The organism is Chryseobacterium sp. KLBC 52 (assembly GCF_003347605.1).
In the GTDB taxonomy this organism is placed as follows: Bacteria; Bacteroidota; Bacteroidia; order Flavobacteriales; family Weeksellaceae; genus Chryseobacterium.
In genome coordinates this window covers 1-57,671 of record NZ_QDFZ01000006.1, presented here as the reverse complement: position 1 = coordinate 57,671, position 57,671 = coordinate 1, and the positions used below count along the sequence as shown (strand labels likewise).

Below are 57,671 nucleotides of genomic sequence, written 5' to 3'. Positions count from 1 at the left end.
TATTCATTAATGACCCTGAAACTGAAGCTGTTGTAATGATCGGTGAAATCGGTGGAGGTCTTGAGGCTGAAGCTGCAAGATGGTACAAAGCTAGCGGATCTACTAAACCAGTTGTAGGTTTCATCGCCGGACAAACTGCTCCAAAAGGAAGAACAATGGGACACGCAGGTGCTATCGTAGGTGGTGCTGAAGATACAGCTCAGGCTAAAATGGAAATCATGAGAGAAAACGGTATCAACGTTGTTGATTCTCCTGCTGATATTGGTGCTACTGTAGCTAAGATTCTAGGATAATATAAAACCCAACATATGAAAAAACTTTTATTAGCCTCAGCTTTAATGCTTTCTGCTTTATCATTTGCACAGGTGCAGTGGAAAAGTACAAGATTCGGAGTAACAGGAGGTTTAAACTACTCCAGAGTATCTAACGCCCACAATCCTTCAGGCCCAAGATACACTTTCCAGGCTGGAGCTTTGGCATTGATCCCCGTAGGAAAGGCAAACCAATTCTTTATCCAACCTGAAGTAGAGTACTATGGTGCAGGAGAAACAGGGAAAGATAAAGATGCTAAAGGTGTAAACGGTTATGATGCATTATATGCTAATAACTACCTGAGTGTGCCTCTTTATTTCAAAGGATATTTTTCTGAAGCAGAATCAGAATTCTTTGGATTAATAGGACCTAGATTTAATTTCTTGCTGAATCAGAACGTGAAAGACGCTCCTGTAAGCAGACCGTATTATGACCCGGATGTTACCGATCCTAACCAGCCGGCAGGCGTAAATGGTAAGGCGAAGAGCTTTAACTGGGGACTTGGACTGGGAGTAGGATACAGCTACAAAAGACAACTTGAAGTAGCATTAAAATACGACTTAGGTCTAAGTGATACCTATCCTGGTCTCGCTAAAGAAACTAAGGGTACAGATAAGAAAAAATCAGAACAGGTAATCGCACTTACTTTAAGCTATATATTCAAATAGAATATTTTCAGAATATAAAAAGTCCCGGAAACTCTAGTTTCCGGGATTTTTTTTTGGTATGTTGTATCAATAATTTTCGCTTTTAATTTCCTACCCTTTAATCCATTTCCAAAGCTCTTTTAATGTAGCTTTATTCCCGTACATCAAAATACCTACACGATAGATTTTTCCGGCAAGGAAGATCATAAAAATAGTAGTTACCAGCAACAATCCTATAGACAATGCAATCTGCCATGCAGGAACCCCAAACGGAATTCGGGCAATCATAGCAACCGGCGAAGTAAACGGGATGATGGATAGCCAGAAGCCTAAAGGACCTTCAGGATTATTCATCAATGTAAAACTCCCATACATTCCTAATGTTAATGGCAGAATAGCAAATAAAGTAAACTGCTGGGTTTCTGTTTCGTTATCCACTGCAGACCCAATGGCTGCATAAATAGAACTATAGAAGATATATCCTAAAAGGAAAAATACGATGAATACAAAGATGATTAACGGAAAATTCAGCTCCAGCAGACTATGTGAAATCTGAGTCGCAAGCTGTCCCATGTCCAGTTTACTTGCCATCTCTTCATTTCCCCCCGGAATATTCTTCTGAAGAGGAGAAAAGCCTGTATTGAGTACCAATGCACCAATAACAGACATGGTAATCCAGATCAGAAACTGGGTCAGTGCAACCATGGTTACTCCCAGAATTTTACCCATCATCAGTTCAAAAGGTTTTACAGAAGAAATGATGATCTCTACAACACGGTTATTTTTCTCTTCAAGCACACTTCTCATTACCCTTACTCCATAAATAATAATGAACATAAACGTAACATACATCAGTACCATACTCAATCCGGATTTCACTCCGAAAACAAGATCTGAATCCTCTTTATTATTATCCGTAACGTTGATGGTTTTTAAGGTAAAGTTTTTATCAAGATCATTTAATTGAGTTTCCTTAATACCCAGCTGCTTGATCTTTTCTTTTCGGACAACATTACTGATATCAGATACAATTTGTTGTTTGGTATCAAATCCTATTTTGCTGTTGATAATTAGCCTGGCTTCTTTTTCAAGAGCATCAAAATTCTCATTTTTCAGCGGAGGAAGAATCAGGATACCATCCAGAGATTCATTGCCTTTTAAATTATTAATCTTGGACTTCTCATCAGCCGCAGAAACAAAAACGTAGTTTAATTTATCGTTCGATTGAAGCTGATTGGTAAACAATCCACTCTTATCAACCACTTCTATAATACTGTGTGACTCATTCGCCTTAAACATTAATCCTACAACTGCTCCGAAAGCTATAATCAGGACAGGGGCAAGCAGGGTCAATATGATGAAAGATTTTTTCTTCACCTGCGTAAGAAACTCTCTCTTGGTAATTAAAAAAATATTATTCATAAAATTAAGAATGGTTACTTACAGCATTAATAAACACTTCATTCATACTGGGAATTCTTTCGTCGAACGATCTCACTTTACCTACCTGTACAAGATCAAGAAGAACATTATTCTGGCTCTCCTCATTTTTCAGGTCAAAAGAAACAAGATTATTTTCATTGGAAAGGTTAAAGATCTCATATTTGTTTTTGAAATTTTCAAACTGATCATTGCTTACTTCAGAAAGTGTAATTCCAAAAATATTTTTCTTAAATTTTTCTCTTACATCAAAAACCCTCCCGTCAATAATTTTTTTTGAATTGTTGATCAACGCAACATAATCACACATTTCCTCCACACTTTCCATTCTGTGGGTAGAAAGAATAATGGTCGTTCCGTTATTTTTAAGATCAATGATCTGATCTTTAATCAAGTTGGCATTCACCGGATCAAAACCTGAAAATGGCTCATCAAGAATTAAAAGATGAGGTCTGTGAAGAACGGTTACCACAAACTGGATTTTTTGTGCCATACCTTTAGAAAGTTCAGAAAGCTTTTTCTTCCACCACTGATCGATGTTCAGCTTTTCAAACCATTTTTTGGCTTCATTCAAGGCATCACTTTTTTTCATGCCTTTCAGTTCCCCGAAATAGAGAATCTGGTCACCAACAGTCATGTTTTTGTACAGCCCTCTTTCTTCAGGCATATAGCCAATATCTTTAATATGACTTGGATTAAGCTTTTGGCCATTGATATGGATTTCACCAGAATCTGCCTGAGTAATTTGGTTAATGATGCGGATAAAAGAAGTTTTTCCGGCTCCGTTAGGACCTAAAAGGCCATAAATACTGCCTTTTGGGACATGGATGCTGAAATCATCCAGAGCGACCTTTTTTCCGGCATTATAGGTCTTTTTAATATGTTCAGCTTTTAGCATTAAATGGTTTCTTTTTACTATTAGTATGAAAAAGTCCCGAAAGTTACGGAAATATTAAAACAGAATTAATGTAAAAAGAAAAAATCCTGATGATTATCAGGATTTTAATTTATTGTTTCACGATTTGAGTAACTTTCTGTGTGTTGTCACTTAAAATATATCGGATCATATATTTTCCGGGCTTCAATTTTTCAATGTTAATCTCGCCGGAATTCATATTTACCGTATAACTAGCGACCTGCATACCCAAAATTGAATAAAAAGTCACACTTTTGATTCTTAAAGAAGAATCTTTTGCCTTAATAATAAGGAAATCCTTTGCAGGATTTGGATAGGCAAGCAATACACCATCATCTGCTTTTTGAGTGATGGAACCCGGCTCTCTAAGCTGAGCTTTGAAATTGTTGGAAAATCCAACAAAAGTGCCTACAAATAGAAATAAAAGTAAAAGTTTTTTCATCAAATTTATAATTTCTCGAATATATATAACAAATGTAATACATTCTGCAATTTCGTACAATAGTTTTTTGCAGAACTTATATTAAATTTGTAGAAACTTATTCAAAAAGTATTCCAAAATGATACATTCAAGAAATAGAAGACTTAGAGTTAATGAATCTATCAGAGGTTTGGTAAGAGAAAATGTGCTTACAACTGATGATTTTGTAATGCCGATCTTCGTAATGGAGGGCGAAAACAAGCAGGAGGCAATCCCGTCTATGCCGGGAATTTTTAGGCGCAGTATAGATTTAACAGTGAAGGAATGTAAGGAATTATTTTCTTTGGGAGTAAAAGCTGTCAATTTGTACATGAAAGTGTCAGAACATCTGAAAGACAACACAGGAAAAGAAGCCTGGAATAAAGACGGATTGATGCAGAACACCATCAAAGCCATCAAAGATGCCGTTCCCGGAATGATTGTGATGCCCGATGTAGCCTTAGATCCTTATTCAATCTACGGTCACGACGGAATTATTGAAAACGGAAAAGTTTTAAATGATGCTACCAATGATGCACTGGCAAGAATGTCGGTATCTCATGCAGAAGCAGGAGCCGATCTTGTAGCACCAAGTGATATGATGGATGGCAGAGTAATGGTCATTCGTGAAGCTTTGGAAGAAAGCGGATTTACAGATGTAGGAATTGTAAGTTATGCTGCCAAATATGCAAGTTCTTTCTATGGTCCTTTCAGAAGTGCTTTAGACAGTGCTCCGAAAGATGATATGGAAATTCCAAAGGATAAAAAAACATATCAGATGGATTTCCACAACTCACGCGAAGCCCTGAATGAAGTATTTAAAGATATAGATGAAGGTGCAGATGTGATTATGATTAAACCAGGACTTCCTTACCTTGATATCGTTTCCAAAGTACGTGAAGCCATCGATCTTCCGATTGCGGTATACAATGTAAGCGGAGAATATGCCATGGTAAAAGCAGCTGCCCAAAACGGATGGCTGGATAATGACAAAACGATCATTGAAAGCTTGACCTGTTTCAAGAGAGCTGGTGCAGATATGATCTTTACTTATTTTGCAAAAGAAGCAGCTATTCTTTTAAATAAATAATGATTAAATTCATTCAGATAAAAAAGAGACTACTCAATGGGTAGTCTCTTTTTATTTCTAACGAGGTGATGATAATTTTTTTATAACCATCCTTTTTTTCCATAGACATACGTGTCATCGAATTGTTTATCGCTCATAAAAAGATAGAGAATTCCCTCAATAAAAGGAATAATTGAAGCCGCACCAAAAGTAACGACATTCAGGACCAGCTGAATAATTCCCTCCTTTGTATATCCAAGATAAAATTTATTTAAAGCCAGCCATCCCACAAGAATGCCCAATATAGCGGCAGGGATTTTCTTTTCCGAACGGTAAGGAACATTGCTTTGCTGGTTGTGTACATTTTCTGTTTTTGTATACCCGTAATTTTCCATTTCTTACTATTTATAATTGATTGATGTTTTACGATAAGTAGATTAAAGTAGTGAAAAGTTACAATAGGTTGTAAATGAATAAGTTTGCGTTTAAAGTAAACAAGTTGATATTAACCTATAAGTGAAGTTTATATTTTTGATATATTTGCCCTATGATTTTACGAGGAGAAAACTTAATCAAGGAATACGGTCCTAAAAAAGTTGTAAAAGGCGTTTCTGTACAGGTTCAACAGGGAGAAATTGTTGGTTTGCTGGGTCCGAACGGAGCAGGAAAAACCACATCGTTTTATATGATTGTAGGGTTGGTTAAGCCCACTTCAGGAAAAATTTTCTTAGACAAGCAGGAGATTACTACCGATGCCATGTACCGAAGAGCCCAAAAGGGAATAGGGTATCTGGCTCAGGAAGCTTCGGTTTTCAGAAAGTTATCGGTGGAAGAAAACATTATGGGAGTATTGCAGCTGACCAAGCTTTCTAAGCGTGAACAGCAGATCAAATGTGATGAACTGATTGAGGAGTTCTCTTTGCAGCATGTCCGTAAAAACAGAGGAGATCTTCTTTCCGGAGGAGAAAGACGTAGAACCGAAATTGCACGCTGTCTTGCCACAAGCCCCAACTTTATTCTTCTGGATGAGCCTTTCGCTGGGGTAGACCCGATTGCCGTAGAAGATATTCAGAAAATTGTAAGAAGCCTTGTTGATAAAAATATCGGAATTCTGATTACCGACCACAACGTACAGCAGACTTTAGCAATCACCAATAAAACCTATATCATGTTTGAAGGAAAGATCCTGAAAGAAGGACTTCCGGAAGATCTTGCCAATGACCCGCAGGTAAGAGAAGCTTATCTGGGTGAAAACTTTGTCTATCAGAGTATTCTGGATAAACCTAAAAAGAAGAAATACGCTTACAATATCTGGGCTGGTAACTTTGATTCAAAATCACAGCTGCAGGGATTTGTCAATGAAAATTTTAGTCAGTTTGATGATCTTAGATTGTTGCATGGCTTTGAAGAAGTCAGCTTTGCCACCTTAGCGAATTCTGAAATTGAACATATTTTTAATGATGTAGTGGATAAGAACGCCAACAATTCATTTGTTTTGCAGAAAAAGGAAATCAATTCCCAATATTCTTTAGAACAGGCAGAAGCAGAATCTAAAGAAGCCAGCAGAAAAGAGCTGCATTATCTTACTACTTATTTATTTGAAGGATAAATGGATGATCTTTATAGATATGAAGATTTTCAAGTAGGAACCAAAGTTTATTTGGATAATGAATATGGTATTATAATGGATGTCCAATTCCATGAAAGTTCAACCGTAATTCGCTGGGATACACCTGTTGAAAATGATTTTGAAGATTGGTTAGGAATGTGGGGGCCTTTTGTACAAATGGGAGGGAAGATAATTGATCCAAACTACCAATTCAAATACATTAATGACGATGGTACATTGAAAGATTTTTAAATAAATCCTAGATGACCAGTTAATAATAATTCGTACCTTTTTCTTTTGAAAGCGGTACGTTTTTCATTTAAAATGATTTCTATGGCTAAACCTTTTAACAGAACCGTTACCTTATTCGGAATCTATAAACAACTTGTTCCATTCATCAGACCTTATCGTCCCATGATTTATGGCACCCTGTTTCTTACTTTTCTGGGTGCTCTGGCAGCACAGGTCAACCCGATTGTTCTGAAATACACGGTGGATGAAGTTACCAAGCTTACCCATCTTCCACATCCGATGTCGGAGGGAATTCATATTCTCATTATCATTTCCATTATTTTACTGGGGAAAGAATTGTTGAATATCTTTATCAACTTCGGACAGAAATTTTATGGCGAAAAAATCAGGATTAATGTGAGCTCTGTATTGGCACAATCAGCCATTGATAAAATTTTAACCTATAGGGTTGCTTATTTTAATGATGAAAATCATGAGTCCGGAAAATTACAGATCAGAATCGATCGTGGAATAGAAAGTCTTACCAGATTGGTTCAGAACTTTTTTATTGATATCCTTCCTCTTTTTTCCAATGCCATTATTGCCCTCATCATTATGTATATGCAGAATGTGTATGTTGGATTGGTTTCTACGATTATTGTTCCGATCTATTTTTACATCAGCTCTCTGCAGGCTAAAAAACTGGGTGGGGTAAGACGTCAGCTTAGAAATCAGAGAGAAAGAAAAACGTCAGGACTTTTGAACCTGATCAATTCTATTATGGTGATTAAAAGCTTTGTCCGTGAAAAATTTGAAGGGAAAAAACAATATGACCTTCAGATGGAGCTGATGGAAAGCCAGATGATTACAAGAAGAACCAATTTTATTTATGATGGTTTAAAAACTTTCATTGAACAGTTTGGGGTTGTTTTGATTATCCTTTTAACCGTTTATCTGGTGCTGGATCAGCAAATGACCATAGGGGCAATCATGCTTCATATTATGCTTTTTAACAATGTTTCGGCGCCTATTCGTCAGCTTCACCGGATTTATGATGATATGAACGATGCCATGATTTATGCCGAAGGGTATTTTGATATTCTTAATGCAGATAGTGAGACAGAATCAAATGGTACTTTTGTAGAAAAAGAAATCAAAGGAAACTTTGAATTGAAAAATGTTGATTTTACTTACCATAACGGTACAAAAGCTTTACATAATGTTTCCATGAAAATTGAAAACGGAAAAACAACAGCTTTGGTAGGATTAAGTGGTGCAGGAAAGTCAACGGTTATCAATCTTTTATGTAAATTCTATCTTCCGGATTCCGGAGAAATTCTTCTGGATGGGGTAAACCTTAATGAATATGACAATACATTTCTGAGAAGCGATCTTGGGCTGGTGCTTCAGAGAAATCATATCTTTCAGGGAAGTATAGAAGATAATATCAGATATGGAGATATGAATGCCAGTTTCGAAGAAATCGAGGAAGCTGCAAAAAAAGCTTATCTGCACGAACAGATTATGGATCTTCCGGAAAAATATCAGCATGATGCTACCCAACTTTCAGGGGGACAACAACAGAGGATTGCCATTGCAAGACTATTTCTTAAAAATCCTCCAATCATTTTTCTGGATGAACCTACAGCCAGTCTGGATGCTATTGCTACCGAACAGATCAAGAATTCTCTGGATGCGATCAAAGAAGGCAGAACAGTGATCATCATTTCTCATTCCCTGTCACAGATTTTAGATTCAGATACCATTTATGTCATGAAAAAAGGTAGAGTGGTGGAAAATGGAACTCATGATGAGCTTTACAATAAAGAAGGAACGTACCGCGAGATTTTTGATGCCTCAGCCCGCAGCCTTAATCTTGATAAACTGGTGAATACTTTTAAAGAAAATTAAAGTCAAAAAGCCCTCTCATTTATAAGTCATACCTCAAAAAAGAATTTTAGCTTTGTTCCATCATGAACGATCACTATTTAAAAAAGCTCGATAGGGTAACAGCTATCCTTACCCAATTACAGTCGAAACCTGTTGTACGGGCACAGGATCTTGCTGAAAAATTCGATGTAAGCATCAGAACCATTTACCGTGATGTGAAAACCCTGGAAAATGCGGGGATTCCTATTGTTGGAGAAGCGGGAAATGGGTATTCTTTAATGGATGGTTACAAACTTCCTCCCATTATGTTTACCAAAGAAGAAGTGTTAAGTTTCATTACCGCTGAAAAACTGATGCAGAAATTTTCCCACCAAAGTCTAGGAAATCACTATCAGGCAGCCATGGAAAAGGTTCGGTCGGTATTGAAATATTCTGATAAAAACCTGATTAAAAATATTGAAAAACAGATTGATGTTTTCAGCTTTCATACAGATTCAGGAGATTCTCTTAAAAATGTAATTCCTATTATTCTGGAAAGTATCGCGGAGAAAACCCAGCTCAATATCAGGTATAAGACCGTAGATGAAAGAGTGAATAACAGAACGATTGAAACAGTCGGGATGTTTTTTGAATTTAATATCTGGTACATCATGGCCTACTGTACCCTGAGGAAAGATTTCAGACAGTTTCGTATTGACAGGATTCTGGAGATCTCAAAAACGCAGAATCCTTTCCTGCAGGAATATGGACAAGTGAATGATTACCGTAAAAAATCAAATGGAAATAAGGTTAAAGCCAAACTGCTGGTTGACAAAAAGATCATGAATCACCTGGTAAATTCTAAAAAATATTACGGATTGATAGAGGAAGTAGAAACTGAACAAGGGATGGAACTTACTTTTGAAACAGAATGGATCACTGACGGATTTCCCCGCTGGTTGATCACTTTTGCAGATTATGCTAAAGTTCTGGAACCGGAAAGTCTTCGTGTCCGTTTGAATGAACTGCTTGCAAAAATGGTTGAAAGACATCAATAATAAAACCCCAACAAGACAGCTGTTGAGGTGTAAAGACTTAATTGAAGCAATAAATGAAATGGTTTAAGGAAAAGGCAGAATTGCAAAAAGAGTCAATTTGTTGTGTCGCAAAAAAAGATATAATTTTTGTTACCCTTTCTGCAATTTTACCTTCTCGTTGTATTAAAATCTCTCCCAGAAGAAAGGGGGCTCAATTCCTAAAGCTCTCAGATAAACGTATCCTTGTCCACGGTGATGAACTTCATTATCTACAAAGTAAAGAATGTTCTGGTATACCGGAAATTCATATTGTCCGAATAAATTGAAAGTCTCCTGGAAACGCTCCTCAGAAATCTGATTGAAATAATGGTTGATTACTTCTGTTTCTTCATCCCATTTCTTCAGAATTTCTTCCTTGGTTGTCGGATTGAAGGCTTCTTCACTGTACGCTTCCATATTTCCTTCCACAATACCTTTTAAAGCAGGCCCGCCAATGCTGATCAGTTCTACTGCCAGTTTTGCAAATGGTCTCATTCCGCCTACAGAAAATTCGAATAACTCTTTCTCAGGAAAAGATTCAATCACTCTTCTTGTCAGATTTCTGTGTCCCTGCCAGTCGTTTAATAGCTGTTCAGAAGTCATGAATTGTTTAGTGGCTGTTGCTGTAGTTGTCATAATGTTTTGTTTTTTTGTTTGTTGTTGATACAAAGGTAAGAGAGGGTTATGACAACAGTTTGTCAGCAGTATTTTTCATATTTAAAAAATATTTTTTTCTTTGCTAAAATATCCTGACCTGTTTTTACGTTAGAAAAGAGGATATTAGTAAAAGAATCTCTATTATGAATTATGAAGAAGTATGTTTTGCCTGTTATTGCCGGTTTTTTATTAGTATCATGCAATAAGATTGAGGAAAAAATTGACCAGACTGTTCAGAAAACAACTGAAACAGTACAGCAAAAAACACAGCAGGTTGTTGAAGAAACAGTAAAGAAAACTGTGAATGAATCTATCAATTCTATCACCAATTCCGAAGATGTTAAGTTCAATACCGTTTTCCCTGGTGGCGGAGCTTCCATCGTTTCTGAGGAAAAAGGAAAGAAAATCAATATTCCGGGAAGACCTGAAGGCTATATTTTTAAATATAAAGCTGATATTGCAGTATTGCTTCCTTTTTTAGAAAGCCATCCTGCTTCTGATGAAAGTAAATCTGATAAAACGGCCCGAAAGATTGATGGACAAAACATCATAGATAAAATAAGTTTCCTATCGAAGTTCCTTCCTGACAATACATTTGATGCCAGCATTCTGGAGGATATTAAATCCGATAAAAATATTCAGTATTATAAGCTGAAAAGATTTCCTACCAGTAGTACTATTATCTACAACCCAAAAAATCAGACCATCATACAATACGTAGAGGTAAATAAATAATTTGGATATGGCCGGTTTCTCCCGGCCATTTTTTATTCCCATTCATTTTCCAGTCATAGCAAACCATAAGCGAACCCATCTCAACCCATTGAAAATTACCTTTCAGAACAAATAAAATCATATTTATTTCTGATTTTAACTAATTGATTTTTTTATACAAATGTGATGTTATTGATTTATTTTTTTCATGTTATTAATAAATTACTTTACGTTTTGTGTATTAATTCTTATTTTTCATGAAATGGTATAATTTTCGCAAATATGGAATCAAATTATTATTATATGTTTTGTTTTTGTGGTTAATGTTAATTTTTTTATTAGATTTATTGAATAATTAACAATTGACATGAAAAATAATTTATTTAATGGAAAAATCTATGCATTAGTATTAAGCGGAGCTGGTGCAATGGCATATGCTCAGGATAGCATAAAACAAAATAAAATAGATGAAGTGGTGGTGACTACGGGTAGAACAAAGCCAAGAACCATCATTACCTCAGCAATTCCTATTGATAATATTTCCGCCGTACAATTAAAATCCACAGGGCAGGTTACTTTTGATAAAGCTTTAACGTATGCCGTTCCCTCTTTCAATTCATCACAACAAACCGTTTCTGATGCGACAGCTCACTTTGATCCCGCAGATTTAAGAGGGCTAGGACCTTCCAGAACATTAGTGCTGGTGAATGGTAAAAGAAAAAATCAAAGTGCTTTAATTTATGTAAATGATACCCCGGGAAAAGGTGAAGTAGGTACAGATCTGAAAAGCATTCCTTCAGCAGCTTTGCAAAACGTAGAAGTATTGAGGGATGGAGCATCTGCACAGTACGGTTCTGATGCTATTGCCGGAGTTATTAATATTATTCTGAAGAACAGTGTGGGGAAAAGTACTGTCAATGTTTTTTCAGGTATTACTTCAAAAGGAGACGGTTTTAATATCGGGGCAGATTTTAATACGGGAATCAGAGTAGCAAAAACCGGAAGTCTGAATCTTACCTTCGGATTTTCCTCTCAAAATAAAACGAACCGCGCAGGTTCTGTTACAAAAGATGAACTTTTTGGTGTGGATAATGCCTGGACGCAAGCCAATCCTGGTTTAGGAATGATTATTGGGCAGCCGGAAACCAAAGTGGGCAATATGTTTGTGAATTTTGAGCTGCCAACAGGTGAAACAGGCAAATTTTATGCTTTTGGGGGGACAACTTACAGAAATGGGACCAGTTTTGCTTTGTACAGAACACCTTATTGGGTACCTTCAGATTTTGGTTTATTAACTCCAAAAGGACAACCTTACAACGGATTTCAACCGGAATTTAAAACAGATGTTTATGATTATAATTTAACCTCCGGATGGAAAGGGATGTTTGGAAAATGGAGTTTTGATGGAAGTGCAACCTTTGGTTCTAATGCTGTAGACTATGCTGTAGCAAATACCATTAATACCTCTTTAGGAGTAAATTCACCAACTTATTTTAAAGCAGGTGGCCACCAGTTCAGTAATATTATAGGAAATATAGATATCAGCCGGGATTTTGGTGCACTTGTTTTAGGAGCAGGAGCCGAAGTGCGTAATGAAAATTATCAGGCAAGGGCAGGAGAAGAAGCATCTTATAAAGGAAGTGGTGCAGAATCTTTTCCAGGACTGCAGCCTCAAAATGAAGTCAATAAAAACCGCCAGAATATCGGAGCTTATTTGAATGCGGAATGGGATGTTACAAAAAACTTATTAGTGGGAGGAACGGTGAGGTATGAAAATTTCAGTGATTTCGGAAATAATGTTTCCTGGAAAGGAAATGCAAGGTATAAATTACTAGATGATAAATTGGTTTTCCGCGGGTCTGTTTCTACAGGATTCCGTGCTCCTTCATTACACCAGATTTATTATTCCAATGTTCAGACTAAAATTACAGGGAATACGGTAGCTAATCAGGGTACTTTTAATAACGACTCTCAAATTATAAGATCTGATCTTGGCGTTCCTAAATTAAATGCTGAAAAAGCCTTTAATATTACCGGGGGATTGGCCGTGAAACCTTTTAAAAACCTTACTATTACTGCAGATTATTATAGAATAAAAATTAAAGACCGTGTACTTTTCTCAGGAGATATCGGGTACAAAACAGGTGCTCCGGGAAGTCCGGATCTTACAAATCCTGTGGAAGTAATATTAAACAATAATAAAATAACCTCGCTGAAGTTTTTCACCAATGCTGTAAATACAGTGACGGAAGGGGTAGATTTCGTAGCTAATTATTATACTTCTGCTATTGGGAAAGGAAAACTGGGAATTATTGCTGCTTTCAATTATAACGAAACTAAAATAGTAGATAATATTGCTGTTCCACCGATTTTGGCTCAAAATGGTTACTCAGAAAACTTTTTTGATCGCAAAGAACAATCCAGGATTATCTCTGCAAGACCAAAAACAAAAACGATTCTGAGTCTTTCGTATGACATTACCAGGTTTAATTTTAACTTAAATAATACGTATTTTGGTTCGGTGACATGGCAGCATGCCACTGATCCTGCCAAAGATCAGACATTCTCCGGTAAAGTAGTTACAGACATTGTTTTAACCTATAAAATCACGAATGATCTTAAAATTTCCGGTGTTGTAAATAATTTATTTAATATTTATCCGGATGTAATAGACAGCAAGGGAGACGTGGTAACAGATCTCGGAGGAAGATTCAAATACCCATGGGAGGTCAATCAGTTTGGTTTTAATGGAACAACTTTTCAACTTAATGTAAATTACACTTTTTAACTCATCAATAAAGAATTGAAATTTGCCTGTTATGCTCTAACAACGATAAAGCAATTTCAAAAGATAGACAATCGACCTTTGTAAAATTGTCTGGCATTAATTAATGTCAGACAATTTTTTTTCAGATAGAATAGGAACTTATTACTACATTTTACTTTTTACATTGTTCAAAAAAAGGTATTTTAGTACTATGAAAATTTATACAAAGACAGGAGATAAAGGTCAGACTGCATTATACGGTGGAACAAGGGTTTCCAAAGCCAGTGCAAGAGTAGACAGTTATGGAAATATAGACGAGTTGAATTCATTCATCGGAATTGCGAAAAGTCATATCGAAGATGAAGAAGTGCTGAGACAGCTGAAGAAAATCCAGTTTGATTTATTCACTGTAGGTTCAGAGGCTGCAACGCCTGTGGATAAGCTGATGCTGGCCAATGGAAAATCACGTCTTCCGATCATTATTTCAGAAACAGAAATTGAAGAGCTGGAACAATGGATGGATGCTTTTGACGAAAAACTTGAGCCGCTTCAGTATTTTATCCTGCCGGGTGGAGGAAAATCGGCAACTTTTTTACATGCGGCAAGAACCATCTGCAGAAGAGCAGAACGTTCATTGGTATTTTTGAATGAATCAGAAGAAGTACGTCCCGAATTGATTAAATATTTAAACAGGCTTTCAGATTATCTTTTTGTATTGGCCAGATATATTTCAAAACTGAACAACGAACCGGAAGAATACTGGAACCCGAATGAGAGATAAAGCATTACTTTTCATCAACGGTGATGCTCCAAAATCATTACCCGATCCGGAAAATTATGGCTTGATTGCCTGTACAGATGGGGCTTTCCATTATTTGAAAAGAATGGGATTTCTGCTGGATAAGCTGGATTTTATATCTGGTGATTTCGATTCTCACTGCGGATCAGATGAAGATTTGTATGAAGGAAAATTTATCCTTACGTTAGATCAGGAAAAAACAGATTTCCATAAAGCATTGGAAATCATTCTGCAAAGAGGCTTTTCAGAAGTCGATGTTTTCGGAGGAAGCGGAGGTGAGCAGGATCATTTTCTGGGAAATCTTACCGTGGCCTATGGCTTCAAGGATCGAATGAATATTAAATTTTATGATGAGTTTTCAGAATATTATTTTATTCCCCATCATTTTACAGTGAAAGGAATGAAAAACAGAATGATCTCTCTCTATCCATTTCCATTAGTGAATAATATTACAACAAAAGGGCTCAACTGGCCTTTGACAAAAGAAAACCTAAGCATTACTTCAAGAATCGGAACCCGGAATTTTGCCGTTGAAGATGAGGTTTCTATAGAGTATGAATCAGGAGATGTTTTGTTTTTTGCAGGAAATAAGGAGATAGAATATCCTACAATCTATTAAAAGGATCTCATTATATATCAATAGAAGCGGGTCTTACCCATTTTAAAAAAAGACTGTCATTAAACACAAATTACACTAATGTTTTTTTCAAATGGCACGAATTTTTACATCAATAGAAACGGGCTTCAGCCCGTTTAATAAAAATAAATACATCCATTGGCTTTAGCCAAAACTTATTAAAAATATTGAATAAACTAATCAAAATATCAGTTTTCACCATTTCATTATGCTGTATTTTCTCATGCAAAACACAGCATTTTGAAACACCGGAATATGGTAAAAATGAAACTGAAAAAGTAATTCATATTAAGAAAGTAACCAATTTCCGTACGGTAGGAAATATCAAAAATGCAGAGGGAAGAACTTTAAAAGAAGGAAAATTCTACCGAAGTGCCCATCTTCATAAGCTTAAAAAGAAATCTTTTGACGATTTTGAAAAACTGGGGATCAAAGAAATTATTGATCTCAGAAACTCAAAAGAAATTACTGAAAAACCGGATCAGATGCCTGTAGAGACAGTATATAAAAAATATTCAGCGTTTGAAGATGAAGGAGATCAGTTGGCTCAGGCTAAAAAACTGGTCCTGAAAGGCAAAGTGAATGCTTCCGACGCCGATAAAAGGATGATCGACTTCTATCGTGAGTATGTGACAGAAAACCCGGAAACGATAAAAAAGATTATTACAGAAATTCTGGAGTCCAAAGATCCGATTCTTTACCACTGTACAGCAGGAAAAGACAGAACCGGAATTACCACCGCACTAATTCTTACCATTCTGAAATTTGATAAAGAGACTATTTACAACGAATATCTTTTATCCAATAATTACAGAAAAAATCTTGTTCAAAAAAGATTACGTCTTGCCAATACCTTACATTTTCTCTATCCTAAAATGGATTTACAGGTGCTGGAAAAATTGAGCTGGGTAGAAAAAAGATACCTTGATGCGGCTTTTGGGGAGATCAATAAAAAGTATGGTTCTACAGATGCTTATATTCAGCAGGCATTGGGGATTTCAGACGCCAAAAGGAATGAATACATTCAAAAGTTTACGTATTGATTATCAGGGATAAATTTCTATAAGATTTAATATTGGGGGTTTATTTAAAATTATAATAATTTTAACACCTAAAAATGAAACTTTTTTAGCAATTTTGCATTTCTTAATTCACTTGTTTAGAAATGAAAATAAAGTACTCGGAACTTATTGATCAGACATTATATTTTCCTACGGAGGAATTTAATGTTTCTGAGAACAATTTGTTGTTTCACGATATTCCATTGATGGATGTGGTTGAACAATTTGGCACTCCGCTAAAGATTAGCTACCTGCCGAGAATTTCTCAAAATATTCAGAAAGCGAAAGGCTGGTTTAAAGAAGCTTTTGAGAAAACCGAATATAAAAAGAATTATACCTATTGCTATTGCACAAAATCCAGTCATTTCAATTTCGTATTGGAAGAAGCTTTAAAGAATGATATTTCGATAGAAACATCGTCTGCTTACGACATGGATATTGTAAAATCTCTTTACGAAAAAGAGAAGGTAGATAAAAACATTGAAGTAATCTGTAATGGTTTCAAAACGGATGATTATCTGACAAAAATTTCAGATATGATCAACAGCGGTTTTGAAAATATTACTCCGATTCTTGATAACTACAGAGAATTGGATAAACTTACGGAAAGCATCGATTCTACCTTTAATATCGGAATCAGAATTGCATCAGAGGAAGAACCGAAGTTCGAATTCTATACCTCAAGACTAGGAATCGGATATAAAGATATCATTCCTTACTATAGTCAGAAGATTGCTGAACACCCGAATGCAAGATTGAAAATGCTTCACTTTTTTATCAATACCGGGATTAAAGATACTTCTTACTATTGGAACGAGTTGTACAAATGTCTTCGTGTATACGCACGTTTGAAGAAAATTGCTCCTGAAGTGGACTCATTGAACATCGGAGGTGGTTTCCCAATCAAAACTTCTTTGAACTTTGATTATGACTACCAGTATATGGTGGAAGAAATCGTTTCTCAGATCAAGAAATTCTGTGAAGAGGAAGGTGTAGAAGAACCTAATATCTATACTGAGTTCGGAAGCTTTACCGTAGGGGAAAGTGGAGCAAATCTTTATAAGATCATTTCTCAGAAACGTCAGAACGACAGAGAAAAATGGAATATGATTGATTCTTCTTTCATGACCACTCTTCCTGATACCTGGGCCATTTCAAGACACTTTATCATGCTTCCGCTTAACCGTTGGGAAGATACATATGAGAGAGTATTCCTTGGAGGACTGACTTGTGACTCGGATGATTACTATAACTCAGAACAACATACCAATGCTATTTATTTGCCGATCTTCAGTGATACAAAACCTTTGTACATCGGATTCTTCCATACAGGAGCGTATCAGGAAACGATCGGAGGATACGGTGGAGTACACCACTGTCTGATGCCTCAGCCGAGACACGTCCTGATTCAGAAAGATGAAAACGGTGAATTGCAATATGAGATTTTCCGTGAGAAACAGGAACCGGAAGATGTATTGAAACTTCTTGGTTATAAATAAGAGTCATTGCGAGGAACGAAAGTGACAAAGCAATCTCATCTTAATCATCTTAACCACTGAATAAAACTTAATGTTTTAAAATTTAACCATTAAGTTTTTGATTAAGAGTTAAGCCAAGTTAAGAATCTTCACTTCGTTCAGATGACAAAGTACATACAAAACAAAAGCTCTCAGAATCTGAGAGCTTTTTTATTTAAAAATATTTTGAAACTTTATCAATTTCGAGATCTTCATAATCAGAAACCACAGTGTCTGCCAACGTGTAATCCTGATTTTTAGAATGAGGACTTCTGTATGCGGCACAGAAAATTTTTGCTCTGTGGGCTGCCAGAATTCCGTTGGTAGAATCCTCAATAACCATACAATTTTCAACAGGTTCTCCTGCCATTTCTGCGGCCAGTAAGAAAACTTCAGGATGAGGTTTTGATTCTTTTAAATCGGCACCGCTGATCTTTCCGCTGAAATATTGCTCCAGTCCGAATTTTTCAAAAACCATATTGATGGTTACCATTGTTGCAGAAGAAGCCAGAATCAGCTTGACTCCATTTTCATGATAATGCTCGATCAGTTTTCTCACTCCCGGAATTAAGTCAAACTCATCATCATTATAAAAATAATCTTTGAAATGAGATCTTTTGATTCCTGCAATGTCTTCATAAGTTTGATTTAAATTAAATTCATTAATCAAAGTTTCAGAGACTCTTTTGGTTGATGCTCCGGTAAAAGAGGTGTACAGTTCTTCGGAAACGGCGATTTCCAATTCATCAAACGTTTTGAAATAAGCTTTTCTATGCAATGGTTCCGTATCTACAATGACACCATCCATATCGAAAAGTACAGCTTTTAAAGGCATATAATGAGTTTTGTACAAAAATAGCTATTTGAGTTGAGAGTGGAAAGGGAATAGATGATAGGTTGCAGGTGACAGGTAGCAGATAAAAGGTCGTAAAGAGAAAGTCTGATGCTTATAAACTCTCCTACACTCTTACGCTCCAACTCACAAACTCTTCGTATCTTTGTGGTCAATATTTCAATTTTAAAACATTAAAATTTTTAAATAAAGCATGAGAACATACGCAGGAATTCCCGAGGAAAACGCAACGTTAGAGAATTCGAAAGTAATGTTGGTAACTGTTCCTTACGATGGAACTTCAACATGGGGTAAAGGAGCTGATAAAGGTCCGGAATTATTCTTAAACGCTTCTGAAAACATGGAGCTTTACGATATTGAAACTCAAACAGAACCTTATCTACAGGGAGTTTACTTAGCAGGAGAAGTTTCTGAAAATTCTTCACCGGAAGCAATGACAGAAGCAGTTTATCAGAAAACAAAGGAACTTTTGAACAATGAGGGTAAATTATTCACTCTTTTCGGTGGAGAGCACTCTGTTTCTATCGGTTCTATCCGTGCGGTAGGAGAGAAGTTTGAAAACCTTACTGTTCTGCAGTTGGATGCTCACACAGATTTACGTCCTGAGTTCCACGGTTCTACTTCCAACCATGCTTGTGCTGTTTTTGAGGCGAATCAGAAGCATAACTTAGTACAGGTGGGAATCCGTTCTATGGATGTTGAAGAAGTTGAATATTTACCGGAAGGAAGAGTATTTTTCGCTCACGAAATCGCAAACAACGAAAACTGGATCAATGATGTATTGGAAAAAGTATCAGGAAATGTGTATATTACAATAGATTTAGATGCTTTCGATCCTTCTATTGCACCCTCTACAGGAACTCCTGAGCCAGGTGGACTACAGTGGTATCCAACGCTGGAATTATTAAGAAAAGTATTTGAAAAATGTAATGTAGTAGCATTTGATATTGTAGAATTAATGGATTCTCCAATGGCTAAGCCAACGGCTTTCCTTTCTGCAAAGTTATATTACAAAATGCTTGCTTACTACGATATTTATAACAACAACTAATATTCCGCAAGAATCGGATTTTTTCTGCCGTATATTCTTTGGAAATTTGTGAGGTAAAAACAATATTATGATGTCCACACAAAGTCAGATAGATTATAACAGAATTGCCAAAGCGATAGAATATATCCAGAGCAATTTCAGGCTTCAGCCAAGTTTGGAGGAAGTGGCAGAGAATATTCACTTGAGTCCGGCTCATTTTCAGAAGATCTTTACAGATTGGGCAGGAACAAGTCCGAAAAAATTTTTACAGTTCATCAGTCTTGAACATGCTAAAAATTTATTGAAGGAAGAAAAAGCAAGTTTGTTTGATACCGCTTATGAGACAGGCCTTTCCAGTACAAGCAGGCTTCATGATCTGTTTGTAAAGATTGAAGGAATGTCTCCGGCAGAATATAAAAACGGAGGAAAAAGCCTCAGTATTCATTACAGTTTTTCCGAAAGCCCTTTCGGAAATATCTTAGTAGCTTCTACAGAAAAAGGAATCTGCTATATGGCTTTTGAAGACGATAAACAAAAAGCATTCGGGGAACTGAAACAAAAGTTCCCTAATGCTTCTTTTATTGAAAAACAGGATCCTCTTCAAAAGAATGCATTGTCCATATTCGATAAAGACTGGACAAAACTCAACACAATAAAATTACACTTAAAAGGAACCGATTTTCAGTTGAAAGTATGGGAAAGTCTGTTGACCATTCCGATGGGAAAACTGTCTACATATGGCAGCCTGGCAGAAAAAATTGGAAATCCTAAAGCTTCCAGAGCTGTTGGAACGGCTATCGGAAGTAATCCGGTTGCCTTTCTTATTCCATGTCACCGCGTGATTCAGTCTACAGGGCATCTCGGTGGCTACAGATGGGGAAGTGACAGGAAACAGTTGATTGTGGGTTGGGAAGGATCACATATTTACTCGTAAAATATTTTTACCATAAAAGACACAAAAGGTTTTATAAAGGATGATTTTTAAAATGATCCGTTAAATTTAAGCTAAAGTCCATTCCTATTGATATAAAAATTCGTGTCATTTGTGAAAAACATTGGTGTTATTTGTGTTTAAATATAAAAGCATTTAATTAAAAAAACTATGATGAGTCTCTTCGAAGAAATATCAGATTATCCCCTTAATATCCTTCCACACGACGGAACCGTTCACTACTACGGCAAGATTTTCTCAAAAGAACAATCAGATTTTTACTATGATTATCTGCTCAACCAGATTCCATGGGAAAATGATGAAGCACTGATCTTTGGAAAACTCATCTTAACCAAAAGAAAAGTAGCCTGGTTTGGAGAGAAAGCTTTTGAATATACCTATTCGAAACGAACAAAATATGCCCAATTCTGGACTCCGGAATTATTGGAACTGAAGAAAAAATGTGAAGAAGTTTCAGGGGAAACTTACAATTCATGTCTGCTGAATTTGTACCATGACGGAAGTGAAGGTATGGCTTACCATAGCGATGGTGAAACAGATCTCAAAAAACACGGAGCTATTGCTTCTTTAACTTTTGGAGCGGAAAGAAAATTTTTATTCAAACATAAAGCAACCAAAGAAAAGGTAGAAATATTTCTTGAAAACGGAAGCTTATTAATTATGAAAGGAATCACTCAGGATAACTGGCTTCACAGGCTTCCGCCTACAACAAAAGTAAAAACTCCAAGAGTCAACCTGACCTTCAGAACCATTGAAGAATAAGCTTATCATCTCCATCAATAGAAGTGGGCTTAAGCCCACTTGAACAAAAACAACAAATTCATCTGGCTTTAGCCAAAACCTAAAAAATAAACTGTAAATATTCAAAAATAAAAAGCTGCTCAAACGAACAGCTTTTTCAATTTATTTTAAAATTTCAGCTTCAATAGAGCTGTCATCATATACTTTAATAAATGCCTTGGTGTAATCCTCTTTATTGGCAAAATTCGGATTATCCATAAATTTCTGTGGGTTGATTGCGAAAAGCGGGAACCATGTGCTGCTGATCTGAATCTGGATTTTGTGTCCTTTTTTGAACGTATGAACCACATCCTGAAGTCTGAAATTAACAGCCGTCTTCTGGTTAGGAACCAAAGCCTCACCCTTTTCTTTGGTATTTCTGAATCTTGCAGGCATAATCTCACTTCTTACCATCTGATGGTAGTTGCCATAGATCACTCCGTCTTTCTTTTCAGCAGGTTTAAAATCTTCAGGATAAACATCAATTAATTTTACTGCAAAATCGGCATCTGTAGAAGTGGATGCAATGTTTAGTTTCGCCATGATCTCTCCGGCAAATGTAATATCATCAGTCAATACATCGGTAGTAAACGTTAATACATCAGGTCTTCCGACAGAAAATCTCTGGTCTTCCGACATATAATTTTTTGGTGTGAAACCGTTGAAATCTTTTAAATGATCTGAGCTTAAAACAGGATTATCAGGATCACTGTAATATTCAGAATAGCCTTGTCCTGATGATTTTTTCAGGGTTTTATCAGCCAGATAGAAATTCACTTTCTGTGCGTTTTTCGGTGGGTAAGAAGCAAATTCCTTCCATTCTTTAGCTCCGGTGTCATACATTAATGCTTCAGGAAGTCCTGCCTCTTCTTTTGTATTGCCTTTCAGATAATGATTAAAGAATCTGGTTTCAATATTTTTTTGGTAGTAAGTGGCAATACTATCTCCAAAATACGTTTCGCTGTGAAAATGTTTTCCCTGCTCCTGAGACCAGCCGCCATGCGAGAAAGGTCCCATTACGATTGTATTTTTGGCTTTAGGGCTTGTTTTTTCGATGGTTTTATAAATATTCAATGGTCCTGAAAGATCTTCTGCATCAAACCATCCGCCAACAGTCATTACAGCGTGGTTGATATTTTTTAAGTGAGGAAGAAGCCCTCTTTTCTGCCAGAATTCATCGTAGTTGGTATGATTCATAATTTCTGTCATGAAGAAATTATTCTTGTAATATTTTTCATAGGCATCTTTCAGTGTTCCCAAGTCTCTGTAGAATTTCAAACCATCTTCAGAAGTCTGCTTGATGAAAGAATCCATATACCAAGCCTGCTTTTCCGGTTGTGTTTTCTGAACCCCAAAAACAGGAAATGTTCTGAAATAGCCCAACATAAATCTTCCGTTGTGAAGGAAGTCGTCATTCCAGAAATCAGAAATAGGTGCCTGTGGCGAAGAAGCTACCAAAGCAGGATGTTGTGACAAAGTTCCTACAGCAGTATAGAATCCTGGGTATGATGTTCCGAATTGGCCAACTTTACCATTGTTATCTTTCACATTTTTCAAAAGCCATTCGATGGTATCATAAGTATCTGTACTTTCATCAACATCTTTTTTGGTTTTGCGCTCCACCTGCGGAGTCATATTGGTAAAAGTACCTTCACTCATATATCTTCCGCGCACATCCTGATACACGAAAATATACTTGTCTTTCATAAGGTAAGTGTTGGGACCTACCTTTGTTTTATATTCACTCTCTCCGTAAGGAGCAATGCTGTAGCAGGTTCTCTGCATCAGGAAGGGATATTTGTTCTTGTTCGAGATATCTTTCGGAATATACACCGCTGTGAAAAGTTTCACTCCATCACGCATGGGAATATAAAATTCTTTCTTGGTGAAATTATCTTTAACGAAACTATCTTTCTGTTCGGTTTTCTGAGCTTTTCCAAGAATGAAAAAAAGAATACATAATACTGAAATATGGATTTTCATAAAAAAAATTTACCGCTAATTTAAAAATAAAAACAGGTTTATTAATAAATCTTGTTTAAAAGGTTGTTGTTGTCAGAATCTATCTGGATGAATATGATCATATTTCGTTGTAAACCACCCCGTCAAAAATTCTTTGAATTTTCGCCACCCCTCCGGAGGAGGAGAATATTACGTCTTCAGTTGTAATGGTGTTTAGGGATGAATTTCAGGTTATTTATAGAAATAGCCGGAAAGATCCGGCCATTATCAAAAATATATATAAAAGTATGGTGTTGTTTTACTGCATCTTTTTACCTGCAAATTTATTCAGTTTCATACTGATGGAGAACATAATGTATCGTTTCAGGATGAGGTCTTCACGGTCTTCAAAATAAGAATCGGTGATGGTTCTTCTCACGCTTTGATTTTGATTTAAAACATCATATACCTTTACTTTTGCTGTGAACTGTTTTTTATAGAATGAATATCCAAGGCTGGTATTCCAGAAGTAGAAATCTTTTTTAAAGCCAGGGGCAATATTGGAATTGGTATTGTATTCAAAATCGTTTCCAAACACCAATCTTCCCTTGAGCATATAATTCGTCAGTTCAAGTTTTAAGGATTGATTCGCTGTATTTACATTCGTTATATTGTAATTGGTATAATTTGAAAAATTGTATCCCAGCCTGTAAGAGGGCTTAATCGTCATTTTATCCTTAATTTCATAGGTAAGATTAAGTCCGGGGTTAAGACTATATGAGTTGCTGGTAAAGGCCTGTCCGTCTATAAAACCATTATTGTAAGCATAATTCATGGTGAATCTTGGATTGATAATAAGTTTATTATTTTTCCATTTCAATACTTTACTTAAACCTCCGCCACCATTGATGCTTTTATTTCCGCTTACGTTGTCATAAGTGATTACCTGTTTTCCTGCATTATCATAGGTGGAAAAATTGATAATATCATTATTTCTGTACGTAAAGCCAATATTGAAATAGTAGCTTAACTCTTTCACTTTATTATAATTATTGAAATACACATAAAGATTGTTGGTCCAGGTGTTTTTCAAATCCGGGTTTCCCTGAAAGGTAATCAAGGGGTTTGATTCATCTTTATACGGAGTCAGTTGTTCTGCGGTGGGAATGGTGAAGTTGGAATAGTTGTAAAAGCTTAAAGTTTTTCCTTCTGACAATTGATAATAAAGGTTCACATTATATTGGGGCAGTACAAAATTCTTCTGCAGATCATATTGCTGGCCGTTATAAATAGAATTTACTTTCATATCCGAAATGTCAAGGTTCATGGAAGCCCAGAAATTCAGTTTCTTTTTGCTAATCTGGTAAGTCAACTCAGGAGAGATCTGATTGATTCTTTGCTTCATATTGTTGGATAAAAGCTGGTTGAATTTAGTGTAATCTCCTGTCGTATTATCAAAATCGTTTACATTCCTCAGATCTCTGGAAGATCGGGTTTCATATTTCACTTCAAAACTTACACTTGAAGAATCGGAAACGGGCTCTGTATATCCGGCAGTAAAATTGAAACTGCTGTTCTGATTTTTATTTTTGGCTAGCTGATCCCTGTTGTCTGTTGTGGTTCCATTAGTTTGGTAGAACGTATTTTGAGATTGGTTCAGGTTATCTCTTTTAGATTCAGAAATAGAACTGTTCATATTGGCAGAAATCGAACGGCCTTTTTTCTTGAATTTTCTTGAAAAATAGAGGTATGGATTAAATGAGTTGCTTTCAGAATCATTACTTGAATACGCATTACTTTCATTCAGAAGGCTGCCATTCCTTAAAGAAGAAGATCTTGAATTATTGAAACTGAAGCTGCTGTTTTTCGTAAACCTCGGAGAAAGATAGATACTGGTCATAGAATCCAGTTTGATTTTAGCCGAAGTATCAAAGCTGTATTGTTTGGATTCATTTTCTCCGTTGCTTTCAGAATTGGTCTGAAGCGTGTAAGTAGGGAGAAGGGTAGATCTTGAAACTTTAGACCTTGTTTCTATATTAGAGTCGGAATGCATCAGACTGAAGGAATCCAGATCAGCATCTTTTCCCAGCTTGTCACTGTAATTTAACCCAATAGTTGTAGACCTTTGAATTCCTTTCGTACCACCTCCCTGGTTATAGTAAGTCACATTTCCTACCGTTGAGACGGATCCTCCCTGCATCATCCAGGCATTCCGGCCATTTCCCATACTATCAAACACCTCATCTCTGGAAAATCCCTGGGAATTGATGTTATTGGAAGAAGCCAATAAACTTATTTTTGTATCGCCTTTAAAATAACTTGCCAGTCCGCTTGCTTCATACCGCTTATCTGATCCATAGCCGACCGTAAGTCTGGTCAGCAAACCTTTGTTTTTCTTTTCATCAATATTAAAGTTGATCGTAGTATTTTGAGATTTGGCTGTTTTTCCGCTGAGTTCTTCTTCCTTTGTTTTAGTGGTGGTAAACTGAATATTCTTGATGATATCTGCGGGTAAATTCTGAAGGGCAATTTTACCATCTTTATCAAAGAAAGGTTTTCCATTGATCATGATTTGGTCCACCTCTTTTCCATTCACGGTAATCTTTCCTTCATTGCTGATTTCTACCCCGGGAATCTGCTTCAGAAGCTCTTCAATTTTACTGTCGGGCCTTACTTTGATAGCGGCTGCACTAAATTCAATAGTGTCTTTTTTAATTTTTACCGGAGAAACTGTGATTTTTACTTCATCAATTTTATTCACAATACTTTGTTTCTCAAGCTGAATATCTCCCAGAGATAGCGACTGATCTATTTTCTCAAATTTTTTTGAATAGGAAGTTAATTTATCCGCATCAATTTTTAGAATGGAAGGTTCTTTCATATCATCAATCTTCAGTGAGAATTTTCCTTCCCGATTGGTTGCCGTATAATTGATAATAGATGAATCTTTTTGTTTCAAAAGATAGACGGTGGCATTTTCTATCGCTTTCTTTTCAGAATCGGATATTTTTCCGTCAATGTGTAACTTTTGGGCGTGCAGAATAATGACAGTGAACATCAAAGTCAATAGCAACAGAGTTTTCTTCATTAGTTTTTTTTTCAGAGCCGTAAAAATATAAAAACATCCCAAAACAGGGATGTTTCTATGCTTTTTTTGTGAAAATTTATTATTTTTTAATAAAAATTATGCTCTTAAATATCTTGAGTAAGCATATCCTTCCTGGCCGTCAGCATTTTTTACTTTCCACCAGTCATCAGAAGTCTGCTCGATAAGAGTCACAGAAGAACCTTTCGCAGCTTTACCTACAACGGCAGCTTCAGTAGAAGGTTCCTGTCTGATGTTAAGATTAGATTCTTCAGTAGCCACTGTTAAAGAAGCACCTGAAGCTAAACCTGCAACCTGTACATCAATATTGATATCTGAAGCAGAATAAGTAGAATCAATAGCTCCTAAAGCATTCCAGACAGCATCTTTAGCCGCAGTATTGGAAGCATTTCCGGAAACATAAAGAATTCCATCCTGCTCCTGAACCTGAAGGTTAGAAATCCCAGCAGACTGAGCCGCTGAAACTACGCTTGAATATTTATCTTGTAATTGGCTCATCTTAAATTATTTTACGATTAGGTTGTTATTATACTTTCCGATTTTCAAAGCATCTACAGATTCTTTGATTTTTCTAGCCTGTAAGGCAGAAACATTTCCTGTAAGAGTAAGCTGTCCGTTTACAACTTCTACTTTTACAGAAGGGAAATCTTTTACTGCGTCCTGAACTTTTTTCTGAACAGCAGGATCTACAGCAGATGCCGTTTCAACCGGTGCTGCAGGTGCAGGAGCAGCTATAGTAGACATATCCATTACGTCTTTTACTCCGCTGATTGCTTTTAATTGTGCAATCATTGCGTCTTTAGACTGTTGATCTGCGAAAGTACCGCTTAAGTGAGCTACACCATCTTTTACTTCAACAGAAGCATTGGGATTAGAAGTTACTATAGTTGTAGCCTGAGTCTGAAGGTCGGCATCAGAAACTTTCTTTTTACAAGAAATAGCACCGAAAGATACAGCTACAGCTAATGCAGCCATTGCAATAGTTTTTTTCATATTGTATATTTATTAATGTTGTTATACACTCAAATGTAATAATAAAATTTGTACCAAAAGAATAAAAATTCAATAAATGTTTCTTAATTTTTTTACAATATTTTCTAAACCAGGGTTTTAATTTTTTGGGATTAAAAACTTAACGCAAAATTCAACTCTATAGAAGAAAATCTTCTGCCAATTGAAAAACCATTATATTTGCGCAAATTGAACTATATATATGAAAGGACAGAATAAACTTTTTATAGCAATTATCATTGCACTTCTTCTGGGAGTAGGAATTGGAGGTATTGTACACGTAAGCTATCCGGATAGTGCAGAACCATTTTCTAAAAATATAAAACTGTTGGGAACGGTTTTTATCAGATTGGTACAGATGATTATTGCTCCATTGGTTTTTACGACATTAGTAGTGGGGATTGCCAAAATGAGTGATATCAAAATGATCGGAAGAGTAGGTACAAAAGCCATGCTTTGGTTTATTTCCGCTTCTCTGATTTCCCTTTTTATCGGGTTGATTCTTGTTAACTGGCTGGAACCGGGACATGTTACCAAATTACCGATTCAGGATGTCGCTTCTGCTGATGAACTTCTTAAAAGCAGCAAAAGCTTTTCCATGGAAGACTTTGTAAAGCACATGATTCCTAAAAGTTTATTTGAAGCTTTCGCTACCAACGAAGTATTGCAGATCGTTGTATTTGCAGTGATGTTTGGTGTTGCACTGGCTAATCTGGGAGAAGAATATGCTAAACCAGTTGTGAAACTATTTGATATTATTGCTCATGCTATTCTTAAAATGGTAGGGTACATCATGTGGTTTGCTCCGCTTGGAGTATTGGGAGCTATTGCAGCGGTAGTAGCCACCAATGGTTTTGAAATCTTTAAAGTATATGCTATTTATTTAAGAGACTTCTTCTTTGCTATAGGAGTTCTTTGGCTGGTTCTTTTACTGGTAGGGTATTTCATCTTAGGAAACCGTCTTTTTGATCTTTTAAAAAGAATTAAAGAACCTTTGCTGATTGCTTTCTCTACTACAAGTTCAGAAGCGGTATTCCCGAAATTGGTGGAAGAACTGGAGAAATTTGGGTGTAACAGTAGAGTAGTATCTTTTATTTTACCTTTAGGATATTCATTCAACCTGGACGGAAGTATGATGTACATGACATTTGCTTCAATCTTCATTGCACAGATTTACGGAATCGAAATGACTCTGGGGCAGCAGATCACCATGCTTTTGGTATTAATGCTTACTTCCAAAGGAATTGCCGGAGTTCCGAGAGCTTCCCTGGTAATTATTGTAGCAACATGTTCAATGTTTGGTATTCCACCGGAAGGTATTGCTTTGATTTTACCAATTGACCATTTCTGTGATATGGGTAGAAGTATGACGAACGTACTTGGAAATACGCTGGCAACGACAGCGGTTTCAAAATGGGAAGGACAGTTAACTGAACCATTAGACAAAATTTAAATATCAATGAGTTTATATAACTTAGAAAATCATAAAAGCCATATTGAAGAATATGGCTTTGCTGTTATCAACAATGTGTTTTCGCAGAAAGAACTGGAAGACATCAATGTTGTTCTGTACAATATAGATACTTCAAAAGAAAATTTTAGAAAGTCTGAAGATCTTTTTGCCATCAGACAGTTTTTAAAGGAAGTTCCGGAAATCAAAGACCTTGTGTTTAATGAAAACATCAGGAAAATGATAAAGGAAATCTTTGGAGAAAAATATTTTGTGGTTAAAAGTATCTATTTTGATAAGCCTGAAACCTCCAACTGGTATGTGGCCTATCATCAGGATCTGACAATTTCTGTAGATAAAAAGCTGGAATTGGAAAATTTCGGACCGTGGACCACCAAACAAAATCAGTTTGCGGTACAGCCTCCACTCAACATTTTGGAAAATATTTACACCATCAGAATCCATCTTGATGATACCGATGAAAATAACGGAGCATTGAAAGTAGTTCCCAAATCTCATGCAAAAGGTATTTACAGACCGGAAACCATCGACTGGACTGTAGAAACCGAAGAAATATGCAACGTAGAAAAAGGGGGAATTATGCTGATGAAACCTTTAACGCTTCACGGCTCTAACAGAACCACCAACAGAAAGAAAAGAAGAGTCATTCACATCGAATTTTCTGATATCGAACTTCCGGAAGTCCTGCAATGGTCGGAAAGAATGAATTGAAAAATAAACCCTTCTTCAAAATTCTGAAGAAGGATTTATTTTAGTATTAATCACAGGAGATGATTTCACCATACGGCTTGTCTATATTTTCTTTATGATAGGAGAGAAATAGCAGGCCTTCTTTAGGGTTGGGATCCCAGAAAGATGTCGGTGTGGAGACTTTCATCTTTGTTTTCAGTATATTTTCGATCATATTATCCTTACTTCCAAAAGTTGTAACAGGAGTAATTTCCTGAATTTTTGATGTATCATCTATTTTTACTTTATAGATAGCAAAAGACTGCTTAGGCTTGAATCCACTGATCTTTGATAAATCAGATCTATATTCGGTTTGAGTTTCATCATAGCAACGGGTAAATTGTAAGCCTATAAACCTGAATGTATTATTATTTAAATAAGTAAAGGCTTTTTCCAGATTTTTAAGCCACGATTTTTCATCTTTTGTTGGTTTATTTTCCAGTTTTGATTTTGGAGTACAGGATGAAATAGAATAGGTGTTATTGTATTGGTTTAAAAAGATCAGATATCTTTCATTGGGCAGTACATCAATTTCACAAGCTCCGGAATAGGAATTTCCAATGAGCCCTCTCACATTCATTGTTTTGAATGTTTTAGCTCCCTTATATACTTTTTCAATTTCAATATCTGCTTTATAGGATCTTTGCTCAGTATTTTCGTCATATACTTTCAAAATTTTGATAATACCTACAAATTCAGAATTTTGATAATTGTGTGCTAAGGTTTCATATACACATGAGCAGGCTGAAACTTTTATAATACTTAAAAGTAAAAAGAGTAGTAATGATAATTTTTTCATAGGTGTTGTTTTTGTTTTTTACTTCACAGCAATCTCATCAATAAAGATATATGCATCACCTCCCGCTCCCTGATGCCATTCCGGAAGTTTTCCGAAGTAGTAAGCTTTTACTTTAATATATCGGGCTTCGGTAGGAAGAATTTCTGTTGAAAAGTCTTTGATCTGTACTTTTTCATCCTTAGGATCAATAGTATTGTCAACCGTTTTCAGAAGGACAAAATCTTTTCCGTTCATGGAGGCATAATATTCTACTTTTTTAGGCATCAGAATCCAGGCTCTGCTGTCCTGAAGGTAAGTGGAGGATAATGATTTTATGTTTTTAGGGGATTTAAAATCAATGACTGCTTCAAAATTTTGTCCCTGATATCCGTGCCATTCCCCTTTTCTCCAGTTCACATCTCCTCTGATTCCGTCAATAAGAGCCAGGTTTCCGGTAGCACTGTACTGTGGAGTTACTTTTGACAGAATATTAATATCCCAATAATTAGGTCTTCTGTTGAAATGAGCAGTAGTTACAGAACTCTTTTCTCCGTTTCTTTCAGCATAAGCCATTACCTGAGTGGTTTTGGTGATGGAGAATGGTCCTTTATAAGTAGAGAACGTCTTTCTTTTATTGCTGTCACTGTCATCCATCGTCATGTAGTACACTTTGTCATTCGGATGCAATGGTGTGATTTCTACTTTGGTAGAAAAATCAAAGATTCTGTCAGCAGCAATTACTGGTGAAGCGGTTTGTTCAGCATATTTAAAATCTTTAACAGGTTTTACATTTTCGAACCCCAGTTTTTTAAGTTCAGCTCTGCCGGTAGCTTTTGTAATCGTTTTGGTGGTTCCATCTTCAAGATGAATTTTAATTTCATCAAAATAAGGCGTCGTGGTTTCCCATTCCGGTAATCCCGGAGTGACAGAATAAATTCCCATGGAGCTTAAAACATACCATGCACTCATCTGGCCGCAGTCTTCATTTCCGATCAATCCGTCAGGAGTATTTTTATAAAAGTTATCAAGGATGTATTTGATTTTGGCATCTGTTTTTTCTGGCTTATCTACAAAATTGTACAGATAGGCAATATGATGGCTTGGTTCATTTCCCTGGGCGTACTGTCCCATCAATCCTGTGATATCCACTTGTTCTCTTCCTGTTGTTTTATCAGGAGCGGTAAAAATAGCATCAATGAATTGTTCAAATTTTTCTTTCCCGCCATGCGCTGCAATAAGCCCCGGAATGTCCTGCTGTACAGAATAAGAATAATGCCATGAGTTTCCTTCCGTATAATTGTTATTGACTTCTCTCGGATCAAAAGGTTCATACCAGTTTCCGTTTTTTCTCGGCTGCATAAAACCTGATTTAGGATTGTACAGGTTTTTCCAGTTCTGAGAACGTTTCATGAAATACTGATACTCTTCTTTTTTGCCTAAAATTTTGGCCATCTGAGCAATACACCAGTCGTCATAAGCATATTCTACAGTTTTGGAAACACTTTCGTGCTCGTCGTCTATGCTGATATAATTATTCTGTTTATAGGCATTCAATCCAAAAATGTCCTGCATGGCAGAACCTTTTGCCGCCTGAAATGCCTTTTCGTAATCAAACCCCTGAATTCCCTTAGCCATAGCATCTGCAATGACTGAAACAGAGTGGTAGCCAATCATACATTCTGTTTCATTGGAGGCCAGCTCCCATACCGGAAGTTTTCCTCCCTGTTCATATTGTTTAATGAAAGTATTGATAAAATCGGCTGTTCTTTTTCTATCAATTAAAGTCATCAGCGGATGAGCACCTCTGAAGGTATCCCAAAGTGAGAATACGGTGTAATAATCAAAACCATTGGCAGTATACAGCTTATTGTCTCTGCCTCTGTATTTTCCGTCAACATCCATATTGATGTTGGGTTGTGTGAAAACATGATAAAGAGCGGTATAAAAAACGGCTAATTTGTTTTTATCATCAGATTTCACCTCAATTTTGGAAAGTTCTTTATCCCAATTCGTTTCGGCCTGTTTTTTTACTGCTTCAAAATCCTTTGATTGTCCTTCTGCCAGCATATTTTTTCCTGCTCCTTCATAGCCTGTTGGGGAAACAGAAACTTTGACATTAATCTTTTCTCCTTTTTTAACGTTAGCTGAAAATGCCAGTGCAAGTTTTGTCCCCGTAAAAAGATTGTTTTCCTGTTTTCCGTTGACCTCTTTTTGGGAAATTTTCATAGGTTTTGAAAACTCAATCCTCGCGTAGATGTACTGGTTGGTAGCCCAAGCCTCACTTCTTCTGAAAACTTCAATCGTTTTATCATCAATAATTTTTACTTCACCCTCCAGAAGCTTATCTCTGTGGTTGAGGTCTAAAATGATATTGGCATTTCCTGCATTGTTGAAAGTGTATTCATGATACCCGACTCTTTTGGTCGTTGTAAGACGAACGTCAATATTATTTTTATCTAATTTGACAGCATAGAAACCGGCTGTTGCTTTTTCATTTTTATGCGAAAATTTTGATGAATAATCTTTGCTATTCAGGCTTGGATTTCCCATGGTGGGCATCAGCATAATGTCTCCGTAATCTGAAACTCCCGTTCCATTCAGGTGGGTATGAGAAAAGCCATAGATCACAGAATCTGAATAATGGTATCCGCTGCATCCGTCCCAGCTTCCGTCAATTCTGGTATCTGGAGAAAGCTGTACCATTCCAAAAGGGACAATTGCCCCCGGAAAAGTGTGGCCATGGCCTCCGGTTCCTATCATTGGATTGACATATTGAGAATAATTCTGTGCAGAAATGATCTGAGTAATACAGATGGAAAATATAATAAGCCCTTTTTTCATGTTTTGATTTTAAAGAACGAAGATATTGAAAAACAGGAAAAGAGATGTAATAAAAGTCGATTGCGGTTTGTCTTATTAAAAACGATATAATTCATGAAGAAGATAGTACTTGCTGTGATCATGCTGTTGCCTGTAGCTGCATTTGCCCAAAGTATAACCGGGAAGATCACCCAAACCGGAAATGCTGTTCCTTACGTTGAGGTGGTTGCAGTAAAAAATCAGAAACAGCAGACTGCTATTTCAGACGAAAAAGGAAATTACTCCCTGAAACTTTTAGAAAACGGAAACTATAATATCAGACTTATCCAGGATGGTATTGAAATATCCAATAAAGATATTGCTGTTAACGGAACAGTGAAACAGGACTTTTTTATTGAAAAAAAGAATGAAAGACAAATCGAAGGGATAACGCTTACTGCCAGAAAAAAGCTGATTGAAAGAAAAGCAGACAGACTCGTATTTAATGTTTACAATTCTGTTGCCTCACAGGGGATGGATGCTGTGGATGCTCTTGCGACAACTCCTTTGGTAAAAGTAGATGATAATACAGGCGTTTCCATTGTTGGGAAAAGTGGAGTGGCAGTAATGATCAACGACAGAATTCTGAATTTGTCAGATGCAGAACTGGTTACCTATCTGAAAAGTCTCAGATCCGAAAATATAGAAAAAATTGAAGTCATTACAGCACCTCCTGCCAAATATGAAGCGCAGGGAAATAGTGGATTGATCAATATTGTTTTAAAGAAAAACCAGAATCTGGGATGGAGTGGAAGTTTGACCTCCAGTCTGCAGCAGCAGACCTATACCGGGAATTCAAACAGTGTAACGGTCAATTATCAGAATGAAAAACTACGTTCTTCGTTAAAGCTGAGACAGAATAAAAATGAAAAGCATTCTTATGAAAACTATTGGATAGAAGGAGCAGACGGTCTTAAAAGCAATGATAACAGAAGAGATTTCGGGGATGGGCTTGGCGCCAATGTAAGTCTGGATTATCAGTTGAGCAAGAAGTCCAATATCGGGTTTATTTATGATTTCGGATTCGGACATTCCAATATGGATATCAGGAATACTTCAAACTATTTCCAGAATGGAATTTATACCAATACACTTCTCACCGATGCGGAGCATAGAGCTACAGGAAGACAACATACAGCCAGTGCTTATTATGATTTGAAATTCGGGCAACAGGATCATAAGCTGAGCATCACAGGAAATTATTTTTCCAATACTCCGGAAACAACGATTGACTTTACCACTACAGAGAGTTCGGGTGATAGATTTGTTGTAAAATCACCGTCTATGGTAGATTATAAAATTTATTCCGGACAGGCAGATCTTACATTGCCTTATCAGTTTGCAAAGACAGAAGCAGGGGTGAAATTCACGAATTTTGATAATAATTCCAGTATATTTTATCAGAACTTAACGAACGGGCAATATATTACAGATCCTCTGAAAAGCAATGAATTTGAGTATAACGAGAAAAATTATGCAGCTTATATCAGTTTTGAAAGATCATTCAACGAAAAATGGTCTGCAAAAGCAGGTTTACGCTATGAATATTCGGTGGTCAACGGAAATTCTCTAACTTCCGGACAGCAGACTGAAAATTCGTATGGGAAATTTTTTCCAACGGCGTATATCAGCTATAAAAGCAATGAAAATCATACTTTTAACCTGAATTATTCCAAAAGAATCAACAGACCAGGATTCCGCGCGATCAATCCCTACCGATGGTATACCAATATCAATTCTTATTTTACCGGAAATCCTTTTCTGAAGCCATCTTTCAATCATAATTTTGAATTCTCTTATGTGTATAAAGGAAAATTATCGGCATCAGCTTATTTTCAGAGAACCGTCGAAGCATTTAGTCAATTGGCAACTCTGAAAGGGGAAAACAGGGTAAGTACTTTTGAAAATTATTATAATCAGAACAGTATAGGAGTTTCGCTTAATTACTCTGATACTTTTTTCAAAAAATGGGAAGCCAATTACTCGGCCAATTATTCTTATATGAATACGGATGTTTTTGCAACCGATGCGCTTTCCAGAAAAGGAAACAGTTATGATTTCGATTTTCAGAATAATATATCACTCAACCCAAGTAAAACAATACAGTTGATTCTGAATTACTGGTTCCGTCTGCCTTCCAATTCCGGAAATTCCTATATGAAGTTTGCAGGAAATCTTACCTCAGGGGTGAAACTGAATCTTATGGAAAAGAGTCTTCAGCTGAATATTTTTGTTTCAGATATCTTAAAGCAAGGCAAAAGTCTGGGAGAAATTTATTATACCACAGGAACGCATTCCTATAATAATTACTACGACGCCAGAAGACTTACCGTATCTGCAACCTATACTTTTGGAAACAAAAAAGTAAAAGGAACGGACCGTAATGTAAGGTTTGATGAAAAAAACAGAGCCAATTAATACTCTGACTTTAAATTATTTTTTGATGCATGTCATTCTGATTGAAACGAAGTGGAATGAAGAATCTCTTCCTTCGTCAGAAACCGGAAATTCAGCATGGGTTATGACAATACAGAAAATTTCTACACTTCTCCCTCAAAGAAATCATTGAGATATTCCTCTTTGTCTTTTTCTTCTCTTCCGGAACCGAGAAATTTTTTCCAGGACTGAGATTCATGATAGACAATGCCCATTTCCCAGACACAGTAAGTCGGAAGATGGGTTTTGTTTCTGTCCCATACTTCAAATTTTCCGGAACCATCATAATACACGCTTTCCCATAATTCGTTTTCACTTCGCCATGTGCAGACTAACAGGAGATAATTTTCTCCACAGCGATGCATGATGACAAATCCCAGATCATCGATGTTTTTAAAATTTTCTTCAGCATTTTCAATGCACCATTGGGCATTATCAATGTCCTGTTGTGAAACTTCCAAAGGATCACTCGCGAGGTCATACCATTTGAATTTTGTTTTTCCGACGGTAAAAATTCCTTTTGGCTGTGCGTATTTGGAAGGATAGGAAGTCGTTTTCATATCAATTGCTTTCTGAGGTTGGGTGTGGTGTCAGGATAAAAAATCAGAAATAAGAAATTTTTAACGATCTGATTTATCACCTGATATTATAGATTTTATTGATTCTAAATTACCGAAAAAATCCGTAAATTTGTAAACAATTTATATTTATATGTTGACGAAAGAAAAGGTTCAGGAATTCCTTAAAGAAATAGAAGTAGACGATTTGGTGAATAATCTTCAGATTATGGGTAACGATGTTTATATTGACATGACTGCTCATTCGCCTGCAATGCACGAAAAGAAAAAACTGGAGGCTGCTATGAAACAGGCTTTTGCCAGTGAGTTTGGAGAAGACATTCATTTAAAACTTAAAATCGTTTCTCCGGAGCCTAGTGAAATTCAGCAAAGTCAGATCAAAGGAAAACAAATTCCGGGAATTCAAAATATTATCGCTATTGCTTCCGGTAAAGGAGGAGTAGGGAAATCTACCGTTTCTGCAAATATGGCAGTAACGTTGGCAAAAATGGGATTTAAAGTAGGATTACTGGATGCTGATATCTATGGTCCTTCAGTTCCTACCATGTTTGATACAGAGGGGCAAAAGCCAATTTCTGTAGAAGTAAATGGTAAGAACCTGATGAAGCCTATCGAAAATTATGGGGTTAAAATGCTTTCAATAGGATACTTCTCAGGAGCTAATCAGGCTGTAGTGTGGAGAGGTCCTATGGCTTCAAAAGCATTGAACCAGATGATCAGAGATGCTGCATGGGGAGAACTTGATTTCTTATTAATTGACCTTCCTCCGGGAACAGGAGATATTCACTTATCTATTATCCAGGAAGTACCGGTAACAGGAGCAGTGATTGTAAGTACACCTCAGCATGTTGCACTGGCAGATGTAAGAAAAGGGATTGCGATGTTCCAGATGGAAAGTATTAACATTCCGGTTCTTGGATTAATTGAAAATATGGCGTATTTTACACCGGAAGAACTTCCTGACAATAAATATTATATCTTTGGAAACCAGGGAGCACAATATTTAGCTGAAGATCTTGGAATTCCGGTATTGGGAGAAATTCCTTTGATCCAAAGCATCAGAGAAGCAGGAGACGTCGGAAGACCGGCAGCACTTCAGGAAGGATCTAAAATTGCAGATATCTACACCGAAACTGCCAGAAAAATGGTAGAAAGCTTAGTGGAAAGAAATAAAAATCTTCCTCCTACTGAAGCAGTGAAGATTTCCACAATGGCGGGATGCTCACCAAAAGCAAAATAATAATAATTTCAATAAAATTTGAAAAAACCGAATTGAACTGAAGAAATATGGAAACAAACATAACGCACGAAGATACAGTAACAAGAGTAATGGAAGCTCTGGAAAGCATCAGACCGTTTTTGAATAAAGACGGTGGTGATATTGAGCTTATTGATGTGAAAGATAATCAGGTGTTTGTGAAACTTTTAGGTAACTGTTCCGGATGTTCATTGAACTTTTCAACCTTGAAACTGGGTGTTGAAAATACAATCAAGCAACATGCTCCGGAAATCGAAAAGGTAATCAACGTAGAGTAAAATTATATCTGAGATATTTTTAAAAAGACAGGCTTTTTTTAAGGCCTGTCTTTTTATTTGCTTTAATACCAATACGTTTGGTTACGCTTAGTGACCAAACCTGACGGGTTTTTAAAACCCGTCAGGTTTCATAAATTAATTTATAATTGAGGTTTGGGCATATTTTCAAGAAATAAATATAAATTATAATCCTGCGGGAGGTGAAGCTGCTGCTCCGCTATTGGCTCCACCTAAGTTTTGAGACACTGGTGTAAGCGTTTTAAGGATACTATTATTGATAACAAGACAATAGATTGTCCAGGTTCCATTGATTCCGCCCGGAGGAGCTGTGGATAAGTAATCAGCTGCTAGACGCCATGTTCCACCTGCGGTAAAAGCAAACACATTTGCAGGAGCATAAGTAGCAGGTGTCACTGTATTATTAGTATTTAAAGAGTTGTTAAAACTATTTCCTACTACTGTCACAGTATAATCTGTAGTGCTTATTTTGGTGTCATAATTAGCAATCCAGTCTCCCTGGACATTGGATATTGTATAAACAATATAATTGATCGTCGCAGTATTTCCGGTAGATGAAACAGCAAGTTTCACCTCTCCGGTAGTATTATCTCTTACTAAGGTAGAAACATTGGTTGATGAATTTGAATTCACAACAGTTCCAATTCTCAGATTACCATTAATATCCAATTTAGTGGTAGGTCCGGAAGTTCCAACTCCAATTCTGTCATTCTGTGTATCTACTGAAAAAGTAGTGCCGTCAATAGTAAATTGATTAACACTGGGCGTGCTTGCTGTAAAAGATAATGTTTTATTAGTCATTGCAACAGTACGGTTTGCTTGTATCGTACCATCTGTATTATATAAACTGGTATCGCTGGGAACAGATGTAATTACTTTTTGCCAGATGGTGCCGTCAAAATAATAGTAACCGGGCGTAGTAACATTGTTTGTTTTTACCGTAAGGGTACCTGTTGTATCCAATACATACACTAATGTACCTGTTTGTGGGGAATTATAGGCCCCATCTTTAGCAATCAGGTCAGCTCTTGATAATCGGGGAGTAATTAATCCCTCGGCAATAGCAGGAGATGTGGCTGTCGTTAATGCTTTAACATCAAGAGTTGCAGTGGGAGAGTTTGTATTGATTCCTCTTGGGAAAAGCATAAGCTAAAGGATAAGCTTAATGAGAGTAATAGTACTTTTTTCATGATTTCTCTGGGTTTGTGTTTTTTAACCGTAAAATGATTTTACTGTCAAATGTGTAATTATTATACAAAGATACAGATAATATGATAAATTAGGTTGAAATTTTTATTTGGAAAAGATCACAAATATGATTTTTTGTAAGCATGATTTTCTTAATAATGAGCAAGATGTAAATCCCCAAATTGTTTCGAAAATTTGTGAGTTTAATGACCCGGTGTACAATTATATCTGAGATATTTTTAAAAGACAGGCCTTTAAAAAAGCCTGTCTTTTTATTTGTATTAATAACAAGAAGTTTGATTAAGCTTAGTGACCAAACCTGACGGGTTTTTAAAACCCGTCAGGTTTCCGATGATAAAATCAGTTCAGGAGAACTTTGATATTATGATCTTCAAAAATCTCAACGATTTGTTTAAACTTTGTTTTCAGTAATTTTTTACTCCTTTTATGATTACGCCAATTCAGTTCTGAGAAGGACTTTATTCCAAAATCTCCACGGAGGCAGTCATCCAAAGAGTATATATTATGTCCGAAGTATCCTGAAGTTCCATTGATTTCCTCACCTAATGTACAGAAAAAACCGTCTTAGCTGTGAAATTCGCTTCCATCAATCTGAATCTTAACATCCTCTCTGATTATTTAAGGTTTACAAGAGTGTAAAGCATACACAAGCCATCCCTGAAGTTCGTCTTTTAGAATATTTTTATTGTTTTACAACTTTGTTTCCTACTCCTTCAATAGAAACATCTGGTTTTCCGGATTTTGTTCCTGAAGTCCTGTAGTAAACGGTGTTATCACCACCTTCCATGGATATTTTGTCCACTTTATCAATGTATACGATATTACCTGTTCCGGAGACTGTAATTTTTTTTGCACTCCCTTTTACCGTAAGCTTGTTATCACCGCCTTCTACCTCAACAACACCTCCGCTGAGAGTATAATTGAGTGTATGTCCTACACCTTCTACATGTACCACTTTATTACCTTCTGTTTTTTCTACGCCTTTGGTAGATTCTGTTTTTCTGGATTGTGAGAAAGCAGTTCCTGTTCCTAGTAACAGGATTACAAGAATTCCTGCAGTTTTAATATTTTTCATTGTGAATTGGGTTTTTGTTCAGGATAAATATAGATATAAAATGCTTTTTTCAAGAATTTTAAAAGTTAAATCATCTTAAATAATGAGATTGATTTAGGAAACTGTTTTTGTAATAATCTCCTTAATCACGTTTAATATTTCGGTAGATTTTTCCCGGATGATTAAAGCATTCTTTTTATTTCTGATCAGATCCGTAAAATGATTATCTTCTGTATTGATATCTACGATGAAGGCTCCATATTTGAGTGCTGTTTCGGCAATGGCAATAGGAAGGCTTGTTGCTCCGGAAGTACCAACAATAAAGAGAATACCACTGTTTTTCGCAATTTTAAGGGCACTGAATTTCTTATTGGTTTTTTCATCATAATATTCATCAAACCATAAAATATTCGGACGCATCCAATGTCCGCAATGAGCACAGGTCAAAAGTTCCTTATCTTTCGCAGTGAGGTCTTCATCCAGATCTTTTCCATTTATTTCCAATGGTAAATTAAGAATCTCTTTACATCCGTTTGAACATTTGATTTCCCGGTTGTTCCCATGAATTTCATAGATTCTTTCGATTCCGGAACGACGATGAAGGTTGTCGATATTCTGGGTAATCAGATGAAATCTGTCCTGAAGCTGGGTTTCAATAGCTACCAGTTCAAAATGACTTTCGTTGGGGGAAGCATTTTCAAACATTTTTTTTCTGAAAAGGGAATATTGCAGAACTTCTTCCGGATGTTGTTTGAAATAACGTAAAGTTCCGAATTCTTCAGGTTTGTGAAACTGGGTTCCTTTTACCCAGATTCCATCTATTCCACGATAGGTAGGAATGCCGCTGTCTGATGAGATTCCTGCACCGGTAAGAAAAGTAAAAAGATTTCGTTTTTCTTTATGCCAGACTTGCTGAATAATATTTTCTAATTGTATTTTCATTGAGGTTATAAAAGTTTAAAACTAATCATTTTTATTCGTAAATAAAAAAGCTCCGGAAAATCCGAAGCTTCAAATAGAATGGTATACTGTAATATATGTTTACTTTATAATGACTCTCCTGATCTGTCCCTCTGACGTTTTTACCAGATAAACTCCTGTAGAAAGAGTAGAAGTATTGATTGTTAAAGCATTCTTTTCCTTTCCGATCAATTTTCCGGACATATCGTACAATTCGTAATCCTGTTTTCTGTTGAAATAAAGCGTATTTCCTTTGTTGACAGGATTTGGGAATATAGTAAAGGTCGCCTGCTCAGTTTTTGTTTCACCTGTTCCAAGCGTAGCTGGTGTAGCGACTTCATACATGGATAGAGTTCCGCTGATTTCATTGGCGATAATCACGTAGCCTTTATTGGTTGTCGTATTTTCGGGAGCAATGTAAATGATTCCTTCAGGACCATTGTCTCCTCCGTATGCTGAAGTAGAACGGGAATGTTTGTAATCTGTAAACGTAGGGTTATTAGGATCCGTAATATTATAAACCATAACACCTCCGGTTCTTTCCAGCGTGATGAAAGCATACGTCTGCCCGTTGATCTTTCCTAATGCTACTCCTTCCGGCTCAGGACCTTTAGCACGGCTTCTGTTTTTAGTACCGTTGGATTCATTATCGGCATTGAAAATCAAAGGGTGATAAGCTGAAATATATCTTTCAAACTGATCTCCGCTGTCATATACAATCTGTTTAGTGTCTGCATTGAAAATAGAGAACGAACGGGCTCCTAAAGCTGCCATTTCTTCAAACTCCGAATCTCCATCCGTATTTCCTGTAGCAGATGAAACCCTGAATCTTCCAAGGTTATAGGAAGCTTTTAGAATATTGGCATTCGGGAACAATACAGGATCTAAAATATAAGTATTTGCGCCCACAGTCGTTCTTTCACTGTATCCTGAAAGATCTTTTTCGTCACCTTCATTAGCCGTTACAATATAGTTGGTGTTTCCTACCTTATAATTTTGTACGGCATCCGGTACATAATACGCTTTTACCGGCCAGTTGGCAATTAAAACTTCTCCATTATTGTCTGAAGCATCAAATCCGTTACCCGGAAGACTCATGTCTTTTTTGCCCAATCCCCAGATTCCTGTGATCGTTTTGGTTGCCAGATTAATCTCAGCAATGGCATTGTTTTCCTGAAGGGTAACCCATGCTTTCTGACTGTCGGCACTGATGGTCACATATTCCGGTTCCAGATCCTGAGAAAGGGTATTATTTGTTCTTACTTTTCTTAAACCGGTAGCTGTTAATGCTGCTACCTGAGAATCAAAACTATTGAAATTAAGAGTCGTTACATTATTTTGGGTAAGATTTCCAACACCTCCGGAAATATCTATAATACTGATGGTTCCTTCAGGATCTACTGTATATGCATCATTAGGTTCACCTTCATTGGCTGTAACTACTTTTGTTCCATCAGGAGAGAATGTTACCATGTCCGGCAAAGCTCCCACAGTTACCTGCTTCAGGAAATTTCCGTTGATGTCAAAAAATACTACAGATCCATTTTGCTGAGGATCAGTATTAGGAGAGGCGGCTGCAATGATTCCGTTTTTCACAGCGATACTTGTGATACCGCCATAAGGAGCCATATTCACTGTTTTTATGACTGAAGGTATTGAAGGATTACTGAAATCAATAATATCAAATACATCCGTGATCGAGCTGATTGTGAATAAACGTTGTGTGGACGGATCATGAACTACAATTTCTGTTGAACTGTTATTATTTCCTGAAGGATCAAAACTTAGAAGGTAATTCAGTTGGATCTGTTGGGAAGGAACCGGAGCCGGCTTGTCATTATCTACAATATAAACCGTTGCAGAATGGTCTCCTGAAATAGTTGCTCCAACAGGATTTTCAAGACTTACCACAAAATATTCTGCCTGTTGTTCTGCCACTGTGTCATCAATAATCGGAATATTGACGGTGTAACTCGTTGTAGATGGAGTGATGTTAATAGTCTGATTGGCCAGTGTAAAATCATTGCTGTCAGTTGTACTGAAAGGTGCTGGTTTTACAACAAGGTTCACCGAAGAGGTTGAAGGATTGGTAATATTGATTTTTAATGCAAGGTTTCCGGCATTTTCATTCACTTTGATGAAATTCTTCTCTAAAGAAATTGCTGTTCCGGCAGTGGTAAAAGTGCTCGAAGTAACAGCTGTTATCCCATTATCACTGAAATCTTCAACCATATTGGGTTTAAGGGCCAGATAATAAGTCTGTCCCGGCACAAGTCCGGAAGCAGGAATTACAGTGATAGTATTGCTACTGAAAGTTGTAGTGAACGGCACTTGTGTACCTGCAGCATTTCCCAGACGGAAATCTACAAGATTCTGTGCATTGGAATTATTGATTGCGGAATTATCTGTTAATCTTACATTTTCATTAAAAGATAACGTAGGATTTACAGTCGTTGAAGCGTTATTAGTACTATTGGCAGGCAGATAAGTGACTGTTGGTGGAGTAGTATCAACGTTTCCCGCAGGAGTGGCATCTACCGTAAAGTTGTCAAAACGGTTATTTCCTCCTGTTCCACCTCCCGTTGCGGAAAATTCTACTTTTAATTTAAAGTTAGGGTTGTTATTGGCTCCCTGTATAGCGGAAAAATCCAATGTAGCCAGTTGCGGATCGGCATCCTGAGGATTCACAGTCTGGAACTGTACATAAGTAGTTCCATCTGTGGAATAAGACCATGTCTGTGTTCCTGCTCCCTGGCCGGATCTTCTGGTAGTGAATTTAACAATGATATTATTATAACCCGTTGTAGGAAGGTTAAACTGTAAAGCTCCTCCAATCGGATTATTAAATCTTAAGTGGGTTCCGGAACCATCACCGTTTCTTGCATTTAAATTTTGCAGGTTAAAATTCTGTCCGGTACCTCCTGCAAAATCAATAACACTTGTCCCTCCGGCTATAGCTGCAAGAGAACCGTTCACCATTGTAGAAGCAGGTGTAGTAACTGTAGCTGCAGAAGTATTATCGTTAAAATTCCAGTAATGGATAAGTGTCTGCCCGAAAAGACCGCTCTGAAAAAAGAATGCGGCAATCACAGACCCTTTTAATAGGTAGTTGTTGATCATTTTTGGATTCAATTAGATGAATACAAAAATGAACTTTATGTTTCGCAACTATTTTAATGTAATTTTAAGAAATGTTTAAAAAATAGGTTTATTTCCGATAAAAGATAAAATTATATTTGATTGAGAAACTATAGAATGAAATTATTTACCTGATTTTCCTGAAAAATTTAAAATCGTTCCTGATTTATTTCCTTCCAAAGGATGTTTCTGCATATAAAAATATCCTGAAACAGCAGTCACAAGCAAGAGTACAAAAATAACCAGAACAATTCTTTTTAACATGTCTCTCATAGCGCTAAATTTTTAATATCTCTAATTTCTAAAGTAGATGTAGGGTATCCTTTTTGTGTCACATTGATCATTGCTCTACCCACTTCGTGTAAAGTTAATGATTTTGACTGAAAAAAAACAGGAAAAATCCAAATAAAAGGTTTAAAAAACCATTTTACATTGATTTGACCCTCAACAGGTTTCATAAATCCGGGACGGAAATTATAAACTCCTCTGAAATTCATTCTTTTCAAATCATTTTCTGTTCTGCCCTTTACACGCGCCCACATCAGTTTTCCACTCTCCGTACTGTCTGTACTTGCCCCGGAAACATAGTTGAATACCATTTCAGGGTTTTGATTCAAAACGGCTTTTGCAAAATGAAGCGTTGTATCGTAAGTAATTTTGGTGTATTCTTCTTCGTTCATACCTATGCTGCTGATGCCGGCACAGAAAAAACAGGCATCATATCCTTTTAATTTTTCATCATTCAGATCGAGCGAAAGAAAGTCTGGAACCAGATACTCTTTCAGCTTGGGATGCACTTTCCCGGAGGGTTTTCTGCTTATGCTCAGGATTTCAGAAACATCTGGATTTTCAAGACATTCCATTAAAATACCTTCGCCTACCATTCCTGTAGCTCCGGTAAGAATTATTTTGATTGGGTTCATTGCTTTGCTATTGATATGGGTATGACGGATGGGCATGGGGTTTTACTTTAAAATTAGGATTTTTTTTAATTAAAAGTAAAAAGTAAAAAGTAAAAAGTAAAAAGTAGTTGTTATTAAAATTCAATAGGGGTGGGCTTTAGCCCGCCTTAAAAAATGAGCCATCTTCCTATTGGCTTTAGCCAAAACTTAATAATAAAGATTGCTTCGTCACGTATGAACCATGTTCGCAGGCCTTCAGCCTGTTCGCAATGACATGGGAAATGTTTTTGAAATAAAAAAGCCAGCTCAAAAATGGCTGGCTTTCAATGGTATTGTTGGCTGTTATTTTTTATGTCGCAGCTGACTGTAAATATTATGGATCAATCCATCTGCTACGGAAATTTTTGGAACAAAAATCTTGTTGATATCAGACCATGACATCACGTTGTTGAAGATACTCAGTGCATGCACCAGTACATCAGCACGGTCTTCTCTAAGGTTATAGTTGGTCATTCTTTCTTCTACGGAAAGTTCATTGAATTCCTTATAAACTTTTTTCAGATGAGACAGAGACATCGGTTTTCCGTCTTTGGTTTTACTCATAGAGAATACTTTGTTGATGTTTCCTCCTGACCCGATGGCAACAATGGGTTTCTTGCTGACAATATTTTTTTTGATCTCATCCTTCATCTCTTTCCAGTTATCCATTGTCACAAGATTATTGAGAAGACGGATCGTTCCGATATTGAAAGATTTTTCGTAAACCATTTTACCATTTTCATAGAAGGTAAGTTCTGTAGAACCTCCACCAACGTCAATATATAGATAGGCAAATTCTTTATCAAGACCTTCTGCTACATGATTTTCATAGATCAGGGTAGCTTCTTCATCACCGGAAATAATTTCGATATTAATTCCTGAGGTATCTTTCACCAGATTGATAATTTCATTACCATTGGCAGCATCACGCATGGCACTGGTAGCACAGGCTCTGTAGTGATCTACTTTGTATATTTTCATCAGGTCACTGAATATTTTCATGGAATCAATGACCATTTTTTCTCTTTCCGGACCTATTTTTCCGATGGTAAAAACATCCATTCCCAGTCTCAGAGGAATTCTGAGAAGGTTGAGCTTGATGAATTCAGGCTTTCTGTTGTTGATCTTTACTTCATTGATAAGAAGGCGGGCTGCATTACTCCCTATGTCTATCGCTGCTATCTTCATTTCTTGCTTGTTTTAGCTTTTAAATATTTATAGGTTTCTATTTGTGATCGGCATTCGTTTTTATCATTTCTTACGTATTCATTGCTCAGCTTTTTGTCTAAAATCCTTGCTTTTACGTTATCTTTAAGTTGGATATCCAGAATATCTTTTAATTCCTTCTTAAGATTCTTATCAGTGATTTTAGCGGCTGCTTCAATTCTGTAATCCAGGTTTCTGGTCATCCAGTCTGCGGAAGAAATGTACATATCTTCAGCCCCCTTATTGTAAAAATACATAACTCTGGCATGTTCCAGGTATTCGTCTACAATACTGATAGCTTTTATTTTTTCTTTAAACTCCTTTTGATTGACGGCACAATAGATTCCTCTTACAATCATTCTGGTCACTACTCCGGCTTTGGCAGCTTCATATATTTTTTCAATCAGAGAACGGTCACTCATAGAGTTGACTTTAACAATGATCTCCGCTTTTCGCCCAGCCTTAGCTTCTTCTATTTCTTTATCAATATGGTGAACAATCTTTTCACGCATAAACTGAGGGCAAACTAATAAATTTTTACAAGTTTTCAAAACAGGAATAAAGTCATCTTTCGGTTTTTTCAATACATTGAAGACTTTATTGATATCTGCCATAATGCCACGGTCTGCAGTCAGCAGCAGGTGATCCCCATATATTCTGGCTGTTTTTTCGTTGAAATTTCCTGTACTTACAAAGCCATATTGTATGGTTTTATTGTGTGCTCTCTTTTTGATGACACAAAGTTTGGCGTGTACTTTTTTATTAGGAATTCCTACAAGCACGGTAATTCCTTCCGGTTCCAGCATGTCTTTCCACTCCAGATTGGATTCTTCATCAAATCTTGCCTGCAATTCCAGCATTACAGTCACTTCTTTACCATTTCTGGCCGCGTAGATCAGAGCATTGATGATTTTTGAACTGCTTGCCAGGCGGTATGCTGTAATTTGTATTGATTTTACATCCGGATCCATAGCGGCTTCACGGAGAAGATCAATCACCGGATTGTACTTGTGGTAAGGGAAGGTAAGGAGTACATCTTCTTTTAAAATAACATCAGTTACCCTTTCCCCATGTTCAAACGCCTGATGCGTAAAAGAAGTTCTTTCCACAGGTCTTTCATACTTTTCAAAAACATCAGGAAAATCCATGAAATGTTTGAAATTATGAATTTTTCCTCCGGGAATGATGCTGTCTTTTTTGGTTAAGTTAAGTTTTCTGATAAGGAGTTCCAGCAAAGCTTTATCCATATCTTTATCAAAAACAAAACGGGTAGGCTTTCCCTTTCTTCTGTTTTTAAGTCCTTTTTCTATTTTTTCTGCAAAATTGGTTCTGATGTCATTATCCAGATCCAGTTCGGCATCTTTTGTTACTTTAAAAGCATTGGCTGCAAATTCATCATATCCGAAATAAGAGAAAATGTGCGGAAGGTTAAAGGTAATCACATCTTCCAGCAACATGACATTTTTTTCTTCCGGATCTTCCGTTGGCAGCAATACGAATCTTCCCACAAAACGGGAAGGAATTTCAATAATGGCATAATTGCTGGAATACTGCCAGTCTTTTTTTCTCATGGCCACTCCCAGATAAAGACTTTTGTCTCTCAGATAAGGCATAGGAGTATTTTCATGAAGAAGAATCGGAATCACATTGGATTCTACCACTTCATCGAAATATTGTCTGACAAATTCTTTTTGTTTTGCAGTCAGATTTTTGGCATTCTTAATAAAAACTTTATGGTCGGCCATTTCGGTCTGGATTTTTTTCCAGGTTTTATCGAAATTCAGCTGTTGTTTCATCACAACTTCATTAATTCGCTGAAGGATTTTGGAGGGTGGCTGGTAGAAAGATTCAGCAATCACTTTTTCCTTAAAATCCATGGCACGCTTTAATCCGGCAACACGTACTCTGAAAAATTCATCTAAATTGTTGGAGAAAATTCCAAGGAAACGAATTCTTAAATGTAAGGGAACTTTTTCATCCATAGCTTCCTGCAAAACTCTTTCATTAAAGGCAAGCCATGTGATATCTCGTGGATTAAAGTGTATTGACATTCTAAATGTGTATATTTTATCAAAAATAATCATTAGTAAAGACTCTTCCTCTATTTCTTAGGTTAAACTTTGATTAATTTTTAAAGATTGGTGAATTAATCTGTTGGATTAATAATAATCATATTGATAATCAATGTGTTTTTACGGTATTGATATTAATGAGATCTTCTTTTTATGAAGAAAATGATAGACTCTTTACGATGAGCTACGATCATTTATGGCATCTATATATAGAAAGCTGCAAGAAAAAAATTAAATAACTTTGAAAATACCAGATGGCTTATTTATGGCATTCTGATAAAATCTTGTAGGAAATAATTTCCATATTACATCATATAAAACCCCATTTTATCGAGGTTTTTGTTTTTATTGTGTCATTTTGTCATAATTTCCCGAATGGTACAGATATTGAGAAATTGAGAGTGTAAATTAAATTAAAAATAGAAAAAATATAAAATATTATGAGTAAAATAATTGGAATTGACTTAGGAACAACCAACTCTTGTGTTGCTGTAATGGAGGGTAAAGACCCTGTTGTTATTCCTAACGCAGAAGGTAAGAGAACTACTCCTTCTATCGTAGCTTTTACGGAAGATGGAGAAAGAAAAGTAGGTGATCCTGCAAAAAGACAAGCTGTAACGAATCCAACGAAAACTGTTTACTCTATCAAAAGATTTATCGGAACTCACTTTAAAGATGATGCTTCTGAAATCACAAGAGTACCTTATAAAGTAGTTGCCGGACCAAACGATACAGTAAAAGTAAAAATCGACGATAGAGAATATACTCCACAGGAAATTTCTGCAATGACGCTTCAGAAAATGAAGAAAACTGCTGAAGATTATCTTGGACAGGAAGTAACAAGAGCGGTAATTACTGTTCCTGCATACTTCAACGATGCACAAAGACAAGCTACTAAAGAAGCAGGTGAAATTGCAGGTCTTAAAGTAGAAAGAATTATCAACGAGCCTACAGCTGCAGCATTAGCTTACGGTCTTGATAAAAACCATAAAGATCAGAAAATCGCGGTATATGACCTTGGTGGTGGTACTTTCGATATCTCTATCCTTGATCTGGGAGACGGTGTATTCGAAGTATTGTCTACAAACGGTGATACGCACTTAGGAGGTGATGACTTTGATGATGTGATCATCAACTGGATGGCTGACGAGTTCAAAGCTGAAGAAGGTGTAGATTTAAAAGCTGACGCAATCGCTCTTCAAAGATTAAAAGAAGCTGCTGAAAAAGCGAAAATTGAATTATCTTCTTCTCCTCAGACTGAGATCAACTTGCCATATATCACAGCTACTGCTACAGGTCCTAAACACTTAGTGAAGACTTTAACAAAAGCTAAATTCGAGCAATTATCTGCTGATCTTGTAAGAAGATCTATGGAGCCTGTTGCTAAAGCATTAAAAGATGCTGGTTTATCAACTTCTGATATCGACGAAGTAATCCTGGTAGGTGGTTCTACAAGAATCCCGATCATCCAGGAAGAAGTAGAAAAATTCTTCGGTAAAAAACCATCTAAAGGAGTAAACCCGGATGAGGTTGTAGCTATTGGTGCAGCAATCCAGGGAGGTGTATTGACAGGTGATGTAAAAGATGTATTATTACTTGACGTTACTCCACTTTCTTTAGGTATCGAAACAATGGGTTCTGTATTCACAAAACTTATTGAAGCGAACACTACCATCCCAACTAAAAAATCTGAAGTATTCTCTACAGCTTCTGACAACCAGCCAGCAGTAAGCATCAGAGTAGGACAGGGGGAAAGACCAATGTTCAATGATAATAAGGAAATCGGTAGATTCGATCTTCAGGATATCCCACCAGCACCAAGAGGAGTTCCTCAAATTGAAGTAACATTCGATATTGATGCTAACGGTATCCTAAGCGTATCTGCTAAAGATAAAGGAACTGGTAAAGAACAGTCTATCAAAATCCAGGCTTCTTCAGGTCTTTCTGACGAAGAAATCGAAAGAATGAAGAAAGAAGCTCAGGAAAACTCTGCAGCGGATGCTAAGAGAAAAGAAGAAGTTGAAATCTTCAATAAAGCAGACGGATTAATCTTCCAGACTGAGAAGCAATTGAAAGAATTCGGTGAGAAACTTTCTGCTGACAAAAAAGCAGCCATAGAAACAGCTCATGCAGAATTAAAAACAGCTTTCGAAGCTAAAAATGCTGATGACGTAAAAGCTAAAACTGAAGCGTTAGATGCAGCATGGATGGCCGCTTCTGAAGAATTATACGCAGCTGGTCAGCAGCCAGGTGCTGATGCAGCAGGTGCTCAGAACCCTGGTGGAAACGCCGGAGCTGAAGATGTACAGGATGCAGACTTCGAAGAAGTAAAATAAGTATTGTTTTAATAAATAATATATAATCTAAAGCCGCTTTAAACCAACGTTTAAAGCGGCTTTTTTACGTATATGCTTTTAGTATATGCTTTAATAAATCAATATGGTTTCGAAAAATATTTATATATGTAAAATATGTTCTGTATTTAATTAATTTAATGTTTTTTTATGAAATTATTTTTATTTTAGCATGTCATGAAATGCTTTCAATCCATATTTCAATTTTTATTTACAGTTGGGCTTTTTTTCTCATCTATACTGCTGTTTCCCCAGGATCTTAAGTATAAAAAGTATGATTCAATTCTTTTGAATACCCCTAAAGAAATGGGGAAAAAGAATATTCCCAGAGAAAAAATTATTCTTTGGAATAAGGGGATGCTGGAAAAAATGGAAAAAGAAAATTATGCGAGGGGAATTATTTGGGCTCACATTAATATTGCCAATCAATGCTGGAATTTAGGAAATGGAGAAGAAAGTATAAAAAACCTGAATATAGCAGAAAGTCTGCTGCATGAAAACGAAGGTGATATCGATTTTTTTACAATTGCTAAGCTTTATCAGGAATATTCACAGGCTTATTATACCATGAAACTGTACGATACAGGTCTGAAGTATAATTCTAAAGGATGCTATTATGGAAATAAAATTGAGGATAAGGATAGAAAGGGTAAATTTTTATCTTACGTGTATACTACAAGAGCTGATTTTCTTTATGAAAAAAAAGATCTGGATTCTGCGCTCTATTATTTAAAACAATCTTCTCTATTATATGAAAGTTTAAATACAACCTCTCAAATTGCCAATCATTATATCGAATATCAGCCCAGCCAGAATGCCGCTAAAACCTATCTCGAGCAGGGCATGGATATCATAAACAAAAAGAAACATGGACCCAATAGTTATCAGATATCTGTTTTTTACTATTACTATGCACAATATTTTTTTAAAGAAAAAAATTATGAAAAGGCAATCGTATATTTAGATAAAGCTCTTGAATACAATAAAAAATTAACAAATATTGGGCATTCTGAAAATATATATAAGCTTTTAATATCATGCTATAAAAACTCCGGTAATTTAGAAAAGGAGAAAGAATATCTGGAGTATTATATAAAATTAAAAGACAGTCTGGAAAACTCACAAACCAAAGGAGTAGAGCTGTCTATCAAAACAATTGAAAAAGAAAAAACAGAAGAAAAAAAAGCGCTTAAAAAAACGATATTTATCTATAGCAGCATTGTTATTGCTATAGGGTTGGTATTACTGGCTTATTTATATTATCAGAATAATAAAAAGAAGAAAGTGATCCTAGAAAGCAAAGAAATCATTTCCAGAAAAGAAGATGAAACCAAAGTGCTGGAGAGAAGAATTTCAGGAGTACATGAAGACTTAATTCAGTTGGCTAAAAATAATGATATTAGTTTTTTGGAAAAGTTTCATGAAGTGTATCCGAATGTTTCTCAAAAACTATTGGCAATTAATCCCGATTTAACTAAAGACAATCTGATGTTCTGTGCTTTAATCTGGCTAGGTTTCTCTTCCAAAGATATCGCTGAGTTTACTTTTATGCAGCACAGATCCGTACAAATAAAGAAAAGCAGATTGAGAAAAAAACTCAACCTCGGATCAGACGTAGACCTCTATCAATTTCTTAAGTCTCTGATAGATAATTGACAGGGCTTATATCTGTTTTTACATATTTAGTAATCGGTTTCGGTTGATGTAAAGCTTCTATCATCTTGTATTTGCTTTTTACCTTTTCAAGGGATCTGGTATAAATTTATCCTCAAAAGTAAAACCCAATAGCCTCTTATAAAGTGATTAACCTATCCGTTTTTTAATAATCATAACCTCTGCAGTTCAGTCTCATAACGCTTAAAGATTTCAGTCAGTATTCGGGTTGTCACCCTGAGCCTGTCGAAGTGTTATCAATAAGAAAACCTTTGTTAATTATCAATCCCGGCTATTTAGTACAGGGATAATAAGTTTAAATACTATATTTATTGAATTGATCCAATAAAAAAGGCCTCTTGAAGTTTCCTTCAAAAGACCTTTATACTAATTATTAACCTTTTTTGTATTAATTATCTTTAGCGAAAGCGGTAGCTGCCATTGAAGCTTTACCCCAGTTAAAATTAGCTCCTGAAGATGCCCACATATTAAACCTAACCGGATAAGTTGTATTTTCAACATACCCATTTAAAGTATAGGTTATTGTAACAGGAGAAGCACTGGTATTGTTATAGGTCTCATTAAATTTTCCAGCGATAGAAACCATTTGAGAAGATGTAGTTCCGTCAGGAATAGTATATTTTCTTGAACCCTCTGGTGCTTCTGTACCATTTCTGAGAAAGCGCACTCCATAAAATCCACGGATAGGTGTTGAACCATTATATGAAACTGTAGTACCTGCCGGAACGCTATAGTCTACAACAATTTTAGCAGTGCTGTTAGCTGGAATGGTAACTGAAACAGACATTCCCAGATTAAGATTATCTATAATAACGCCAGGACCTACAAAATTCTGGTCTACCGGAGATGTTGCCGATGTACTGAAAACTCCTAAAAGCAGATAATCAGTTGTCTGAGGGGCTAATTTATCCCATTTTGGGGCTCCGGAAGTTCCTGAATTAGTATAAACTCCTTCTCCATAGGGAGTTAATGCTGTATTGGTATTATAAACCATCAGCCCTTTCGCAGGAGAGGGAATGGTAGTACCATCTGTGCCTGATGTTAATGATACTCTGGGTGGTAAAAAACCTCTGTTGGTCGCACTAAGATCAAGCAAAGCTGAGTTATCAGGAGCATTGGTACCTACCCCTACATTTCCCCCCACCGGGTTCAGTGTCAAAGGAAGTGCGGCTGAAGATGTTTTGTTATGGCTGGAAATATAAGATCCAAAGGGAGCATTGGTATAGGTTCCGAAATCCAAAGAATGGCTGGTACTTCCATCCACTCTAAATGTAGCATTGGTACTGGCTGTACCTAATGCTGAGGGCTGGGCATTGGTTCCTGCTACCACCAGCTTATTGGTAGGGGTAGTGGTGCCAATCCCAACACGATCATTGGCTGCATCTACTGATAAGGTACTTCCATCTACAGAAAATGCATTGGCCTGTGTTCCTGTAAATGCTAAGGTATTAGCTCCCTGGGTTACCGTTCTGTTACCGGTAAGTGTACCGTCTGCGGTATAGATATTAACCGGAGTGGCTCCTACAGATCCGCCATCCGTAGACCTCCATCCTGAATTACTGTATACATATTCCAAAGCTTTGCCATTAGGAATGGTAACCCCACTCAATGAGGCACCAAAACCTCCTGTTGTGTTGTTATAGACGATAATTCGCTGACCTGCATTAGGGGCAGCAGGTGCAGTAACCGTAACTGTTGCCGTAGCAGCACCGGTAAGCTGTACCTGGCTGACATTGGCAGGAATAGTAACAGCATTACCCGCAACAGCTAAAGCAGTTTCACGGTTGGTAATCGCTCCGTTCACATCCAGAGTTGTTCCGGGAGAGTCTATAGCAATCCCTACATTTCCTCCTACAGGGTTTAATACTAAAGGAAGACCTGCGGCAGCCGTTTTGTTCTGACTTGAAATATAGGATCCAAAAGGAGAATTGGTATAGGTTCCGAAATCCAGGGCATGGTTGGTATTTCCATCAACTCTAAGTGCGGCATTGGTAGTAACGGTACCCAATGCTGAGGGCTGCGCATTAACACCTGTTACCACCAGTTTATTAGTAGGTGATACTGTGCCCACTCCCACATTGCCGTTAGATGTTACCACAAAGTCGTCCGTAGCCTGAGCTGTACTGGGTACCCCTGTTGTCGGATTATTTTTTAATCCGTCAATATTAAATATCCCCTGAGGATTACTGGTATTAATCCCCACTTGTGATTTTGCCACCAGAGAAAAGGTGGTCAACAAGCCTGCTAGTAATAAATTTTTTTTCATAATATATAAGAAATTAAGATTAAAATAAATTAAACTTCTTTTTTTGAGGGCTTCATTATATCAATAAAGTATCCTTTACATTCTATTGATTGTCATGAATTTTTTGTGTTCCATCGTTTTATATTCTATCAATCCCGTTATTAGTTTTTTTAAGCTGGGTTGAATTGGTATTTTGTTTTTCGTACCATTATCTCAATTATTAAAACAAAATAATATTCATAAAATCCTTAACAAAAATAAATTTATTTCAGCTTGTAATATGTTTTTGAAATACATCATGCATACAACATAGGTACATCATACGTATATTTTAAATACATCTTTTGGTTTTAAATGGTGTATTTTTTACATTGTTTTATCATTGTTTCGTGAAATAATTAATTAATATTTATTTTGTGTTTTTTTATTTAAATCATAGAATGTAGTGTCTAAAATGCCTGGTGAAAGGCTCTGGATCACTACTGAAAGAAATTTATTTACTTTTTTTAAAGAATAGGATTCTATAGACTCGTTGACAATGATGGTGTCATAGAGGATACATTTACAACATGAAAATACTGTCTTCCTTTATACAATAATTACTTGCGCGGTGTAAGTCTGAAATGAGTAAGATGGATGATCATGTGGCGCTCAGATCGTAATAATCAATCAGGCTTAATAAAAAAATACTCCCCAAAATATTTTTGAGGAGCATTTGATCAGGAATATATTCCGCTTGACTTACATCTTTGTTACTACTAAGGAACTGGGGATGCTGCTGCTGCTCCGGTATTGCTGCCTCCAAGGTTATAGCTATCAGTACTCAGAGTGGTCATTTGTTCGTTGGAAATGATCAGTACTCTGATTCCCCATGCGAATGAACTGCCTGATGTAGTAGTTGCGTTAGGAACATCAGCATAAATCCTCCACGTACCATTTTGCTGGAAAGTATAAATATCCGGTGCCTGAAAATCAAAATTAGTGGAAGCATTTTTAAAGCCGGCAGTGATCTGACTGTGATTATTACTATCAAATCCCACCACAATAGCCGTATAGGAAGAAACAGGTATTTTGGTATCAAAATTAGCAATGAAATCCCCGTTCGGGTTTGTAAAAGTATAGTATTTAAAATACATTTTTGAAACCGGGCCTATTTTCCCCCAATCCGGGGCTGCCGGAGTCCCTCCGTTATAATAAACTCCCGTGCCCTGAGGTGACATGGATGAATTGTTATTATAGACCATAAGTCCGGTGGCCGGGGAAGGAACAGTACTGGCATCGGATGTGGATGACAGGGATACTCTAGGCAATAAAAGGCCTTTATTGGTGGCATTGAGATCCAGCAAAGCTGAACTATCCGGAGTATTGATTCCTACACCTATATTCCCTGCAGGAGTAATGGTCATTTTTGCACCGTTATTGGCCATCAGATTCAGATTATTTGGAGTAGTGGTTCCCACATAACCAACTCCTCCTCCGATATACGTTTTCAGATTCACTGTACCATTGGTATGATTTATACCAAAACTATTATCCGGGGTACTCACTGTCAGTTTGGTATCAGGTGCTGCAGTACCAAGCCCTACACGGTCATTGGCCGCATCTACTGATAAAGTAGTTCCATCTACAGAAAAAGCATTGGTCTGCGTTCCTGTAAATGCAAGGGTATTAGCTCCCTGGGTAACAGTACGGTTTCCGGTCAGAGATCCATCCGTGTTATAAATATTGGTAGATGCAGGTGCAGCTGGCAACACCTTCCATGTTGCCACTCCATTGGCATCGGAGGTTAAGACTTTATCTGTGCCCTGTGTGCCGTCTACAATTTTCAAAGCTCCGCTTGTACCTGATTCAATCTGGAGTTTATTGGTAGGGTTTGTTGTCCCGATACCCACATTTCCGGAAGATTTGATCGTAAGTCTTGCTGCATAATCTGTAGCATTTCTTGTGGAAAACTGTAACCCTGCATAGCTGTTGGCTGCATCACGGTCAATCCCTGTAATGCTGGCCCCGGAAAGTCCTGTTTCGGATGTTGATGGGATAAATCCTATTTCACCAAACTGCCCGCCGGTACCATTTAAATTATAGAGCGTAATATTTCTTGCTATTCCCTGCAGACATGCAGCACCACAATTTTCAATTCCCGCAGAAATGGTACTGGTCGTAGCTCCCGGACTGTTTTGAACAGACAGGGATGAAGCAGGGGCTATAGTACCGACTCCCACTCTGCTATTCGCGGCATCTACGGAGAAATTTTTCCCGTTTACTGAAAATGCATTGGTTTGTGTTCCTGTAAATGCTAAGGTATTGGCTCCCTGGGTTACCGTTCTGTTACCGGTAAGGGTGCCATCTGCGTTATAAATATTAACGGGAGTGCTCAGTTTGGTCCATACAGTACCATTATAATAATAATAGCCCACAGTATCAATATTCACGGCAGTACCCGAGGTGGTACCTGTAGCGATACTGTTTACATAAATTAATGTGGATACCGGAACTGCGGCCATACTCTGAGCTTTTTGTCTGTCTACTCTTGGAATAAGCAGTCCTTCAACTGAAGAACCTGTACCTGTACTGCTTTTAGCAGTTACATCCAGAGTTGCGGTAGGTGTTGCGGTATTAATACCCACCTGCGATTTTGCTACGATAGAAAAAGTGGTGAGCAATCCCGCGAGTAATAGGTTTTTTTTCATAATGTGTAATAATTGATTAGTATTTTCTTTGTATTAATTGTTTTATAAAGGGAAGCAGAAGCTTCTTATAGATTGAGAAGTTATGGCATAAATAGCATAAACTTATCTGTGTTCTTATTTGTTGATTGCAGGGGGCAAAGATAGTGCCTGGTGCGGTGTGTGGCTTATATCGGAGGTACAACATATATACATCTATCATACATCATATGTACATTTTCTGTTGATAAAATGAAGAATATCACGAAAAATTGTTGATAAATTAAATCACT

General features: G+C 36.7%; 46 protein-coding genes and 1 pseudogene (1 of these 47 running past the window's edge). 23 read left to right on the top strand and 24 right to left on the bottom strand.

What is annotated here, in order from left to right; genetic code table 11:
• Nucleotides 1–293, top strand: partial view of a succinate--CoA ligase subunit alpha gene (sucD, locus tag DDF69_RS07815; protein ID WP_002977143.1) — the 3' end only. The gene continues 580 nt to the left of window position 1, outside the view; 293 of the gene's 873 nt are visible here — the last part of the coding sequence; its start codon lies beyond the left edge, outside the window; the stop codon is at nt 291–293.
• Between the two features lie 15 nt (nt 294–308).
• On the top strand, nt 309–980 hold the full coding sequence (locus DDF69_RS07810) for a porin family protein (RefSeq protein ID WP_114820295.1): 672 nt from the start codon (nt 309–311) through the stop codon (nt 978–980).
• A gap of 90 nt (nt 981–1,070) precedes the next feature.
• Here DDF69_RS07810 and DDF69_RS07805 read toward each other — a convergent pair whose 3' ends face one another.
• The 3 genes from DDF69_RS07805 to DDF69_RS07795 all read right to left on the bottom strand — a co-directional run bounded on the left by DDF69_RS07805 (nt 1,071) and on the right by DDF69_RS07795 (nt 3,757).
• Nucleotides 1,071–2,381, bottom strand: coding sequence for an ABC transporter permease (locus DDF69_RS07805; protein WP_114820294.1), 1,311 nt, complete (start codon nt 2,379–2,381; stop codon nt 1,071–1,073).
• 4 nt (nt 2,382–2,385) lie between these two features.
• Nucleotides 2,386–3,297 (bottom strand): ABC transporter ATP-binding protein, encoded by a 912-nt coding sequence (locus DDF69_RS07800; protein WP_034699178.1) that lies wholly within the window; start codon nt 3,295–3,297, stop codon nt 2,386–2,388.
• A gap of 109 nt (nt 3,298–3,406) precedes the next feature.
• Entirely contained in the window at nt 3,407–3,757 is a 351-nt protein-coding gene (locus DDF69_RS07795) for a T9SS type A sorting domain-containing protein (RefSeq protein ID WP_034699180.1), read from the bottom strand.
• A gap of 118 nt (nt 3,758–3,875) precedes the next feature.
• Between DDF69_RS07795 and hemB the strand changes: the two genes are divergently transcribed.
• Entirely contained in the window at nt 3,876–4,865 is a 990-nt protein-coding gene (gene hemB / locus DDF69_RS07790; protein ID WP_114820293.1) for a porphobilinogen synthase, read from the top strand.
• 80 nt (nt 4,866–4,945) lie between these two features.
• On the opposite strand, the gene DDF69_RS07785 is transcribed toward hemB, so the two are convergent.
• A complete protein-coding gene (locus DDF69_RS07785) occupies nt 4,946–5,239 on the bottom strand; it encodes a TM2 domain-containing protein (protein WP_114820292.1) in 294 nt (97 codons plus the stop codon).
• 152 nt (nt 5,240–5,391) lie between these two features.
• Between DDF69_RS07785 and lptB the strand changes: the two are divergent.
• The 4 genes and pseudogenes from lptB to DDF69_RS07765 form a co-directional block, all read left to right on the top strand.
• A pseudogene (gene lptB, locus DDF69_RS07780) lies at nt 5,392–6,117 on the top strand (LPS export ABC transporter ATP-binding protein); the annotation flags it as partial.
• A gap of 336 nt (nt 6,118–6,453) precedes the next feature.
• The gene (locus tag DDF69_RS07775) at nt 6,454–6,705 is read left to right on the top strand and encodes a hypothetical protein (RefSeq protein WP_114820290.1); all 252 of its coding nucleotides are present in this window, start codon (nt 6,454–6,456) and stop codon (nt 6,703–6,705) included.
• A gap of 162 nt (nt 6,706–6,867) precedes the next feature.
• Nucleotides 6,868–8,595 (top strand): ABC transporter ATP-binding protein, encoded by a 1,728-nt coding sequence (locus DDF69_RS07770; RefSeq protein ID WP_114820469.1) that lies wholly within the window; start codon nt 6,868–6,870, stop codon nt 8,593–8,595.
• 62 nt (nt 8,596–8,657) lie between these two features.
• On the top strand, nt 8,658–9,611 hold the full coding sequence (locus DDF69_RS07765; RefSeq protein ID WP_114820289.1) for a helix-turn-helix transcriptional regulator: 954 nt from the start codon (nt 8,658–8,660) through the stop codon (nt 9,609–9,611).
• Nucleotides 9,612–9,773: 162 nt separating this feature from the next.
• Here the strand turns inward: DDF69_RS07765 and DDF69_RS07760 are convergent, their stop codons facing one another.
• On the bottom strand, nt 9,774–10,265 hold the full coding sequence (locus DDF69_RS07760; protein WP_114820288.1) for a DinB family protein: 492 nt from the start codon (nt 10,263–10,265) through the stop codon (nt 9,774–9,776).
• A 171-nt stretch (nt 10,266–10,436) separates the two neighbouring features.
• On the opposite strand from DDF69_RS07760, the gene DDF69_RS07755 reads away from it, so the two are divergent.
• The 6 genes from DDF69_RS07755 (at nt 10,437) to DDF69_RS07730 (ending at nt 17,763) form a co-directional block, all read left to right on the top strand.
• On the top strand, nt 10,437–11,021 hold the full coding sequence (locus DDF69_RS07755; RefSeq protein ID WP_114820287.1) for a hypothetical protein: 585 nt from the start codon (nt 10,437–10,439) through the stop codon (nt 11,019–11,021).
• A 346-nt stretch (nt 11,022–11,367) separates the two neighbouring features.
• On the top strand, nt 11,368–13,788 hold the full coding sequence (locus DDF69_RS07750) for a TonB-dependent receptor plug domain-containing protein (protein ID WP_114820286.1): 2,421 nt from the start codon (nt 11,368–11,370) through the stop codon (nt 13,786–13,788).
• A 190-nt stretch (nt 13,789–13,978) separates the two neighbouring features.
• Entirely contained in the window at nt 13,979–14,548 is a 570-nt protein-coding gene (locus DDF69_RS07745) for a cob(I)yrinic acid a,c-diamide adenosyltransferase (RefSeq protein WP_034699206.1), read from the top strand.
• The gene (locus DDF69_RS07740; RefSeq protein WP_114820285.1) at nt 14,538–15,185 is read left to right on the top strand and encodes a thiamine diphosphokinase; all 648 of its coding nucleotides are present in this window, start codon (nt 14,538–14,540) and stop codon (nt 15,183–15,185) included. The genes DDF69_RS07745 and DDF69_RS07740 overlap by 11 nt, the downstream gene beginning before the upstream one ends.
• 185 nt (nt 15,186–15,370) lie before the next feature.
• A complete protein-coding gene (locus DDF69_RS07735) occupies nt 15,371–16,246 on the top strand; it encodes a tyrosine-protein phosphatase (protein WP_114820284.1) in 876 nt (291 codons plus the stop codon).
• Between the two features lie 122 nt (nt 16,247–16,368).
• Nucleotides 16,369–17,763, top strand: a complete 1,395-nt coding sequence (locus DDF69_RS07730; RefSeq protein ID WP_114820283.1) for an arginine decarboxylase — start codon at nt 16,369–16,371, stop codon at nt 17,761–17,763.
• A gap of 193 nt (nt 17,764–17,956) precedes the next feature.
• On the opposite strand, the gene DDF69_RS07725 is transcribed toward DDF69_RS07730, so the two are convergent.
• Nucleotides 17,957–18,616 (bottom strand): HAD family hydrolase, encoded by a 660-nt coding sequence (locus DDF69_RS07725; protein WP_114820282.1) that lies wholly within the window; start codon nt 18,614–18,616, stop codon nt 17,957–17,959.
• Nucleotides 18,617–18,827: 211 nt separating this feature from the next.
• Between DDF69_RS07725 and speB the strand changes: the two genes are divergently transcribed.
• The 3 genes from speB to DDF69_RS07710 all read left to right on the top strand — a co-directional run bounded on the left by speB (nt 18,828) and on the right by DDF69_RS07710 (nt 21,378).
• Nucleotides 18,828–19,685 (top strand): agmatinase, encoded by an 858-nt coding sequence (speB, locus tag DDF69_RS07720; protein WP_114820281.1) that lies wholly within the window; start codon nt 18,828–18,830, stop codon nt 19,683–19,685.
• A gap of 70 nt (nt 19,686–19,755) precedes the next feature.
• Nucleotides 19,756–20,598 (top strand): bifunctional helix-turn-helix domain-containing protein/methylated-DNA--[protein]-cysteine S-methyltransferase, encoded by an 843-nt coding sequence (locus DDF69_RS07715; RefSeq protein WP_114820280.1) that lies wholly within the window; start codon nt 19,756–19,758, stop codon nt 20,596–20,598.
• A gap of 171 nt (nt 20,599–20,769) precedes the next feature.
• Nucleotides 20,770–21,378, top strand: a complete 609-nt coding sequence (locus DDF69_RS07710) for an alpha-ketoglutarate-dependent dioxygenase AlkB family protein (RefSeq protein WP_114820468.1) — start codon at nt 20,770–20,772, stop codon at nt 21,376–21,378.
• 141 nt (nt 21,379–21,519) lie between these two features.
• Here the strand turns inward: DDF69_RS07710 and DDF69_RS07705 are convergent, their stop codons facing one another.
• From DDF69_RS07705 to DDF69_RS07690, 4 genes are all read right to left on the bottom strand, one after another.
• Nucleotides 21,520–23,379 carry a CocE/NonD family hydrolase gene (locus DDF69_RS07705; RefSeq protein WP_114820279.1) on the bottom strand — a complete coding sequence of 620 codons (1,860 nt, stop codon included), beginning with the start codon at nt 23,377–23,379 and terminating at the stop codon, nt 21,520–21,522.
• A gap of 277 nt (nt 23,380–23,656) precedes the next feature.
• Nucleotides 23,657–26,425 (bottom strand): TonB-dependent receptor, encoded by a 2,769-nt coding sequence (locus DDF69_RS07700; protein WP_185144328.1) that lies wholly within the window; start codon nt 26,423–26,425, stop codon nt 23,657–23,659.
• Nucleotides 26,426–26,521: 96 nt separating this feature from the next.
• The gene (locus tag DDF69_RS07695; RefSeq protein ID WP_062674092.1) at nt 26,522–26,941 is read right to left on the bottom strand and encodes an SH3 domain-containing protein; all 420 of its coding nucleotides are present in this window, start codon (nt 26,939–26,941) and stop codon (nt 26,522–26,524) included.
• 6 nt (nt 26,942–26,947) lie between these two features.
• On the bottom strand, nt 26,948–27,436 hold the full coding sequence (locus DDF69_RS07690) for a BON domain-containing protein (RefSeq protein WP_114820277.1): 489 nt from the start codon (nt 27,434–27,436) through the stop codon (nt 26,948–26,950).
• Between the two features lie 220 nt (nt 27,437–27,656).
• On the opposite strand from DDF69_RS07690, the gene DDF69_RS07685 reads away from it, so the two are divergent.
• Both DDF69_RS07685 and DDF69_RS07680 read left to right on the top strand, forming a co-directional pair.
• The gene (locus DDF69_RS07685; protein WP_047434424.1) at nt 27,657–28,907 is read left to right on the top strand and encodes a dicarboxylate/amino acid:cation symporter; all 1,251 of its coding nucleotides are present in this window, start codon (nt 27,657–27,659) and stop codon (nt 28,905–28,907) included.
• 6 nt (nt 28,908–28,913) lie between these two features.
• A complete protein-coding gene (locus tag DDF69_RS07680; RefSeq protein ID WP_114820276.1) occupies nt 28,914–29,636 on the top strand; it encodes a phytanoyl-CoA dioxygenase family protein in 723 nt (240 codons plus the stop codon).
• A gap of 46 nt (nt 29,637–29,682) precedes the next feature.
• Here DDF69_RS07680 and DDF69_RS07675 read toward each other — a convergent pair whose 3' ends face one another.
• Together DDF69_RS07675 and DDF69_RS07670 are read right to left on the bottom strand one after the other, a co-directional pair.
• Nucleotides 29,683–30,453: a hypothetical protein gene (locus DDF69_RS07675; RefSeq protein ID WP_114820275.1), complete on the bottom strand. Its 771-nt coding sequence runs from the start codon at nt 30,451–30,453 to the stop codon at nt 29,683–29,685.
• Nucleotides 30,454–30,471: 18 nt separating this feature from the next.
• Entirely contained in the window at nt 30,472–33,273 is a 2,802-nt protein-coding gene (locus DDF69_RS07670) for a GH92 family glycosyl hydrolase (RefSeq protein ID WP_114820274.1), read from the bottom strand.
• A gap of 93 nt (nt 33,274–33,366) precedes the next feature.
• On the opposite strand from DDF69_RS07670, the gene DDF69_RS07665 reads away from it, so the two are divergent.
• Complete coding sequence (locus DDF69_RS07665; RefSeq protein ID WP_114820273.1) at nt 33,367–35,709, top strand: outer membrane beta-barrel family protein; 2,343 nt, start codon at nt 33,367–33,369, stop codon at nt 35,707–35,709.
• Between the two features lie 122 nt (nt 35,710–35,831).
• On the opposite strand, the gene DDF69_RS07660 is transcribed toward DDF69_RS07665, so the two are convergent.
• Nucleotides 35,832–36,287 (bottom strand): hypothetical protein, encoded by a 456-nt coding sequence (locus tag DDF69_RS07660; protein ID WP_114820272.1) that lies wholly within the window; start codon nt 36,285–36,287, stop codon nt 35,832–35,834.
• Nucleotides 36,288–36,438: 151 nt separating this feature from the next.
• On the opposite strand from DDF69_RS07660, the gene DDF69_RS07655 reads away from it, so the two are divergent.
• Entirely contained in the window at nt 36,439–37,545 is a 1,107-nt protein-coding gene (locus DDF69_RS07655) for an Mrp/NBP35 family ATP-binding protein (protein WP_062674106.1), read from the top strand.
• 47 nt (nt 37,546–37,592) lie between these two features.
• Nucleotides 37,593–37,841 (top strand): NifU family protein, encoded by a 249-nt coding sequence (locus tag DDF69_RS07650; RefSeq protein ID WP_002977212.1) that lies wholly within the window; start codon nt 37,593–37,595, stop codon nt 37,839–37,841.
• A 183-nt stretch (nt 37,842–38,024) separates the two neighbouring features.
• On the opposite strand, the gene DDF69_RS07645 is transcribed toward DDF69_RS07650, so the two are convergent.
• The 9 genes from DDF69_RS07645 to ppk1 all read right to left on the bottom strand — a co-directional run bounded on the left by DDF69_RS07645 (nt 38,025) and on the right by ppk1 (nt 48,418).
• On the bottom strand, nt 38,025–39,005 hold the full coding sequence (locus DDF69_RS07645) for a hypothetical protein (protein WP_114820271.1): 981 nt from the start codon (nt 39,003–39,005) through the stop codon (nt 38,025–38,027).
• A 402-nt stretch (nt 39,006–39,407) separates the two neighbouring features.
• Entirely contained in the window at nt 39,408–39,602 is a 195-nt protein-coding gene (locus DDF69_RS22495; protein WP_114820270.1) for a barstar family protein, read from the bottom strand.
• Nucleotides 39,603–39,750: 148 nt separating this feature from the next.
• On the bottom strand, nt 39,751–40,143 hold the full coding sequence (locus DDF69_RS07635) for a DUF3060 domain-containing protein (protein ID WP_114820269.1): 393 nt from the start codon (nt 40,141–40,143) through the stop codon (nt 39,751–39,753).
• A 93-nt stretch (nt 40,144–40,236) separates the two neighbouring features.
• Nucleotides 40,237–41,064, bottom strand: coding sequence for an SIR2 family NAD-dependent protein deacylase (locus tag DDF69_RS07630; RefSeq protein WP_114820268.1), 828 nt, complete (start codon nt 41,062–41,064; stop codon nt 40,237–40,239).
• A 99-nt stretch (nt 41,065–41,163) separates the two neighbouring features.
• Nucleotides 41,164–44,202, bottom strand: a complete 3,039-nt coding sequence (locus DDF69_RS07625) for a choice-of-anchor I family protein (RefSeq protein ID WP_114820267.1) — start codon at nt 44,200–44,202, stop codon at nt 41,164–41,166.
• A 141-nt stretch (nt 44,203–44,343) separates the two neighbouring features.
• Complete coding sequence (locus tag DDF69_RS22025) at nt 44,344–44,493, bottom strand: hypothetical protein (RefSeq protein WP_156106575.1); 150 nt, start codon at nt 44,491–44,493, stop codon at nt 44,344–44,346.
• Nucleotides 44,490–45,143, bottom strand: coding sequence for an NAD-dependent epimerase/dehydratase family protein (locus DDF69_RS07620; RefSeq protein ID WP_114820467.1), 654 nt, complete (start codon nt 45,141–45,143; stop codon nt 44,490–44,492). The genes DDF69_RS22025 and DDF69_RS07620 overlap by 4 nt, the downstream gene beginning before the upstream one ends.
• A 321-nt stretch (nt 45,144–45,464) precedes the next feature.
• Nucleotides 45,465–46,349 carry an exopolyphosphatase gene (locus DDF69_RS07615; protein WP_114820266.1) on the bottom strand — a complete coding sequence of 295 codons (885 nt, stop codon included), beginning with the start codon at nt 46,347–46,349 and terminating at the stop codon, nt 45,465–45,467.
• The gene (gene ppk1, locus DDF69_RS07610; protein ID WP_114820265.1) at nt 46,346–48,418 is read right to left on the bottom strand and encodes a polyphosphate kinase 1; all 2,073 of its coding nucleotides are present in this window, start codon (nt 48,416–48,418) and stop codon (nt 46,346–46,348) included. Before ppk1 ends, DDF69_RS07615 begins: the two co-directional genes overlap by 4 nt.
• Nucleotides 48,419–48,879: 461 nt before the next feature.
• On the opposite strand from ppk1, the gene dnaK reads away from it, so the two are divergent.
• Both dnaK and DDF69_RS07600 read left to right on the top strand, forming a co-directional pair.
• Nucleotides 48,880–50,775, top strand: coding sequence for a molecular chaperone DnaK (dnaK, locus tag DDF69_RS07605; RefSeq protein ID WP_114820264.1), 1,896 nt, complete (start codon nt 48,880–48,882; stop codon nt 50,773–50,775).
• 324 nt (nt 50,776–51,099) lie between these two features.
• On the top strand, nt 51,100–52,449 hold the full coding sequence (locus DDF69_RS07600) for a helix-turn-helix transcriptional regulator (protein WP_162800886.1): 1,350 nt from the start codon (nt 51,100–51,102) through the stop codon (nt 52,447–52,449).
• 406 nt (nt 52,450–52,855) lie between these two features.
• Here DDF69_RS07600 and DDF69_RS07595 read toward each other — a convergent pair whose 3' ends face one another.
• Together DDF69_RS07595 and DDF69_RS07590 are read right to left on the bottom strand one after the other, a co-directional pair.
• Nucleotides 52,856–54,733: a hypothetical protein gene (locus DDF69_RS07595; RefSeq protein WP_114820262.1), complete on the bottom strand. Its 1,878-nt coding sequence runs from the start codon at nt 54,731–54,733 to the stop codon at nt 52,856–52,858.
• A 737-nt stretch (nt 54,734–55,470) separates the two neighbouring features.
• Complete coding sequence (locus DDF69_RS07590; RefSeq protein WP_114820261.1) at nt 55,471–57,402, bottom strand: hypothetical protein; 1,932 nt, start codon at nt 57,400–57,402, stop codon at nt 55,471–55,473.
• Nucleotides 57,403–57,671: the final 269 nt, after the last annotated feature.

What these genes read in the sequence shown, in the direction of transcription:
- DDF69_RS07660 (WP_114820272.1), bottom strand. Translation starts at nt 36,287, where the DNA reads ATGAAAACGACTTCCTATCCTTCCAAATACGCACAGCCAAAAGGAATT.
- DDF69_RS07685 (WP_047434424.1), top strand. Translation starts at nt 27,657, where the DNA reads ATGAAAGGACAGAATAAACTTTTTATAGCAATTATCATTGCACTTCTT.
- DDF69_RS07625 (WP_114820267.1), bottom strand. Translation starts at nt 44,202, where the DNA reads ATGATCAACAACTACCTATTAAAAGGGTCTGTGATTGCCGCATTCTTT.
- hemB (WP_114820293.1), top strand. Translation starts at nt 3,876, where the DNA reads ATGATACATTCAAGAAATAGAAGACTTAGAGTTAATGAATCTATCAGA.
- dnaK (WP_114820264.1), top strand. Translation starts at nt 48,880, where the DNA reads ATGAGTAAAATAATTGGAATTGACTTAGGAACAACCAACTCTTGTGTT.
- DDF69_RS07615 (WP_114820266.1), bottom strand. Translation starts at nt 46,349, where the DNA reads ATGAAGATAGCAGCGATAGACATAGGGAGTAATGCAGCCCGCCTTCTT.
- DDF69_RS07655 (WP_062674106.1), top strand. Translation starts at nt 36,439, where the DNA reads ATGTTGACGAAAGAAAAGGTTCAGGAATTCCTTAAAGAAATAGAAGTA.
- ppk1 (WP_114820265.1), bottom strand. Translation starts at nt 48,418, where the DNA reads ATGTCAATACACTTTAATCCACGAGATATCACATGGCTTGCCTTTAAT.
- DDF69_RS07595 (WP_114820262.1), bottom strand. Translation starts at nt 54,733, where the DNA reads ATGAAAAAAAATTTATTACTAGCAGGCTTGTTGACCACCTTTTCTCTG.
- DDF69_RS07675 (WP_114820275.1), bottom strand. Translation starts at nt 30,453, where the DNA reads ATGAAAAAATTATCATTACTACTCTTTTTACTTTTAAGTATTATAAAA.
- DDF69_RS07755 (WP_114820287.1), top strand. Translation starts at nt 10,437, where the DNA reads ATGAAGAAGTATGTTTTGCCTGTTATTGCCGGTTTTTTATTAGTATCA.
- DDF69_RS07750 (WP_114820286.1), top strand. Translation starts at nt 11,368, where the DNA reads ATGAAAAATAATTTATTTAATGGAAAAATCTATGCATTAGTATTAAGC.
- DDF69_RS22025 (WP_156106575.1), bottom strand. Translation starts at nt 44,493, where the DNA reads ATGAGAGACATGTTAAAAAGAATTGTTCTGGTTATTTTTGTACTCTTG.
- DDF69_RS07795 (WP_034699180.1), bottom strand. Translation starts at nt 3,757, where the DNA reads ATGAAAAAACTTTTACTTTTATTTCTATTTGTAGGCACTTTTGTTGGA.
- DDF69_RS07700 (WP_185144328.1), bottom strand. Translation starts at nt 26,425, where the DNA reads ATGAAGAAAACTCTGTTGCTATTGACTTTGATGTTCACTGTCATTATT.
- DDF69_RS07730 (WP_114820283.1), top strand. Translation starts at nt 16,369, where the DNA reads ATGAAAATAAAGTACTCGGAACTTATTGATCAGACATTATATTTTCCT.
- DDF69_RS07645 (WP_114820271.1), bottom strand. Translation starts at nt 39,005, where the DNA reads ATGCTTTTCCCAAGAGGAATCAATACAAACTCTCCCACTGCAACTCTT.
- DDF69_RS07770 (WP_114820469.1), top strand. Translation starts at nt 6,868, where the DNA reads ATGATTTATGGCACCCTGTTTCTTACTTTTCTGGGTGCTCTGGCAGCA.
- DDF69_RS07805 (WP_114820294.1), bottom strand. Translation starts at nt 2,381, where the DNA reads ATGAATAATATTTTTTTAATTACCAAGAGAGAGTTTCTTACGCAGGTG.
- DDF69_RS07670 (WP_114820274.1), bottom strand. Translation starts at nt 33,273, where the DNA reads ATGAAAAAAGGGCTTATTATATTTTCCATCTGTATTACTCAGATCATT.
- DDF69_RS07620 (WP_114820467.1), bottom strand. Translation starts at nt 45,143, where the DNA reads ATGAACCCAATCAAAATAATTCTTACCGGAGCTACAGGAATGGTAGGC.
- DDF69_RS07630 (WP_114820268.1), bottom strand. Translation starts at nt 41,064, where the DNA reads ATGAAAATACAATTAGAAAATATTATTCAGCAAGTCTGGCATAAAGAA.
- speB (WP_114820281.1), top strand. Translation starts at nt 18,828, where the DNA reads ATGAGAACATACGCAGGAATTCCCGAGGAAAACGCAACGTTAGAGAAT.
- DDF69_RS07680 (WP_114820276.1), top strand. Translation starts at nt 28,914, where the DNA reads ATGAGTTTATATAACTTAGAAAATCATAAAAGCCATATTGAAGAATAT.
- DDF69_RS07765 (WP_114820289.1), top strand. Translation starts at nt 8,658, where the DNA reads ATGAACGATCACTATTTAAAAAAGCTCGATAGGGTAACAGCTATCCTT.
- DDF69_RS07600 (WP_162800886.1), top strand. Translation starts at nt 51,100, where the DNA reads ATGGGGAAAAAGAATATTCCCAGAGAAAAAATTATTCTTTGGAATAAG.
- DDF69_RS07635 (WP_114820269.1), bottom strand. Translation starts at nt 40,143, where the DNA reads ATGAAAAATATTAAAACTGCAGGAATTCTTGTAATCCTGTTACTAGGA.
- DDF69_RS07705 (WP_114820279.1), bottom strand. Translation starts at nt 23,379, where the DNA reads ATGAAAATCCATATTTCAGTATTATGTATTCTTTTTTTCATTCTTGGA.
- DDF69_RS07810 (WP_114820295.1), top strand. Translation starts at nt 309, where the DNA reads ATGAAAAAACTTTTATTAGCCTCAGCTTTAATGCTTTCTGCTTTATCA.
- DDF69_RS07775 (WP_114820290.1), top strand. Translation starts at nt 6,454, where the DNA reads ATGGATGATCTTTATAGATATGAAGATTTTCAAGTAGGAACCAAAGTT.
- DDF69_RS07690 (WP_114820277.1), bottom strand. Translation starts at nt 27,436, where the DNA reads ATGAAAAAAACTATTGCAATGGCTGCATTAGCTGTAGCTGTATCTTTC.
- DDF69_RS07740 (WP_114820285.1), top strand. Translation starts at nt 14,538, where the DNA reads ATGAGAGATAAAGCATTACTTTTCATCAACGGTGATGCTCCAAAATCA.
- DDF69_RS07785 (WP_114820292.1), bottom strand. Translation starts at nt 5,239, where the DNA reads ATGGAAAATTACGGGTATACAAAAACAGAAAATGTACACAACCAGCAA.
- DDF69_RS07760 (WP_114820288.1), bottom strand. Translation starts at nt 10,265, where the DNA reads ATGACAACTACAGCAACAGCCACTAAACAATTCATGACTTCTGAACAG.
- DDF69_RS07710 (WP_114820468.1), top strand. Translation starts at nt 20,770, where the DNA reads ATGAGTCTCTTCGAAGAAATATCAGATTATCCCCTTAATATCCTTCCA.
- DDF69_RS07715 (WP_114820280.1), top strand. Translation starts at nt 19,756, where the DNA reads ATGTCCACACAAAGTCAGATAGATTATAACAGAATTGCCAAAGCGATA.
- DDF69_RS07650 (WP_002977212.1), top strand. Translation starts at nt 37,593, where the DNA reads ATGGAAACAAACATAACGCACGAAGATACAGTAACAAGAGTAATGGAA.
- DDF69_RS07665 (WP_114820273.1), top strand. Translation starts at nt 33,367, where the DNA reads ATGAAGAAGATAGTACTTGCTGTGATCATGCTGTTGCCTGTAGCTGCA.
- DDF69_RS07800 (WP_034699178.1), bottom strand. Translation starts at nt 3,297, where the DNA reads ATGCTAAAAGCTGAACATATTAAAAAGACCTATAATGCCGGAAAAAAG.
- DDF69_RS07725 (WP_114820282.1), bottom strand. Translation starts at nt 18,616, where the DNA reads ATGCCTTTAAAAGCTGTACTTTTCGATATGGATGGTGTCATTGTAGAT.
- DDF69_RS07745 (WP_034699206.1), top strand. Translation starts at nt 13,979, where the DNA reads ATGAAAATTTATACAAAGACAGGAGATAAAGGTCAGACTGCATTATAC.
- DDF69_RS07695 (WP_062674092.1), bottom strand. Translation starts at nt 26,941, where the DNA reads ATGAGCCAATTACAAGATAAATATTCAAGCGTAGTTTCAGCGGCTCAG.
- DDF69_RS07590 (WP_114820261.1), bottom strand. Translation starts at nt 57,402, where the DNA reads ATGAAAAAAAACCTATTACTCGCGGGATTGCTCACCACTTTTTCTATC.